General features: G+C 66.7%; 56 protein-coding genes (2 of these 56 cut by a window edge). 24 read left to right on the top strand and 32 right to left on the bottom strand.

The genetic code is table 11. From position 1 onward, the window contains the following. Positions 1-87, bottom strand: partial view of a helix-turn-helix domain-containing protein gene (locus SOM26_RS08300; RefSeq protein ID WP_320452236.1) — the 5' portion only. It extends 693 nt beyond the left edge of the window; the window shows 87 of its 780 coding nt (coding positions 1-87); it begins with the start codon at positions 85-87; the stop codon falls past the left edge of the window. Between the two features lie 205 nt (positions 88-292). Here SOM26_RS08300 and SOM26_RS08295 point away from each other — a divergent pair, with 205 nt between their 5' ends. Together SOM26_RS08295 and SOM26_RS08290 are read left to right on the top strand one after the other, a co-directional pair. Next, on the top strand, positions 293-826 hold the full coding sequence (locus SOM26_RS08295) for a hypothetical protein (protein WP_320452235.1): 534 nt from the start codon (positions 293-295) through the stop codon (positions 824-826). 106 nt (positions 827-932) lie between these two features. Further along, positions 933-1,577 carry a YitT family protein gene (locus SOM26_RS08290; RefSeq protein WP_320452234.1) on the top strand — a complete coding sequence of 215 codons (645 nt, stop codon included), beginning with the start codon at positions 933-935 and terminating at the stop codon, positions 1,575-1,577. A gap of 145 nt (positions 1,578-1,722) precedes the next feature. On the opposite strand, the gene SOM26_RS08285 is transcribed toward SOM26_RS08290, so the two are convergent. From SOM26_RS08285 to SOM26_RS08255, 7 genes are all read right to left on the bottom strand, one after another. Further along, positions 1,723-2,751: an aspartate-semialdehyde dehydrogenase gene (locus SOM26_RS08285; RefSeq protein WP_320452233.1), complete on the bottom strand. Its 1,029-nt coding sequence runs from the start codon at positions 2,749-2,751 to the stop codon at positions 1,723-1,725. A gap of 121 nt (positions 2,752-2,872) precedes the next feature. After that, positions 2,873-4,159 (bottom strand): diaminopimelate decarboxylase, encoded by a 1,287-nt coding sequence (gene lysA, locus SOM26_RS08280; protein ID WP_320452232.1) that lies wholly within the window; start codon positions 4,157-4,159, stop codon positions 2,873-2,875. After that, positions 4,156-4,404 carry a hypothetical protein gene (locus SOM26_RS08275; protein ID WP_320452231.1) on the bottom strand — a complete coding sequence of 83 codons (249 nt, stop codon included), beginning with the start codon at positions 4,402-4,404 and terminating at the stop codon, positions 4,156-4,158. The genes lysA and SOM26_RS08275 overlap by 4 nt, the downstream gene beginning before the upstream one ends. Continuing rightward, positions 4,401-4,838, bottom strand: a complete 438-nt coding sequence (locus SOM26_RS08270; protein ID WP_320452230.1) for an SAM-dependent methyltransferase — start codon at positions 4,836-4,838, stop codon at positions 4,401-4,403. The genes SOM26_RS08275 and SOM26_RS08270 overlap by 4 nt, the downstream gene beginning before the upstream one ends. Next, on the bottom strand, positions 4,835-5,098 hold the full coding sequence (locus SOM26_RS08265) for a hypothetical protein (protein ID WP_320452229.1): 264 nt from the start codon (positions 5,096-5,098) through the stop codon (positions 4,835-4,837). The genes SOM26_RS08270 and SOM26_RS08265 overlap by 4 nt, the downstream gene beginning before the upstream one ends. Before the next feature lie 172 nt (positions 5,099-5,270). Then, positions 5,271-5,987, bottom strand: coding sequence for an MgtC/SapB family protein (locus SOM26_RS08260; protein ID WP_320452228.1), 717 nt, complete (start codon positions 5,985-5,987; stop codon positions 5,271-5,273). Positions 5,988-6,135: 148 nt separating this feature from the next. Beyond that, positions 6,136-8,349, bottom strand: a complete 2,214-nt coding sequence (locus SOM26_RS08255; RefSeq protein ID WP_320452374.1) for a S9 family peptidase — start codon at positions 8,347-8,349, stop codon at positions 6,136-6,138. Positions 8,350-8,685: 336 nt separating this feature from the next. Between SOM26_RS08255 and SOM26_RS08250 the strand changes: the two genes are divergently transcribed. The 3 genes from SOM26_RS08250 to SOM26_RS08240 all read left to right on the top strand — a co-directional run bounded on the left by SOM26_RS08250 (position 8,686) and on the right by SOM26_RS08240 (position 10,302). Further along, entirely contained in the window at positions 8,686-9,336 is a 651-nt protein-coding gene (locus tag SOM26_RS08250; RefSeq protein WP_320452227.1) for a DUF6975 family protein, read from the top strand. 128 nt (positions 9,337-9,464) lie between these two features. Next, positions 9,465-10,001, top strand: a complete 537-nt coding sequence (locus SOM26_RS08245; protein WP_414712033.1) for a CHAP domain-containing protein — start codon at positions 9,465-9,467, stop codon at positions 9,999-10,001. A gap of 55 nt (positions 10,002-10,056) precedes the next feature. Further along, positions 10,057-10,302, top strand: a complete 246-nt coding sequence (locus tag SOM26_RS08240) for a hypothetical protein (protein WP_320452225.1) — start codon at positions 10,057-10,059, stop codon at positions 10,300-10,302. A 72-nt stretch (positions 10,303-10,374) separates the two neighbouring features. Here the strand turns inward: SOM26_RS08240 and SOM26_RS08235 are convergent, their stop codons facing one another. Further along, positions 10,375-11,469: an anhydro-N-acetylmuramic acid kinase gene (locus tag SOM26_RS08235; protein ID WP_320452224.1), complete on the bottom strand. Its 1,095-nt coding sequence runs from the start codon at positions 11,467-11,469 to the stop codon at positions 10,375-10,377. A 128-nt stretch (positions 11,470-11,597) separates the two neighbouring features. On the opposite strand from SOM26_RS08235, the gene rimO reads away from it, so the two are divergent. Then, positions 11,598-12,938: a 30S ribosomal protein S12 methylthiotransferase RimO gene (gene rimO, locus SOM26_RS08230; RefSeq protein ID WP_320452223.1), complete on the top strand. Its 1,341-nt coding sequence runs from the start codon at positions 11,598-11,600 to the stop codon at positions 12,936-12,938. On the opposite strand, the gene SOM26_RS08225 is transcribed toward rimO, so the two are convergent. After that, positions 12,922-13,311, bottom strand: coding sequence for an MAPEG family protein (locus SOM26_RS08225; protein ID WP_320452222.1), 390 nt, complete (start codon positions 13,309-13,311; stop codon positions 12,922-12,924). The two genes, rimO and SOM26_RS08225, sit on opposite strands and share 17 nt — an antisense overlap. 225 nt (positions 13,312-13,536) lie before the next feature. Between SOM26_RS08225 and SOM26_RS08220 the strand changes: the two genes are divergently transcribed. Continuing rightward, positions 13,537-14,937 carry a serine hydrolase domain-containing protein gene (locus SOM26_RS08220; RefSeq protein ID WP_320452221.1) on the top strand — a complete coding sequence of 467 codons (1,401 nt, stop codon included), beginning with the start codon at positions 13,537-13,539 and terminating at the stop codon, positions 14,935-14,937. Continuing rightward, positions 14,934-16,313, top strand: a complete 1,380-nt coding sequence (locus SOM26_RS08215) for a leucyl aminopeptidase family protein (protein ID WP_320452220.1) — start codon at positions 14,934-14,936, stop codon at positions 16,311-16,313. The genes SOM26_RS08220 and SOM26_RS08215 overlap by 4 nt, the downstream gene beginning before the upstream one ends. A 274-nt stretch (positions 16,314-16,587) precedes the next feature. Here SOM26_RS08215 and tpiA read toward each other — a convergent pair whose 3' ends face one another. Next, a complete protein-coding gene (gene tpiA / locus SOM26_RS08210; RefSeq protein ID WP_320452219.1) occupies positions 16,588-17,334 on the bottom strand; it encodes a triose-phosphate isomerase in 747 nt (248 codons plus the stop codon). Positions 17,335-17,469: 135 nt separating this feature from the next. Between tpiA and SOM26_RS08205 the strand changes: the two genes are divergently transcribed. The 4 genes from SOM26_RS08205 (at position 17,470) to SOM26_RS08190 (ending at position 22,345) form a co-directional block, all read left to right on the top strand. After that, the gene (locus SOM26_RS08205) at positions 17,470-19,416 is read left to right on the top strand and encodes a peptidylprolyl isomerase (RefSeq protein WP_320452218.1); all 1,947 of its coding nucleotides are present in this window, start codon (positions 17,470-17,472) and stop codon (positions 19,414-19,416) included. Then, positions 19,403-20,911, top strand: coding sequence for an anthranilate synthase component I (trpE, locus tag SOM26_RS08200; protein WP_320452217.1), 1,509 nt, complete (start codon positions 19,403-19,405; stop codon positions 20,909-20,911). The genes SOM26_RS08205 and trpE overlap by 14 nt, the downstream gene beginning before the upstream one ends. A 119-nt stretch (positions 20,912-21,030) precedes the next feature. After that, entirely contained in the window at positions 21,031-21,681 is a 651-nt protein-coding gene (locus SOM26_RS08195; protein WP_320452216.1) for a sigma-70 family RNA polymerase sigma factor, read from the top strand. Continuing rightward, positions 21,671-22,345 carry an anti-sigma factor gene (locus SOM26_RS08190; RefSeq protein WP_320452215.1) on the top strand — a complete coding sequence of 225 codons (675 nt, stop codon included), beginning with the start codon at positions 21,671-21,673 and terminating at the stop codon, positions 22,343-22,345. The genes SOM26_RS08195 and SOM26_RS08190 overlap by 11 nt, the downstream gene beginning before the upstream one ends. A gap of 225 nt (positions 22,346-22,570) precedes the next feature. Here SOM26_RS08190 and SOM26_RS08185 read toward each other — a convergent pair whose 3' ends face one another. Beyond that, positions 22,571-24,280, bottom strand: a complete 1,710-nt coding sequence (locus SOM26_RS08185; protein WP_320452373.1) for a methyl-accepting chemotaxis protein — start codon at positions 24,278-24,280, stop codon at positions 22,571-22,573. Positions 24,281-24,743: 463 nt separating this feature from the next. Beyond that, complete coding sequence (locus SOM26_RS08180; protein WP_320452214.1) at positions 24,744-25,982, bottom strand: DUF2254 domain-containing protein; 1,239 nt, start codon at positions 25,980-25,982, stop codon at positions 24,744-24,746. A gap of 80 nt (positions 25,983-26,062) precedes the next feature. Between SOM26_RS08180 and SOM26_RS08175 the strand changes: the two genes are divergently transcribed. Next, positions 26,063-26,311 (top strand): hypothetical protein, encoded by a 249-nt coding sequence (locus SOM26_RS08175; RefSeq protein WP_320452213.1) that lies wholly within the window; start codon positions 26,063-26,065, stop codon positions 26,309-26,311. Positions 26,312-26,438: 127 nt separating this feature from the next. Further along, on the top strand, positions 26,439-27,206 hold the full coding sequence (locus tag SOM26_RS08170; RefSeq protein WP_320452212.1) for a serine hydrolase: 768 nt from the start codon (positions 26,439-26,441) through the stop codon (positions 27,204-27,206). Between the two features lie 223 nt (positions 27,207-27,429). Here the strand turns inward: SOM26_RS08170 and SOM26_RS08165 are convergent, their stop codons facing one another. Further along, positions 27,430-27,867: a hypothetical protein gene (locus tag SOM26_RS08165; RefSeq protein ID WP_320452211.1), complete on the bottom strand. Its 438-nt coding sequence runs from the start codon at positions 27,865-27,867 to the stop codon at positions 27,430-27,432. A gap of 185 nt (positions 27,868-28,052) precedes the next feature. Between SOM26_RS08165 and SOM26_RS08160 the strand changes: the two genes are divergently transcribed. Genes SOM26_RS08160 through lexA form a run of 6 tightly spaced genes read left to right on the top strand, consistent with a single transcriptional unit; the run spans position 28,053 to position 32,872 of the window. Then, the gene (locus SOM26_RS08160; RefSeq protein ID WP_320452210.1) at positions 28,053-28,667 is read left to right on the top strand and encodes an anthranilate synthase component II; all 615 of its coding nucleotides are present in this window, start codon (positions 28,053-28,055) and stop codon (positions 28,665-28,667) included. After that, positions 28,664-29,659, top strand: coding sequence for an anthranilate phosphoribosyltransferase (gene trpD, locus SOM26_RS08155; protein ID WP_320452209.1), 996 nt, complete (start codon positions 28,664-28,666; stop codon positions 29,657-29,659). The genes SOM26_RS08160 and trpD overlap by 4 nt, the downstream gene beginning before the upstream one ends. Next, positions 29,656-30,432: an indole-3-glycerol phosphate synthase TrpC gene (gene trpC, locus SOM26_RS08150; protein ID WP_320452208.1), complete on the top strand. Its 777-nt coding sequence runs from the start codon at positions 29,656-29,658 to the stop codon at positions 30,430-30,432. Before trpD ends, trpC begins: the two co-directional genes overlap by 4 nt. Then, positions 30,429-30,896, top strand: coding sequence for a cyclic pyranopterin monophosphate synthase MoaC (gene moaC, locus SOM26_RS08145; RefSeq protein WP_320452207.1), 468 nt, complete (start codon positions 30,429-30,431; stop codon positions 30,894-30,896). Before trpC ends, moaC begins: the two co-directional genes overlap by 4 nt. Before the next feature lie 43 nt (positions 30,897-30,939). Next, a complete protein-coding gene (locus SOM26_RS08140; protein ID WP_320452206.1) occupies positions 30,940-32,139 on the top strand; it encodes a molybdopterin molybdotransferase MoeA in 1,200 nt (399 codons plus the stop codon). 55 nt (positions 32,140-32,194) lie between these two features. After that, complete coding sequence (gene lexA / locus SOM26_RS08135; RefSeq protein WP_320452205.1) at positions 32,195-32,872, top strand: transcriptional repressor LexA; 678 nt, start codon at positions 32,195-32,197, stop codon at positions 32,870-32,872. Positions 32,873-33,185: 313 nt separating this feature from the next. Here the strand turns inward: lexA and SOM26_RS08130 are convergent, their stop codons facing one another. Beyond that, a complete protein-coding gene (locus SOM26_RS08130; protein WP_320452204.1) occupies positions 33,186-35,273 on the bottom strand; it encodes a ComEC/Rec2 family competence protein in 2,088 nt (695 codons plus the stop codon). A 94-nt stretch (positions 35,274-35,367) separates the two neighbouring features. On the opposite strand from SOM26_RS08130, the gene gltX reads away from it, so the two are divergent. The 3 genes from gltX to SOM26_RS08115 are packed head-to-tail and all read left to right on the top strand — an operon-like array spanning position 35,368 to position 38,306. Then, positions 35,368-36,804 (top strand): glutamate--tRNA ligase, encoded by a 1,437-nt coding sequence (gene gltX / locus SOM26_RS08125; RefSeq protein WP_320452203.1) that lies wholly within the window; start codon positions 35,368-35,370, stop codon positions 36,802-36,804. A gap of 2 nt (positions 36,805-36,806) precedes the next feature. After that, entirely contained in the window at positions 36,807-38,090 is a 1,284-nt protein-coding gene (locus tag SOM26_RS08120; protein WP_320452202.1) for a citrate synthase, read from the top strand. A 3-nt stretch (positions 38,091-38,093) separates the two neighbouring features. Next, positions 38,094-38,306 carry a hypothetical protein gene (locus SOM26_RS08115; RefSeq protein WP_320452201.1) on the top strand — a complete coding sequence of 71 codons (213 nt, stop codon included), beginning with the start codon at positions 38,094-38,096 and terminating at the stop codon, positions 38,304-38,306. A gap of 46 nt (positions 38,307-38,352) precedes the next feature. On the opposite strand, the gene SOM26_RS08110 is transcribed toward SOM26_RS08115, so the two are convergent. The 4 genes from SOM26_RS08110 to SOM26_RS08095 form a co-directional block, all read right to left on the bottom strand. Then, the gene (locus SOM26_RS08110; protein WP_320452200.1) at positions 38,353-39,717 is read right to left on the bottom strand and encodes a sensor histidine kinase; all 1,365 of its coding nucleotides are present in this window, start codon (positions 39,715-39,717) and stop codon (positions 38,353-38,355) included. After that, complete coding sequence (locus SOM26_RS08105; RefSeq protein WP_320452199.1) at positions 39,714-40,784, bottom strand: hypothetical protein; 1,071 nt, start codon at positions 40,782-40,784, stop codon at positions 39,714-39,716. Before SOM26_RS08105 ends, SOM26_RS08110 begins: the two co-directional genes overlap by 4 nt. A 35-nt stretch (positions 40,785-40,819) precedes the next feature. Next, positions 40,820-42,004 (bottom strand): hypothetical protein, encoded by a 1,185-nt coding sequence (locus SOM26_RS08100; RefSeq protein WP_320452198.1) that lies wholly within the window; start codon positions 42,002-42,004, stop codon positions 40,820-40,822. A gap of 69 nt (positions 42,005-42,073) precedes the next feature. Further along, a complete protein-coding gene (locus SOM26_RS08095; protein ID WP_320452197.1) occupies positions 42,074-42,367 on the bottom strand; it encodes an Hpt domain-containing protein in 294 nt (97 codons plus the stop codon). A gap of 102 nt (positions 42,368-42,469) precedes the next feature. Here SOM26_RS08095 and SOM26_RS08090 point away from each other — a divergent pair, with 102 nt between their 5' ends. After that, positions 42,470-44,794, top strand: coding sequence for a hypothetical protein (locus SOM26_RS08090; RefSeq protein ID WP_320452196.1), 2,325 nt, complete (start codon positions 42,470-42,472; stop codon positions 44,792-44,794). A 130-nt stretch (positions 44,795-44,924) separates the two neighbouring features. On the opposite strand, the gene SOM26_RS08085 is transcribed toward SOM26_RS08090, so the two are convergent. The 13 genes from SOM26_RS08085 to nuoG all read right to left on the bottom strand — a co-directional run. Beyond that, positions 44,925-45,476 (bottom strand): helix-turn-helix transcriptional regulator, encoded by a 552-nt coding sequence (locus SOM26_RS08085; RefSeq protein ID WP_320452195.1) that lies wholly within the window; start codon positions 45,474-45,476, stop codon positions 44,925-44,927. Next, positions 45,476-45,751 (bottom strand): DUF1467 family protein, encoded by a 276-nt coding sequence (locus SOM26_RS08080; protein ID WP_320452194.1) that lies wholly within the window; start codon positions 45,749-45,751, stop codon positions 45,476-45,478. Before SOM26_RS08080 ends, SOM26_RS08085 begins: the two co-directional genes overlap by 1 nt. A gap of 4 nt (positions 45,752-45,755) precedes the next feature. Further along, positions 45,756-47,390, bottom strand: coding sequence for a ribonuclease J (locus SOM26_RS08075; protein ID WP_320452193.1), 1,635 nt, complete (start codon positions 47,388-47,390; stop codon positions 45,756-45,758). Positions 47,391-47,531: 141 nt separating this feature from the next. Then, positions 47,532-48,311 carry a type III pantothenate kinase gene (locus SOM26_RS08070; RefSeq protein WP_320452192.1) on the bottom strand — a complete coding sequence of 260 codons (780 nt, stop codon included), beginning with the start codon at positions 48,309-48,311 and terminating at the stop codon, positions 47,532-47,534. Positions 48,312-48,320: 9 nt separating this feature from the next. Continuing rightward, positions 48,321-49,064, bottom strand: a complete 744-nt coding sequence (locus tag SOM26_RS08065; protein WP_320452191.1) for a biotin--[acetyl-CoA-carboxylase] ligase — start codon at positions 49,062-49,064, stop codon at positions 48,321-48,323. Next, positions 49,031-50,494, bottom strand: coding sequence for an NADH-quinone oxidoreductase subunit NuoN (gene nuoN, locus SOM26_RS08060; RefSeq protein ID WP_320452190.1), 1,464 nt, complete (start codon positions 50,492-50,494; stop codon positions 49,031-49,033). Before nuoN ends, SOM26_RS08065 begins: the two co-directional genes overlap by 34 nt. Next, positions 50,494-52,044 carry an NADH-quinone oxidoreductase subunit M gene (locus tag SOM26_RS08055; protein ID WP_320452372.1) on the bottom strand — a complete coding sequence of 517 codons (1,551 nt, stop codon included), beginning with the start codon at positions 52,042-52,044 and terminating at the stop codon, positions 50,494-50,496. Before SOM26_RS08055 ends, nuoN begins: the two co-directional genes overlap by 1 nt. A 7-nt stretch (positions 52,045-52,051) precedes the next feature. Beyond that, a complete protein-coding gene (gene nuoL / locus SOM26_RS08050; protein WP_320452371.1) occupies positions 52,052-54,166 on the bottom strand; it encodes an NADH-quinone oxidoreductase subunit L in 2,115 nt (704 codons plus the stop codon). Continuing rightward, positions 54,166-54,474 carry an NADH-quinone oxidoreductase subunit NuoK gene (gene nuoK, locus SOM26_RS08045; protein WP_007404079.1) on the bottom strand — a complete coding sequence of 103 codons (309 nt, stop codon included), beginning with the start codon at positions 54,472-54,474 and terminating at the stop codon, positions 54,166-54,168. Before nuoK ends, nuoL begins: the two co-directional genes overlap by 1 nt. Beyond that, positions 54,471-55,082: an NADH-quinone oxidoreductase subunit J gene (locus SOM26_RS08040; RefSeq protein ID WP_007404217.1), complete on the bottom strand. Its 612-nt coding sequence runs from the start codon at positions 55,080-55,082 to the stop codon at positions 54,471-54,473. Before SOM26_RS08040 ends, nuoK begins: the two co-directional genes overlap by 4 nt. Positions 55,083-55,131: 49 nt before the next feature. Continuing rightward, positions 55,132-55,617: an NADH-quinone oxidoreductase subunit NuoI gene (gene nuoI / locus SOM26_RS08035; protein WP_042483186.1), complete on the bottom strand. Its 486-nt coding sequence runs from the start codon at positions 55,615-55,617 to the stop codon at positions 55,132-55,134. Next, positions 55,614-56,669, bottom strand: a complete 1,056-nt coding sequence (gene nuoH / locus SOM26_RS08030) for an NADH-quinone oxidoreductase subunit NuoH (protein WP_320452189.1) — start codon at positions 56,667-56,669, stop codon at positions 55,614-55,616. Before nuoH ends, nuoI begins: the two co-directional genes overlap by 4 nt. Then, positions 56,666-56,731 carry the 3' end of an NADH-quinone oxidoreductase subunit NuoG gene (gene nuoG, locus SOM26_RS08025; protein ID WP_320452188.1) on the bottom strand. It continues 1,953 nt past the right edge of the window, so the window shows 66 of its 2,019 coding nt (coding positions 1,954-2,019); its start codon lies beyond the right edge, outside the window; the stop codon is at positions 56,666-56,668. The genes nuoH and nuoG overlap by 4 nt, the downstream gene beginning before the upstream one ends.

Raw genomic sequence — 56,731 nt, 5'->3', positions numbered from 1 at the left:
CGACTTGGCGTCATGCCCCCGCACGATCAGGCGCAGCGTCTGTTTTTCGCGGTCGGTCAGCGCCGCGACACCGGCTTTGGCCTGCATGGTCATGCCCCCGACTATGCCGCAGCGACCGGCCACGACCACCCTCAAAAAATTGTACCCTTGACCTGTTCGGAAGAGCGACGAGCCCGTCATGACTCTGCTTCTGATCAAGCCGACGCAAAATGGCGGGAATCCGCAGTTTTTTTCTGGTTTCCCGCGAGTCGCGAACATGGACAAAAGGAGTACAAGCCGTTAGCCGCCGCCCATGGCAGCATCCTTGTTCCTTCTACTGGCGGTGATCCTGGCGTTCGCCGGTGGGGGTGGACCGTGGATGCTGATCGCCACGGTCGCGGCGGCGACGGCGGCGGGCACGCGGTTGCCCGATCTGGACACGCCGCTCCAGCTTCAGCATCGCAGCGCATTGGTCCACAGCGTCCTGCCCTTCTATATTGCGACGCTCGACCTGCGGACCTGGCCGGTCGCGGCCGGGCTAGGCTTCGGGGTGGGCTTCCATCTTGCCGCCGATCTGTTTCCCGGCACCATGCGGGGCTTCGCGACGATCAAGATCCCGCTCCTCGGATCGATCGGCGCCTTGCCCTCCTATCTGTGGATCGCGGTCAACGCGGCGGCGAACATGGTGGGGGCGTTCGTCATCCTGGAGTGGATCGCCGCCGACCGGGTCGCGGCCTGCGCACTGGCCGCGACCGGGGTGCTGGGGGCCAGCTATCTGCTGCGCACCAAGGGCGGGCTCTATGCGCTGGTGGTGCTGATGGGGCTGGGCTGGCTGATCCTGCGCTAGGCGAAGGAATTGGCCTTTTTGCATCGATTGCGATAAGGGTCCCGTCTCTGCCGCCAAGAAGCAGGCCAATCGGGAGTGGATGCCGGACCCTTGATCCGGACCCTCGATGACCGCAGCGACCGCTTCCCCTGCCGAAACCCTGCCGCCCAGCCCGATGGGCCGACCGCATAGCCTGCTGGAGGACGCCTATGCGATCTTCATCGGCGTGACGCTGCTGGTCGTCGGGCTGATCTTCCTGAAGGCGGCGGGACTGGTGACGGGCGGGATCGCGGGCGTCGCGCTGCTGCTGTCCTATCTGGTGCCGCTGCCTGCGGGCGTGCTGTTCACGCTGGTCAACATTCCCTTCTTCCTGTTCGCGCACAAGGTGATGGGCGCACGGTTCGCGGTGAAGACGGTGCTGGTCAATATCGGCATCGGCGTCGCCTCGGCGATCACGCGGGTGTCGGTGCATGTCGACGGCGTGCATCCGGCCTTCGCCGCGCTGGTCGGCGGCACGGTCATCGGCATGGGCATATTGTCGCTCGCCCGGCATCAGGCTGGGGTTGGCGGCACCGGGGTCATCACCATCTGGCTGTATCGCAAGCGCGGGTGGAACATGGGCATGACCCAGGTCGCACTGGACGTCTTCATCCTGGCCATGGCGATCCCGGTCGTCTCGGGCATGCAGATGATGTGGTCGGCGATCAGCGCGGCGGCGATCAGCCTGATCCTCTTCGCCTGGCACCGGCCGGGCCTGTATATGGGGCGGTGAACCAGTCCTCCCCGGTACGGAGAGGTGGCAGCGCGCCAGCGCTGACGGAGGGGGGCTTCCACATAGGACTTGCCCAGCGGAAAGCCCCCACCACCACCGCTTCGCGGCGGTCCCCCTCCCCGTTGCCGGGGAGGAATCGTAGGGCTCAGTCGCCCTTCTTCAGGTGACGGCGGCCGAGCAGTTCGGCGATCTGCACCGCGTTCAGCGCCGCGCCTTTGCGCAGATTGTCCGACACGCACCACAGCGACAGGCCGTTATCGACCGTCGAATCCTCGCGAACGCGGCTGACGAAGGTCGCGAAGTCGCCGACGCATTCGACCGGGGTCACGTATCCGCCGTCCTCGCGCTTGTCGACCAGCATGATGCCGGGGGCCTCGCGCAGGATGTCCTGCGCTTCCTGGGCCGAAATCTCGTTCTCGAACTCGATGTTCAGCGCCTCGGAATGGCCGACGAAGACGGGCACGCGCACGCACGTCGCCGTCACCTTGACCTTCGGGTCGAGGATCTTCTTGGTCTCGGCGACCATCTTCCACTCTTCCTTCGTCGAGCCGTCGTCCAGGAAGCTGTCGATGTGCGGGATCACGTTGAACGCGATCTGCTTGGTGAACTTCTTGGGCTCGGCCGGATCGCCGACGAAGATGTTGCGGCTCTGCTCGAACAGCTCGTCCATGCCCGCCTTGCCCGCGCCCGACACCGACTGATAGGTCGCGACCACGACGCGCTTGATCGTCGCCTTGTCGTGCAGGGGCTTGAGCGCCACGACCATCTGCGCGGTCGAGCAGTTGGGATTGGCGATGATGTTCTTGGCCTTGTAGCCGTCGATCGCATCGGGGTTCACCTCCGGCACGATCAGCGGCACGTCCGGGTCCATGCGGTAGAGCGACGAATTGTCGATCACCACGCAGCCGGCGGCGGCGAATTTGGGCGCATAGATCTTCGTCGCGTCGCTGCCGATCGCGAACAGCGCGATGTCCCAGCCGGTCGGATCGAAATGTTCGATATTCTTGATGGTCAGTTTCTTGCCGGTCTCACCGAACTCGACCTGATCGCCCTGGCTGCGCGACGACGCGACGACCGCGATCTCGTCGATCGGAAATTCCCGCTCCGCCAGAATGTTGAGCATTTCCCGGCCGACATTGCCCGAAGCCCCGGCGACCACAACGCGATAACCCATTCAACCCTCCACTCGGAAGCGTGAGCCGGTAGCGTCATTGCGCGGATACGTCCACCAACTTTGCGAAAAGTGCGCATTTGCGCTGGACAAGCGGGAGTTTGTCGGACCCCCGCCGCCCGGATCACGCCGCATGATCGAGCGCCGTGCCACTCAGCCAGTCCGGCACCATCTGCGGCCGGATCGCCGCCGCGTCGATGCGCGGCGCAATGACGGCATAGCGATCACCCTCGACCATCACCTCGGCCGCCAGCGCCCGGCTGTTGTAGCAGGATGCCATGGACGCGCCGTAAGCCCCGGCGTCGCGCAGGACGGCCAGATCGCCCTCCTTCACCCGGTCAACCAGCCTTGCCCTGGCGAAACGGTCGCTGCTTTCGCAGACGGGGCCCACGACATGCGCGCGCATCGTCGCGCCGTTCGGGGCGACCGCCGCGAAGTCGTGCCAGGCATCGTAGAGCGCAGGTCGCGCCAGATCGTTCATGCCCGCGTCGATCACGACGAACGGACATTCCGCGCCCGGCTTGACCCACAGGACTCGGGTCAGCAGCACCCCGGCATGGGCCGCGATGTAGCGCCCCGGCTCGAACATCAGCGTCACGTCCCAATCCTGGGTCACCCGCGCGACCATCGCGGCATAGGCGGCGACATCGCCGTCCGGCCCGCCGCGATAATCCACGCCCAGGCCGCCGCCCAGATCGACATGGGTGATGACATGCCCCCGCGCCCGCAGCGCCGCGACCAGCTCGCCGATCCGACGATAGGCGGCCTCCAGCGGCGCCAGGTCCATGATCTGGCTGCCGATATGCACCGCGACGCCGTGCAGCGTCAGGCCCGACCGACACGCCAGCCGATCATAGATGCCGATCGCATCGGCGATGGGGACGCCGAACTTGCTGTCGCTGGTGCCGGTCGTGATCTTGGCATGGGTGCCCGCATCGACATCGGGATTGACGCGCAGCATCGCGGTCGCCTCCAGGCCGAGCCGGACGGCGGTCGCCGCCAGTACCTCACCCTCGCGCTTGCCCTCCAGGTTGATATGGCCGACCCCGGCCCGCAGCGCCCGCGCCAGTTCCTCCGGGGTCTTGCCGACGCCCGAATAGACGATGTCACGCGCCATCATACCGGCCCCCAGTGCCGCGGTGAGTTCGCCGCCGGAGACGATATCGGCGCCGAAACGCTCGTCGCGCAGGATCGACAACACGGCCAGCGACGGGTTCGCCTTGACCGCGAAGGCCAGCGATTTGCGGGGGATCGGCGACAGCGCCTCGCGAAACCGCCGCGCCGCCGCGCGCAACGCGCCCGCCGAATAGACATAGGTCGGCGTGCCGACGTCTTGCGCGATCCGGCTCAGCGCGACGCCCTCGGCATGGAGCGCGTCGCCGCGCAGGGTAAAGCCCGTGTCCCGGCTCATGACCGCCGCCCCCGGCGCAGGCGCGCGGCATGAATGGCCTCGGCCGTGTAGGGATGCCCGCGCCGTTCGGCGCGCAGCGCCTGGATCAGGTGCTTGCCGTTCAGCATCAGCACGACACCGCCCAGCGCCACCAGAAACCAGAACAGCGCCAGCAACGATTCCGCCGGGCCGGTCAGCGTCGCCACCACCGCGCCCTGCGTCATCACCGCGCCCAGTGCCCGCCATGCCATGTCCCGCCCGCTCATGCCGCCATCTCCTGTTCGTATTCGTCGCATGGATCGCCAATCACACATGCCGCTGCGGCCCGAAGCGCGTCCTTCTGAGTGTCGCACCGATGACAGACCAGAATGTCGGCGGGAAAGTCGCGTTCCTCGGCCAGCGCCGCGATGGGATCGCCGCGTTCGAACACCAGGCCCATCGCGGCATGGCGGTGACGCCAGGCAGCAGCGCGGGCGCGTCCGATCAGCGCAGGCGAGCCACCGAGCCCCCGCCCCTCGATCGCGGTGAAGCCCATCGCGCGCGCCTGTTCGGCCACCGCGATCAGGAACCCGCCCGCGCCGCAATCGGTATCGACGATCCGCACCGCGCAGCGATGCCGCTCGCGTAGGGCGCCCAGCGCCGCCTCGACAGCGGGCCAGCGGGGGTCGTGGCGGTATCGCATGGCCTGCCGCTCACTCATGCCGCACGCGACAGCATGGGGGCGTCGGCCGCCACCGGGTCGAACGATACCAGCGGGGTCAGCGCCTTTTCGGCGACCGCGACGCTGGCATGATAGATTTCGGCTTCCTCGACCGCATAGCGCATCGCCGCGCCGCGCGAGATGAAACGGCCCTCCAACTGGCCCGCGCTATCCTGGACCAGCCAGTGACCCGCCCGGTCCTGGCCGACATAGATAAGCGGCGCGTGCGGGTCGGGTTCGATAGGGAAATCGGTACGCATGGACACTACAGACCTCTGCCGAACGGGCATTCATCGCCCGCCCGCATCAGCTACGCCTCGCCCCATAGGGTTTCGAGATCGATTTCCCGCTATCGCATAGCGGCGGCATAGTGGGGCGTAGGTGCGTGTTCCGCCATTCCTTCCCTGGCAGGAGAGGAATAGAAGTCCAGCCTCAGTCGTGCGTGCTGGCGGCCCAGGTCGCGTGGGCGATGCCGTGGACGGTCTGGAAATGATCGGTGATGCGGTCGAGTTCGCGCGCCTCGACGATGGTGCTGGTCAGGGTGGCGGCGACCGTGACCTGATCCTCGCCGAGTTCGACCGTTTCCAGCTCGGCGACCGGCAGCCCGGCGCGCTCCAGATGCTCGACCAGCATGTCGCCGACGGGCCCCGCCTGTGCGGCAGCGGTCGTCAGGCTGACCGAATAGGTCGCCTCGACATGCCGTCCCTCGACCGGGATACGGTTGATCGCATCGACCAGCGGGCGCAGCGCGGTGTTGGCGAGCAGGACCATGACGGTCAGCAGCACGGCTTCGGCGACCATGTCGCTGCCCGCGATCGCGCCGACCGCCGCCGAGCACCAGAGGGTCGCCGCGGTGTTCAGCCCGCGGACGTTCAACCCCTCCTTCATGATGACGCCCGCGCCCAGGAAACCGATGCCGGAGACCACATAGGCGATGATGCGGATCGACTCGACATCGCCGCCCAGCCGCTGGCCGAGATCGACGAACGCCGCCGCGCCGATCGCGACCAGCGCGTTGGTGCGAAGGCCCGCCGTACGCTGGCGATACTGGCGTTCGGCCCCGATCACGGTGCCCAGGATGAACGCGGTCAGATAGCTGACCATCGTGTCGAGGAACGGCCAGAGGTGGAAGGTCTTCAGGAATGCCATGTGCAGGCCCTTAAATCCTCCCCGTTACGGGGAGGTGGCAGCGCAACGCGCTGACGGAGGGGGGCCGCCACATAGGTCAACCCTTCCGGGACGCCCCCTCCACCATGGCTAGCGCCATGGTCCCCCTCCCCGTGCCGGGGAGGAATGATCATTTCGCCTTCTTGTTCTTCACCGTGCGATCCAGGAAGTTCAGGATCGTGTGCCACAGATGCTGCGACACGCCGGGCCCACCGACGCGGTGGGTCTGGCCGGGATAGAGCATCATCTCGAACGGGGTGTCCGTCTTCTGCATTTCGGCCGCGAACGCCGTCGCATTGTCGAGGAAGACGTTATCGTCCGCCATGCCGTGGATCAGCATCAACGGATCGCGGATCCTGGCCGCGTCGGTAATGGCTTGCGACGTCGCATAGCTTTGCGGATCGGTGCGCGGATCGCCCAGATAACGCTCGGTATAATGGGTGTCGTACAACTGCCAGTCGGTGACGGGCGCCCCCGAGACGGCGGCGGCATACACGCCCGGCGTCTTCTCCAGCATCTTGATCGACATATAGCCGCCGTACGACCAGCCATAGGTCGCGATGCGCGCAGGGTCGACGAAGGGCAGGCCCTTCAGATAATTCGCCCCCGCCAACTGGTCGGCGACCTCGACCGTCCCCATCGCATGATAGATGGCATCCTCGAACGCCTTGCCGCGATTATAGGAACCGCGATTGTCGATCTGGAAGAAGATCCAGCCCTGATCGACCAGATATTGCGGCAGCGCCCCCTGCCAGCCGCGCGTGACCTGCTGGCCGGTGCCGGGGCCGCCATAATGCTGGAAGAACACGGGGTAGCGCTTGCCCGGCTCCAGCTTGGGCGTGATCATCTCCCAATAGAGCGTCGTGCCGTCATCGGCCTTGATCGTGCCGAACTTCGTCTCGCGGTGGCTGGCGAGATAGGGGGCATAGGGGTGCCCCGCCCGAATCGCATTCTCGTTGATCCAGCTCAGCCGCTTGCCCGCCGTGTCGGCCAGATAGACCTGGGTCGGCTGGCTCGGGCTGGAGCGTGAGACGATGAAGCGGCTGGCCGACGAGTCCATCGTCGCGCTGTTGGTATAGCCGCGCTCGGTCAGGCGGGTAATGACGTTGGGCTGGGCGATGTCGACGGCATAGAGATGCTGCTCAAGCACGTCGTCCTTCAACCCGGTGAAGTACAGCCGCCCCTTCGCCTCGTCGACGCCGACCAGGTTGGTGACGACCCACGGCCCCTTGGTCAGCTGCGTCCACTGGCCGTTCGCGAAGTGATAGAGATGGCCATAGCCATCGCGCTCCGACCGCCAGATCAGGCTGCCGTCCTTGAGCGGGCGATAGGCGTCGGACAGGTTCAGCCAGCTGCGATCGCCCGACCGCTCGGTGAAGAGGATGGTCGACTTGCCGGTCTTCGGATCGACGCGGAGCATGTCGAGCGTCTTCTGGTCGCGGCTCTCGCGCTGGACCAGCATGGCCGAGCCGTCCGGCGTCCAGTCGACCCGCGCCAGATAGATGTCCGGGTTGGTGCCCAGATCGACCTTCACCCGACCCGAGCCGTCCGCCTTCATGACGTACAGGTCGACCAGCGCATTGGGCGTCCCCGCCGCCGGATAGCGCTGTTCATAGACCTTGGTGCCCGCTGCGCCGATGGCGGCACGGACCGCGACCTTGACCGGCGCGTCATCGAACCGCTCGACCGCGATGTAGCGCTCATCGGGGCTCCACCAGTAACCGGTGAAGCGGTGCATTTCCTCCTGCGCGACGAATTCCGCCTCGCCGAAATGGACGGTGCCGCCGCCCTCGTTGGTGAGCGCCCGTGCCTCACCCCCGCCCAGCGGCATGGCCCAAAGATTCTGGTCGCGCACGAAGCTGACATAACCGCCCTTGGGGCTGACGATCGGGTTCAACTCGCCGCCCGGCGTGTTGGTCAGGCGACGGACCTGCCCGTCCAGCCCGGCGAGGTAGAGATCGCCGTCCAGCGGCACCAGGATCGACTTGCCGTCGGGGGCCCAGTCATAGGCGACGATGCCCTTCGATCCGCTGATCCGCGCGCGCTCGCGCTGCATCTTCTCGGCCTCGGACAGTTCGGCGCCCGAGCCGACCTTCTTGGAGTCGACCAGCATCCGCTCCTCGCCGGTGCGGGTGTCGCGCGCCCAGAGGTCGAGCCGCTCGCGCTCGTCGGCACGCGGGCGCAGCGAGGTCAGCAGCGTGCCGTCGGGCGACAGGCGAAGGCCGCGCGGCTGGGATCCCGACAGGTCTGGGCTGCCGAAGACGCGGTCGAGAGTCAGTTCGCCCTGCTTCGCGCCCTGTGCGGACGGCGCATCAGCCGACATGGCCGACGCCCCCGAACCCATGGCGATCGACGCCCCCACCGACGCCAGCGCCAGACCCAGCACCAATTTGCGCATCCATACCACTCCAGATCCTGTCATGCCGGGTCCCTGCCCGGCCCAATGGCAGCGCGTTATCGCGACGCCGCCCCGATCCGGCAAGCATGATCAGCAACCGCCCGCGCAATCGGCTCGGTCCATCGTGGAAAACGCGGGATTTCAGCGTTAACCCTATCTGTTACGGGGGGCGTTTCATATTTCGTAAACCCGGCATTAACGAAAACTGTTTAGGCCGTCCTTTCGGGACCGGAGAAGGGATGACCATCCCAATGCCGGGATCGCCGCACAATCGGAACGGACATGGTGACCAACACGGCATTGGACATTCAGCATGATCGACGCGGGGACATCCGTGCGATCCTGGCGCGCCTGGGCAGCGCCGGGCATCCGCATGTCCAGGCGCTGCTGCTGCCCCATGTCCTGCTCCACGACCTGACCGATGCGATCCATGCGGTATGCGCGGTGCACGGCAACCACCCGTGCATGATCGATTATGCCATGGCGCGCGGGAGCGAGATCGACACGCTGCCCTGGCTGATCGGATCGTCCAACGCCTTTGCCCATGAACGCGCCTTCCTCGCCAACCTGACCGCCGCAGCCGGTCCGCTGCCCTCGACGCCGGGCCAGGCGCAGACCGATGCGGCGCTGACCCAGTTGCGCCAGACGCTGGAAATGCTGGCCAACTCGGATCGGCGCGGTTGCGCGACGGGCGCGGTGTCTGCCCTGATCCTCGACTGGCGTGCGATCCGGCAGGTCATGGCGCAGGCCGCGATGCGCTTCGGCGTGTCGGTGCCGCCCAGTACCCTGCCGGAGCCATTGCTCGACTTCAACGACGACGAATCGGCGATCGGCCTGCCCCGCGCCCGGGGTTTCGGGGCCAGCCAGTTGCTGGGGCAGCACAGGGGTCTGTGGGACCTGCTGGAGGCTCGAGCCAGCGCGCGGCGAGGTTGAGCCATGCTCCGCGCGACCCTTTTCGATCGGTCGCGCCAGCGGGGCGGTGCATCTCGTTACCGCACCGTTAACCAAGCCGGACAGGTTCCGTTTAAATACACCGGCTTACGGTCGTTGGCATGAAAGGCATGGTCTCCAAGGCAATCCTTCCGCTCTGCGCACTCGCGGCCGCCATCCCGGCACATGCGCGCTCGCTGCTCGATTATGTCGGGCAGTGCGTCCCCTTCGCGCGCGCGGCATCGGGCATATCCATCTATGGCGATGCCTGGACCTGGTGGTCGCAGGCGGAGGGCCGCTATCCGCGTGGCCATGCGCCGCGTGTCGGGGCTGTCGTCGTCTTCGAAAAGACCGGTCGCCTGCCGCTCGGCCATGTCGCGGTGGTCAGCCGCATCGTCGAGGACCGCGTGCTGATGCTGACCCACGCCAACTGGTCGATCCAGAATGGCGAGCGCGGCCATGCCGAACAGGACGTGACCTTGTTCGACGTCTCGCCCGGCAACGACTGGAGCACGGTCAAGGTCTGGTTCCGCGATTCCGACGGCCTGGGCAGCTCCACCTACCCCATTTACGGCTTCATCTATGGCAAGGGCCGCCCCGCGCCCGAGTTGACCAGCGAGAAACCCGATTATGTCGGCGCGCTGATCGACGCCTATGTCGCGCGCTGATTGATCGACTGCACTCTTTGATTTAGATTGCGACCACCCTCAGGGAGGACGCATCATGATGCTGCTCGTCACGCTTGCCTTGATCGCGGATGGCGCAACGCCGCGACAGACGATGCCGACCATCGGCCAGCCATTACAACAGTGCATCCGGACGGAACAGCGGGTCGCGCAGACCAAGCCCTCCGCCGGTCCCCGAAAGCTGAACGAACTGCCCGACGCGGAACCGCAATTCGCGGTCGTGCGGAACATCGACGGCTGCAACGTTCCGGCCAAGGTGAGCCGACAGACTATGCGACGGTGAAGGATCGACCCTAGAGGCGCTGCGCTTTCATTCCTCCCCTGCAAGGGGAGGAACAGTGTCGATGGATTTGGCTCAATTCATGCCCGGCCGATGGATCACCCCCCCGGTCATCGCATGCACGACGCCGGTCGTGCCGGGAAAGCTGATCGGCCGGTCGTTCAGCCGTCGCACCGCCATGTAGGCGAACCCCTGCGCCTCCATCGCGTCGCCATCCCAACCGAGCGTGTCGGTCGGCTCCGGCGTCAATCCCGTCGCGGCTGCGATCATCGCGAGCATCGTGGCGTTGTGCCGCCCGCCCCCGGCGACCAGCAGCCGCCTGGGCCGTCCCGGCAGATGGTCGAGCGCGCGGGCCACGGTCTGCGCGGTGAAGGCGGTCAGCGTCGCCGCCCCGTCCGCCGCCGACAATCCGCGCGCGGGCTGAATGGTGAAGTCGTTGCGGTCGAGCGACTTGGGCGGGGCCAGATCGAACCAGCCATTGTCCATCATCGTGTCGAGCACCGTCGGTTCGACCCGACCACTCGCCGCCAGTGCGCCGTCCGCATCGTAGCGCTGGCCGGTCTCCGCCTCCATCCAGCTGTCGACCAGTCCGTTGGCGGGCCCGGTGTCGAAGGCGACCAGCGCGCCGTCCTGCCCGATCCAGGTGATGTTGGCGACGCCTCCCAGGTTCAGGATCGCCACCGGCCTGGCCAGATCGGCGGCCAGCGCGGCATGATAGACCGGGATCAACGGCGCGCCCTGCCCGCCCGCGGCGACATCGGCGGAGCGGAAGTCGGACACGGTGACGATACCCGTCGCGTCGGCCAGCGACTGGCCATCGCCGATCTGCCAGGTCCAGCCGCGATCGGGGCGGTGCGCGACGGTCTGGCCGTGGAAACCGATGACGTCGACCGCCGCCGCATCGACCCCGGCATCGCGCAGCAGCTTCTGGACGACCATCGCATGGGTGCGCACGATCAGGTCGCTGGCCGCGACGATCGGCGGGCTGGCGCGCGGCCGGTCGAAGGTGAGCGCGAGTGCCGTCGCCTCCGCCAGTTCGGCACGGGCCCCGTCCGAATACCCCTCGGTCCGGAACGCGATCGGCCGGACATGCGCCTCGCCATCCGTTTCGATCAGTGCGGCGTCCACCCCGTCGAGCGAGGTCCCCGACATCAATCCGATCGCCAGCATCGCGCCCCAAATCCCGTGAAGTTCGCATCCTCCATGCCGGGATCGCACGCCCCTGTCGACCGTCAGAGGTTAAGGCATCGGTGCATCTGGAAAAGCGTGGCGATTTGGCCTATGTGCGCGCACGTCCCATGGCAACCAAACTCCCTACTCCGCCGCGCGTCGGCATGGTCTCGCTCGGCTGTCCCAAGAATCTGGTCGACAGCGAACGCATCCTGACGCAGCTCCGCGCCGATGGCTATCAGATGTCACCCGACTATGCCGGGGCCGATGTCGTGCTGGTCAACACCTGCGGCTTTCTCGACTCCGCCAAGGAGGAAAGCCTGGAGGCGATCGGCGAGGCGATCAAGGAAAATGGTCGTGTCATCGTCACGGGCTGCATGGGCAAGGAGGCGGAAGCCATCCGCACCCGCTTCCCCGACGTGCTCGCGATCACCGGCGCGCATGAATATGAGCACGTGGTGGAGGCGGTCCACGCCGCCGCGCCCGCCAATTTGTCGCCCTATATCGACCTGATCCCCGATGCGGGCCTGAAGCTGACCCCGCGCCATTACAGCTATCTGAAGATTTCGGAGGGCTGCAACCACCGGTGCAGCTTCTGCATCATCCCATCGCTTCGCGGCGATCTGGTCAGCCGCCGTCCCGACGCGATCCTGCGCGAGGCGGAGAAGCTGGTCGCGGCGGGCACGCGCGAACTGCTGGTGATCAGCCAGGACACGTCCGCCTACGGCATCGACATCCGCAAGGAGCCGCGGATGTGGAAGGGGCAGGAGGTCGTGCCGCACATGACCGATCTCGCCCGCGAACTGGGCAAGATCGCGCCCTGGGTGCGGCTGCACTATGTCTATCCCTATCCGCATGTGGATCAGGTGATCCCGCTGATGGCGGAAGGGCTGGTGCTGCCCTATCTGGACATCCCGTTCCAGCACGCCGCGCCGTCGGTGCTTCGCCGCATGAAGCGCCCCGGCAACGATGCCAAGGTGCTGCAACGCATCCATCAGTGGCGCGACATCTGCCCCGACATCGCCATCCGCTCGACCTTCGTCGTCGGCTTCCCCGGCGAGACCGAGGAGGACTTCGAGTATCTGCTCGACTGGCTGGACGAGGCCCAGCTCGACCGGGTAGGCGCCTTCCGCTTCGAGCCGGTCGAGGGTGCCGCCGCCAACGCGCTGCCCGATCACGTCCCCGAGGAGGTGAAGGAAGAGCGTTACGCGGGGATCATGGAAAAGACCGCCGCCATCTCCGCCGCCAAGCTCGCCGCCAAGGTGGGTCGCACGCTGCCCGTCATCATCGACGCGGTGGACGAGGAAGGCGGCGCGACCGGCCGCAGCCAGGCCGACGCGCCCGAGATCGACGGCGAGGTCTTCCTGCGCGATGCCGGGCATCTGAACGTCGGCGATATCGTGCCCGTCGCCATCGAGGATGCCGACGATCACGACCTGTACGGCGTTCCCGTCACAGGAAACGGATAAGCATCATCACCAGTCCGATCATCGAGACGATATAGGCCAGCGACCGCACGTAGCGGACACCGAAGATATAAAGCGGCACATAGGCGACCCGCGCGAGGAACCACACCCACGCGCCGGTCGCCGCGATGCCTCCGCTCTGTCCGGTGACGGCCAGGCCCAATGCGAGCGCGATGAAGATGGGCCATGTCTCGCGATAATTGGCCGAGGCCCGCTCGGCGCGACCGCCATAGCGGCCCAATGGCGCAGGCGTCCCGTCGCGCGGCCCCGCATTCCAGCCGATACCCCGGTCCAGCGTCGCGAGTTGCGATTGCAACGCGATATGGACGAAGAGCAGGATGATCGACCAGCCGAGGATGGTCAGTTCGGTGGTCATCTTTTCCGTGTCCCTTTTTTGCTCTCCACCCTGGCGAAGGCCGGGGTCCAGCTTGACCGCCAAAAGCGGCGCGCCTTGCGCTCTACAACGCGACACACGCCACCTGGACCCCGGCCTTCGCCGGGGCGGGAAGGAATGTTGCGTTGGACTTTGCTGGCGAGCGGCTAGCCCTGCCCAGAAAGCCCCCCGTTGCACCGTCCCCACAAACCTGCTTCCTTGCGCGCCATGAGATACCCCCATTTGCTGGCGGCGATCGCGTTCATCGCCCCCGCCCCGCTGCTCGCCCAGGCGCTGACCCCGGCGGAAACCCAGAAGATCGATGCCCTGGTGACCAAAACGCTGGCCGATACCGGCGTACCGTCCGCCTCGATCGCGGTCGTTCGCGGCGGTCGGATCGTCCTCGCCAAGGCGTATGGCAAGCAGTTCGAGGGGCAGACCGGGCCCGCCGATCCCAAACTCCCCTACCAGATCGCCTCGGTGTCCAAGCAGTTCACCGCCACCGCGATCCAGTTGCTCGCCGACGAGGGCAAGCTGTCGCTCGACGACACCGTCTCCAAATACGTCCCCGGCATCACCGGCGGCGACACGATCACCATCCGCCAGTTGCTCAGCCACACCTCTGGCCTGCGCGACTATTGGCCGCAGGATTACAGCTTCAAGGCGATGGCGACGCCGACCACGCCGCAAGGGATCGTCGACCGCTGGGCCAAGGCGCCGCTCGACTTCGCGCCCGGCACCCAGTGGCAATATTCCAACACCGGCTATGTCGTGGCGGGCATGATCGTCGAGAAGGTATCGGGCCAATCCTTGCTCGATTTCTTGCAAGCGCGCGTGTTCAAGCCGCTCGGCATCCGCGCGATCGACCAGGACAAGGCGGTCGGCCCCGGCTTTCCGCAAGGCTATCTGCGCCACGCGCTGGGCCCCGTCCGGGTCGAGACGCCGGCGGCCCCGGGCTGGCTCTACGCCGCGGGCGAACTGTCGATGTCTCCGCAAGATCTGGCAAAATGGGACGTCGCGCGCATGAACCGCACGCTCCTGCCGCCCAAGACCTGGGCCGAGCAGGAAAATCCGGTGAAGCTGACCGACGGCTCGAACACCAATTACGGCCTGGGCGTCAGCGTCGGGACCGCCGACGGCCGTCGCTTCGTCGAGCATAGCGGCGAGGCGGTCGGCTTCCTGACTGAAAATATCGTGTACCCCGACGACAAGGCCGCCGTGGTGGTCGCGGTCAATGCCTGGTTCGCCGATGCGCAGGGCCGCATCGCCAAGGGTATCGCCGACACGGTCCTGCCCGCGCCCCAGGCCAGTGCCGAGGACGCCGCCGCGCTGGCCCGCACCAAATCGGTCTATGCACAGTTGCAGGCAGGCCAGCTCGACAAGGCTCTGCTGACCGAGGACGCGGCCTATTACTTCACGCCCCCGACCATCGCCGATTACCGCACCAGCCTGTCCCCGCTGGGCGCGCAGGGCAAGATCGAGCAGACGGGCCGCACACGCCTTCGTGGCGGGTTCGTCAACCGGTCGTACCGCGTCACCTATCCGAACCGTACCCTGCGCATCAGCACCTATGCCGAGCCGGGGGCGAACGGCCGTATCGAACAATTTCTCGTGAGCCCCGCCGAATGACCGATTTTGCCTCCCTGCTTCAACCCGATCGCGGCCAGAGTGCGCGCACGATCACCCTGGTCGCGCCGGATACGTTCGACGCATGGCTGGGCCGCCAGTCGGTGGCGACCCGCGCGCTGGCGACGGCGCAGCGTTTCACGGGCAAGTCCGGCACGCATCTGTTGTTCCCGCAAGACGACGGGATCGCGGTCGTCGCGGGGGTCGGCGATGCCGCCTCGCCCTGGGCGCTGGCGAAACTGGCCGAAACCCTGCCCGAGGGCAGCTATCGGCTCGATGGGGCGGAAGTCGGTGCCAATGCGCTCGGCTGGTTGCTCGGCCAGTATCGCTTCACCTGCTATCGCAATGCCGAGGATCAGGGGCCCCGTATCCTGCTGACCCGCGATGTCGCCCACCGGGATGAGATGATCCGGCTGGCCGCCGCGACCGCGCAGGTGCGCGATCTGGTCAATACCGGCGCGGGCGACCTGGGCCCGGCCGAGCTGGAAGCCGAGGCCGAGGCGCTGGCCCGCACGCATCACGCGCAGGTCACCGTGACCAGCGGCGATGCGCTGGCCCGCGACTATCCGATGATCCATGCGGTCGGCCAGGCCGCAACGCGCGAGCGCGCGCCCCGCCTGATCGAGCTGCACTGGGGCGACCCCACCCATCCACGCATCGCGATCGTCGGCAAGGGCGTGTGCTTCGACACCGGCGGGCTGGACATCAAGCCCTCGTCCGGCATGCGATTGATGAAGAAGGACATGGGCGGCGCGGCCCATGCGCTGGCACTGGCCAGCCTGGTCATGGCGGCGCGACTGCCGGTGCGGCTCCACCTGCTGATCCCGGCGGTCGAGAATGCGGTATCGGCGGCATCCTTCCGCCCCGGCGACGTGCTGAAGACGCGCAAGGGCCTGACGGTCGAGAACACCAACACCGATGCCGAAGGCCGCCTGATCCTGGGCGACGCGCTGACCCGCGCGGGTGAGGAAAGCCCCGAGCTGATCCTCGACTTCGCCACGCTGACCGGCGCGGCGCGCGTTGCGCTGGGCCCCGACCTGCCGCCGCTGTTCACCGATGACGAGGCGCTGGCGACGGACCTGCTCGCGGCCGCGGCGGCGGAGGACGATCCCGTGTGGCGGATGCCGTTGTGGGACGGGTATGACGACATGCTCAAGTCCGACATTGCCGACATGGTCAATGCCCCGGACGGCGGCTTTGCAGGGGCGATCACCGCAGCGCTGTTCCTGCGGCGCTTCGTGCCCAAGGATACGGCCTGGGCGCATCTGGATGTGTTTGCTTGGCGGCCTTCGGGTAAGCCAGGGCGACCCAAGGGGGGTGACGCCTATGCCCTGCGCGCGGCGTATCGGATGTTGAAGGGGCGGTATTCCCGGGGGTGAGGCCAGCGGTCTAGAGTTTGTTCCATCCAATCCGAAGCGCCACCCCGGCGGAGGCCGGGGTCCAGTCGGGGGTGCTGTTGTGATGGTCCGGCTCGCTCCATCAATGAAGCCTTCGCAACTGGACCCCAGCCTGCGCCGGGGTGGTAACGCAACAGGTCTGGTCTGGTGGATCAAACTCTGGCGTGCGCTTCGACTTCGCTCAGCGTGAACGGCCGTTTGGTTTTAAACCTTACCTCCGTTCAGCCTGAGCGAAGTCGAAGGCTACGCCCCGCCGTTACAGCCCCGCCGCCGCCTCGATGATCGGCACGAACTTCGCCGCCGTCAGGCTCGCGCCGCCCACCAGCGCGCCGTCGACATTGTCCACCGCCAACAGTGTCGCGGCATTCTCGCCCGTCACCGAGCCACCATACAGGATCCGCACCCCGTCCGCCGCGTCGCCGATCAGCATGCGCAGCTTGGCGCGGGCGATGGCATGGATGCTGGCGACCTCGTCCACCGTCGGCGTGCGGCCCGTGCCGATCGCCCAGCGGGGTTCATAGGCCAGCGTGAACCAGCTGCCGTCCGCATTGTCGGGCACCGACTTCTCGATCTGCGCCTGGACCACGCGCTCGGCGCGGCCCGCATTGCGCTCCGCCTCGGTCTCGCCACAGCACAGGATGACGTTCAGTCCCTGGCGATGCGCCGCCGCCGCCTTGGCCCAGGCGTCCTGGCTGGTTTCGCCCTGGTCGGCGCGGCGCTCCGAATGGCCGACGATCGTGAAGCGGGCCCCCGCCTCCTGGACCATCGCGGCCGAGACGCAGCCGGTATGCGCGCCCGAATCGGCTTCGTGCACATCCTCGGCGCCGATGGCCAGTCCGGGCGCCCGCTCGGCGGCGGGGGCGATCAGCGTGAAGGGCACCGCCATCGCGACATCGACACCAGGAGCCGCGTCTGCGGCCTGCGCGATGCCGTCCAGTTCGGCCAGCGCGGCACGCGAGCCGTTCATCTTCCAGTTGCCCGCCACCAGTTTGCGCCGTGCCATATCAGGCTCCCAAATGAGTCGCATGTTATACGTGTTCAACACCGATAGCGATTTGCGCCTCCTGCACAAGCTTGATGCGAAGCCGCCTCCCCCCTAAAGCACATCCCGATTTTCTTTCTTGCCGATCGGTCGTCCATGCTCAGCTTCTTCCGCCGGATCATCAATTCCAAGGCCGGCGTCGTCGTCACCTTCATCGTGCTGGGCGTGATCGCGATCGCGTTCGCCGCGGGCGACGTGACGAACATCTCCAGCATGGCTGGTGGCATCACCGGCTCCGAAGTCGCCAAGGTCGGCAGTGCGAAGATCACCGCCAACGACCTGCGCACCGCCGCGCAGAACGAGGTCGCGGCCTATCGCCAGGAACAGCCCACGCTCGACATGGCCCAGTTCATCGCGGCGGGCGGCTTCGAGGGCACGCTCCAGCGCGAGATCACCGGCCTGTCGCTGGAACAGTTCGGCAAGGACCAGGGCATGGTCGTCTCGCGTCGTCTGATCGACGGGCAGATCGCCTCGATCCCGGCCTTTCGCGGGCCCAACGGCCAGTTCGATCCGGCGCTGTACCAGCAGTTGCTGGCGCAGCGGAAGATGACCGACCTGCAGGTCCGCACCGACCTGGAGCGTACGACCTTTGCCCAGCAGCTGACCGTGCCGACGATCGGCGCGACCCAGTTCGCGACGCAGATGGCGCTGCCCTATGCCTCGCTGCTGCTCGAAAAGCGTCAGGGCGAGGTCGGCTACATCCCGACCCGCCTGGTGCCCGCAGGCGCAGCGCCCAGCGATGCCGACATCCAGACCTTCTACACCCGCAATGCGCGCCGCTACACGCTGCCCGAGCGTCGCACCGTCCGCTATGCGCTGGTCAACACCGCCGCCGTCGCCACCCAGTCGAGCCCAAGCGACGCCGAGATCGCGCGCTACTATCAGACCAATGCCGCGAAATATGCCGCCGCGCAGAAGCGTGACGTGACCCAGGTCGTCGTCCTGGACCAGGCGGGTGCGAACGCGCTGGCCGCCAAGGCGAAGGCAGGCACCTCGCTTGCCGACGCCGCACGCGCCGCCGGGCTGGAGGCGTCGGTCCAGAAGGGCGTCGTCAAGGCCGCCTATGCCGCGCAGAGCTCGGCCGCCGTCGCCGATGCCGTCTTCGGCGCGGGCCAGGGTGCCATCGTCGGTCCGGTTCGCGGCACGCTGGGCTTCGTGGTGGCCAAGGTCGACGCGATCACCCAGGTTCCCGGCAAGACGCTGGCGCAGGCGCGGCCCGAGATCGTGACCGAGCTGACCAAGCAGAAGCAGGCCGCCGCGCTGGGCGAATTGCGCAACACGATCGAGGATGCGCTGTCCGGCAACGCGACCTTCGACGAGGTGGTCGCCGACCGCAAGCTGCAGGCGCAGACGACCCCGGCGGTGACCGCACAAGGCGCAGCCCCCGACGCCCCCACTTTCCAGGCGACGCCGGAACAGCGCGCGATGATCACCGCCGCCTTCACCGCCGAGGACGGCGACGCGCCGCAGATCGTGCCGATCGGCCAGGATGGCAGCTTCGCCGTCGTCGGCGTCGGCCAGATCCAGCGTTCCGCCCCGCGCCCGCTGGCGCAGGTCCGTAACCAGGTCGTCGCCGACCTGACCGCCGACCGCGCCCGTGCCGCCGCCCGCAAGCTGGCGAACGCCGTACTGGCCAAGGTCAACAAGGGCATGTCGATGGCGCAGGCGCTGAAGGAAACCGGCTTGGCCGTGCCGCCCGCCCGCCCGATCGCCGCGGCGCGCCGCGACCTGGCCGCCGCGCAGAACACCCCCGCCGCCGCCCCGCTCGCCCTGCTGTTCTCGATGCCGCAGAACAAGGCGCGGACGCTGGAGGCCCCGCAGAACGAAGGCTGGTACGTCATTCGCGTGACCAAGATCGAACCGGGCAACGCGACCGGCAACGACGCCGCGATCCGCGCTGCCCGCGCCGATCTGGGCCGTCTGATCGGCCGCGAATATGTGTCGCAGTTCGCGCGTGCGGTGCGTGACGCGGTAGTCGTGAAGACCGATCCCAAGGCGATCGCCAAGGTCCGCTCGGAGCTGCTGTCCAATGGCGGCAACTAAGGGCGACGGCGGCGTTGCGCGGTTGGCCGATGGCCAGCCGCAGCTGATCTGGCGGCGGCAGATCGCCGATACCGAGACGCCGGTCGCCGCCGCGCTGAAGCTGATCGAGCCGGGTCGCGGCGATTTCCTGCTCGAATCGGTCGAGGGCGGCGCGACGCGTGGACGCTACAGCCTGATCGGTCTCGCGCCCGACTTGGTCTTTCGTGCCGAGGGGCACGATGCCGCGATCAACCGGCACTGGGCCAGCGATCGCGACGCGTTCGTGCCGTGTACCGCACCGACGCTGGAGGCACTGCGCCAGCTGGTGGCGGAATGCCGTGCCGAGGTGCCCGAGGGACTGCCGTCGGCGCTCGCGTGTCTGGTCGGCTATTTCGGCTATGAGACGGTGGGACTGGTCGAAACGCTGCCCCAGCCCGAGGCCGATCCGCTCGGCCTGCCCGACATGATCTTCGTCCGGCCGACCGTCATCCTGGTCTTCGACCGGCTGGCCGATGCGCTGTACCTCGTCGCGCCGGTCTGGCCCGATGCCGCCCGCGATCCCGCCCGGATGATCGCCGAGGCGGAGGAGCGGCTGGACGCCACCGCGGCCCGGCTGGCGACCGCGACGGTCCCCGCCCCGGTTCGCGCCGAACTGCCCGAACCATCCTATCGACCCGCCCTGCCCCCCGGCCGCTATGACGAGATGGTGGCGCGCGCGAAGGACTATATCGTCGCCGGCGATATCTTTCAGGTGGTGCTGGCGCAGCGTTTCTCCGCGCCCTTCACGCTGCCGCCGTTCGAGCTGTATCGCAGCCTGCGGCGGATCAACCCGTCGCCCTTCCTCTATCACCTCGACCTGCCCGGCTTTTCGCTGATCGGATCGAGCCCGGAGATTCTGGTCCGCGTCCGCAACGACGAGGTGACGATCCGCCCGATCGCGGGCACGCGCCCGCGCGGCAAGACGCGTGCGGAGGATGCCGCCAATCGCGACAGCCTTCTCGCCGATCCCAAGGAACGCGCCGAGCATCTGATGCTGCTCGACCTGGGTCGCAACGACGTTGGTCGTGCATCGTCGTCGGGCAGCGTGCGGGTCACCGACAGCTACATGGTCGAATTCTACAGCCATGTGATGCACATCGTATCGAACGTCGTCGGTCACCTTGCAGAAGACAAGGACGCCCTCGACGCGCTGTTTGCGGGTTTCCCGGCAGGCACGGTCAGCGGCGCGCCCAAGGTTCGCGCGTGTCAGATCATCGCCGAACTCGAGCCGGAGCGGCGGGGTGCCTATGCGGGCGGTGTCGGCTATTTCTCGCCCGACGGCTCGATGGATTCGTGCATCGTGCTCCGGACCGCGGTGGTCAAGGACGGCACGATCCACGTCCAGGCGGGCGCGGGCATCGTCGCCGACAGCGACCCCGCCTATGAGCAGCGCGAATGCGAGGCCAAGGCCGGTGCGATGCTCGCCGCCGCCCGCGACGCGGTCGCCCGTGCGGGTGAGGGTCGGTTCGGGCAGTAGGTCTTGCCAACCGTGATTTGAATGGACGGGAGGCCGGTGCCGACCAGGGCGGAAGTGCTGTCAGACGCCGCGTGGCAGGCGGCGCGTCACGGCCTGCGGCTCAAAGCAGCGCCGGAACCATGTCGACTATCGCCGCCGCCCCGAAGCATCCGGGCGCGATCATTGGGTTGCCTGCCGACCGGCACGTCGATATCCCGTCTGCAGTGACGATAAACCAACCTGACAGTCGGCAGGAGCTTGCAAAAGCCCTGATCGCGACCGGTATCGAGGATCGCGCCGCTTTTCGCCAACTCTATGCGCTGACGTCGGCAAGGCTCTTCGGTGTCTGCCTGCGCATCTGTGGCGAGCGACAGGCGGCGGAGGATGTGCTGCAAGAGGTCTACGCCATCATCTGGCGGCGGGCCGGTGCCTATCAACCGGGGGAGGCCAGTCCGTTTGCCTGGTTGGCCACCATCGCCCGCAATCGCGCGATCGATTATCGTCGGGCCATGGGCCGTCGGCCCGCCACGTCGTTGGACGAGGTGGCGGAACCTGCCGCATCGGGCCGTCTCGCCCTCGAGGGTCTTTTGCTGGACGAGGAGGAGCGCAAGCTGCACGGGTGCCTGGACCGCCTGAGCGATACGCAGCGCGACGCGATCCGAACGGCCTTCTTCGAAGGGATCACATATGCCGGGCTAGCCGATCTGCGCGAGGTGCCGACGAGCACCATCAAGAGCCGGATCAGGCGTGGCCTCGAACGCCTCAAGGAGTGTCTCGACAATGACGCCTGACGAGGCCGATCTGTCCGCGGCAGAGCTGGCACTGGGTGTGCTGGAGGGTGACGAATATCGCGCGGCATCACGCCGGATGCTGGCGGATCCAACCTTCGCGCGCGATGTCGCATGGTGGCGACGGCATCTGGCCGCCTTCTATCTCGAGGTCGAACCCGTCGAGCCGAGCGTCCAGTTGGAGCGCAAGATTCTGGCGGTGGGCGACAATGACAATCGCCCGGCGGGACCGTGGCGCGCGATCGCGGGTGTCGCCGGCATCGCGGCCGCCGTCCTGCTGACGGTCGTCGTCACCCGTCCCGACACGCCAGCCCCTGTCGCATCGCGTGTCAGCCAGCCCGCCCCCTTGCTCTTTGCGGTGCTCACGCCCGAAAAGGCCGCGCCGATCGCCGCATTCTTCGATCCCAATACCCGCATATTGAAGCTGCGCGACGTACCGTCCGTGAGCCGTGGCCAGGATGCGCAGCTATGGGCGATCGGAAATGACGGGGTTCCCCATGCGGCGGGCCTCTTGAGCCGTGGGCGCGGTATTCCCCTGAAAATCTCTCCGCAGATTGCCATGGCGGCGGGCACCACCCTTGCCATCTCGGTGGAGCCGATGGGCGGCTCGCCCAAGCCGACACCGACAGGACCGGTCATTGCCACGGGACAGCTGACAAGAATCTGAGGGCCGATCCGCGCCGCTGCGCCCGAAGACGGGTCGTGAGGTCAGTCAGGAGCGGCACACCATGCGGCGGGAGGGATCGTAATGACCCCGGACGATCCGTGGCGCGATGACGGCGGCCGCGCTGCCCCGGGCACCGCCGCATTGGTACGATGATGATGCCAAGAAGGAACGGGGAGGCGTGGCGACGCCTCCCCGTTCCCCTATCGAGCCGCGCCGTACGCTCCGTTATCCGGCCGCCGCACGCCGATATCGGTGATCGTCGAGGCGAGAGACATTACTGGCGTCCTGCCCGCCATGATGGGCGATCGAGAAGCGTGACATTTGCCGGGAAAGTTCGTCGGCCTCCCCTGCCAGGCTGCGGGCGGCGGCGGTCGCCTCCTCGACCATCGCGGCGTTTTGCTGCGTGACCATATCCATCTGGCTGACGGCGATATTCACCTGCTGAAGCCCGCTGCTCTGGTTTTCGGCCGAGACGGCGATGTCGTTGACGAGTTGGTTGATCTCGGTGATGCGCGACACGATGCGCCCCAGCGCCTTGCCGGTCTCGTTGACCAGGCCGACGCCCGCATCGACTTGTTCGACGGACACCGAGATGCGCTCCTTGACGTCCTTGGCCGCGTCGGCGGACCTTTGGGCCAGGGCACGAACCTCGGAGGCGACGACCGCAAAGCCCTTGCCGGCATCGCCCGCACGGGCAGCCTCGACCCCGGCGTTCAGGGCCAGCAGATTGGTCTGGAACGCGATGCCGTCGATGACCGATATGATGTCGGAAATTTCGGTGGAGGCCCGCTCGATCCCGTTCATCGCGGCCACGGCATCTTCCATGATCCGACCCGAATGCTGGACCTCATCCTTGGCGTGACCGACCATCTCGCGCACCAGCCCGGCCTGCTCGGCCGTCTTGCGCACGGTGGTCGTGATCTCGTCCATCGCGGCAGCCGTTTCCTCCAGGCTGGCCGCCTGTTGCTCGGTCCGCTGCGACAGGTCATCGGATGCCTGCCGGATGTCCAAGGCGCTGTTGATGATCTCGCCGGACGACACCGATACCTGGGACATGGCGCCCTGAAGCGCGTCCGCCGCGCGATTGAAGTCGTTCTTGATCGCGGCGAAGGGACCATCGAGTTCATTGTCCAGACGGGACAGCAGGTCGCCCTCCGCCAGCTTGGACAGCGCGGCCCCCACGCTGTTGACGATCAGGGTCGCCTGCGCCTTCTTGGCCTGATCCGCCGCCAGCAGCTGCCCGCGCAGATTGTTGAGTGCGGCGGCCAGTTGCCCGACCTCGTCACGGCGATCGGCATCGATCGACGCGACGGCCATGTTCCCGCTGGCCAGTTCGGTCAGCCCCTGGGTGACCGCATTCACCGGCCGGGCGATCTGCCGCACCAGCAGGACGAGGATGGCGATGGCCAGCAGCAGGCTGACCAGCATTCCGCCGACGATGGCGCGGGAGATCATGGCGAAGGCCGCCTCCTGCGACGCCTGTCGCTCGGCCAGCAGCAGGTTTTCCGTGGCGATCACCGCCCCCGCCTGCGCGCGAAGCCGATCCATCAGCGCCTTGCCGAGGCCCTTCCCTGCACTGGCGCGCGCCTCCGCCTGCGTCGCCTGCGCCGCCATCAATGCGATATTCGGTAGTGCGATTTCATCACGCCAGCGTCGGGCCAACGCACCGACATCGGTCAGGCGGACCTGCTGCTCCGGATTGTCGCTGGTCAGTCGACGGGCTTCTTTCATCACGCGATCGAAGTCCGACATACCCTGGTCATAGGGCGCCAGGAAATCTCGGTTGGCCGTCAGCAAATAGCCGCGAAGCCCCGTTTCCTGATTGATCATCGCTTCGACGAGCTTGTTCGAGGCCATGATGACCTTGTACGTGTGCTCGTTGATGTTCGTTGTCTCGCGAACCTGGTTCTTTTTGGTGTATATGACGAAGTTCATCGTCAACGTCAGCGCCAGAATAACCCCCAAACACAGGGCAAGCTTTCTCACCATTGTCAGGTTATCAAAAAAGCGCATAGGATCATATCCCGATGATATCCGCCATCTGCCATACACGGGCAATCTGGCGGCAAACTGATAACAGATCATGCCCCCCGTATTTTCGATACTGATGACAGCTGCGCGATCATACACAGCATCAATCCGAACATGACGCGCAGCCGGATATGACCCACTCCGTTAAAAAGCGGTATACGGCCTGCACATGCGCCGTGATCTCATACATGTAATTTCTGCCGTTCTAGCGATTTTTCACGGAACCTATGAGTTTTTCACGCATTTAAGCGTGTTTTCTTTTCTCGCAGACCTTATGAGAAGAACGCAACGCCCGACATCTTCTCCGCTACTGCACTGTCTGCAATAACTATTTCCAAGCACCGCGTGCAAATGAGGGTTGCTGCTCTCACATCTGATCTCGATACACCGCCAGCGTTCTTGCCAGCGCGGCCTGGTCGAGCATCACGCGCTCGACATTCTGCTTGAGCTCCACCCCCAGCGCCTGGGTTGTCGGACGGGCATGAGGCAGGGCTTCACCCAGGGCATGAAGAACCTTGAAGGCGCGAATGGCCACCTCTTCCTCGCCAGCCCCCTCGCGCACGATCGGCGCGAAACCGGCGCGCACCAACTCGTCCACGGACGGACGCGGCACATGGACCGGCGGCAATTCATCGCCATGCGAAGGCGTCTGCGCCGGCAGTTCGCTCAGGGTCCGCAGCAGCGCGCTCAGCACCTCTATGGCCGTACCGGGATCGTTGGTGGCGGGGGCAAGCGCCCGCCCGGCAATCTCGCCAAGTGCGATCTGCCCCAGCCGGGGATCATGATCGAAATCACGATGCCGCTCGATCACGAACGCGTCCGACAGTTCGTCATCCCGTACCGCGCTACCGCCGACCACGCGGAGCAGCGGACGCCCCTTATGTACCAGGGTGCCGGGGATCGCCTCCACATGCACGATGATGCCGTGGCTTCGCGCCACGCTCGCGAGGCGCCCGATATCGACATGGGTGACATAGCCGATGGCCTGCGACAGCACCGACCGCGCATTGGCCGGAACCGGGATAGCCGGTCGTCCGCCCTGATAGGGATCCTTCGCGAACGCCACGATGGCGGATCGCGCCGCATCCTCGACCCGGTCGATCACATCCGACATCCGCCCGAATGCGGCAAGATGGGCGATCCAACGCAAGAGGGTGACGACCACCAGCGCCACGAGCAGGACCGTGGCGATCAACAGCAGCACCCGCCCCTGCCCACCGTAAAGGCGGGTTTGCAGGCCGATGATGCCCACCACGGCAAAGATGAACGCCCCGAGGAATGTCGAAAGCGCATTTTGCGACATGCGATCCGAGATCAGCAGCTGTGTCGCCCGCGGCGTCGCCAACTGGGTTGCCGACGAGTAGGCGCTGACCATGGCCGTCAAGGAGAAGGTCGTCACCGCCAGCATCGAGGAGGCGATGATCTCCAATACCGTGCCGACGGCATTCTGACCGATATCGCCGGTAAAATGATAGGGGACGGCTCGTGCGACGATCCCCGCAAAAGCGGCGACCACCACGCTGCCCGCGCTGATGAGCGCGGCGCGGAACCAGATCTTCCGAGCGATACGATGGAGGAGCCATCCGATACGAGCCTTTGAAAGCATTTGGCGCCTCTATACTTTGTCGCGGCTTACGCCACCTTGGCCGAAGATGGTCGTCGTCACCCGTGCTCGGCGCGTCGGGCATGATCGAACAACCACTGCAGGGCATCGAATGCCCGGTGGGTTATACGCGGGCCCGTGATGATCGGTTCACGATTCCCCTGAGCACGCCCGTTTCCCCTACCATGCCGCTCACCGCGACACGCCGTCCGGACGATCCGGAACCGGTCATCCGTGATTGGCGCTTCGTCGCCCGATATCGGCTGGTCGCGCAGCCAGGTGAACTGGGCGCGGGCTTCGCCTCGGTATGGCGCAAAATGCGATTTTCATGATAGCGACGCGCGCAGGAACAAGCCACAAGAACGCCCTATGCGCCGACCATTCCTCGCCTGCACCCTTCTCTGCTGTATCGTCGGGGGCACGCTTCTCCCCGCCCCGGCGTCAGCGAGTTCGCCGGAGTTGACGGGCCTGGAGCGGACGCTCAACGCCCTGGTTGCCAGCCGCTCGAGTGATTATGGCATCGCCGTGCTCGACCTGCGCAACGGTTCGGCGGCGTCCGTCAAGGGTGACATAGCGTACCCCATGGCCAGCACGGTGAAGCTTGCGATTGCCGGTGCCTATCTTACTGATGTCGACCATGGCCGACGTAGCCTGAGCGACATGATTGCGGGTCGGTCCGCCGCCACCCTGATGGAACTCATGATCGTGCGCAGCGACAATCACGCGGCCGATCTACTCCTTGCAAGGGTCGGCGGCCCGGCGGCGGTCCAGCAATGGCTGTCGTCGAACGGCATTTCCGGCATTCGGATAGACCGGAACATCGCACAATTGCTTCGCGAGCGTGGGCACCTCTTCGACAGCAAGGACGTCGCTACACCCAATGCCATGGTGTCTCTGTTGTACAAGCTGAATAGCGGCACGCTCCTGACTGTCGAGAGCCGCAGCCTGTTGTTCAACCTGATGAGCCGGTGCGTGACGGGTACGCGCCGCATCCGCGCCCTTCTGCCCGCAGGCACCCGCGTGGAGGACAAGACTGGAACGCTCGATGGCGTGACGAACGATGTCGGCTTTATCAACATGCCTGACGGTCGTCGGCTGGCCGTCGCCGTCTTCGCCAAAGGCGGTCGTGATCGCCAGGTCGGCATCGCTCAGGTCGCACGCGTCATCTACGACCATTTCGCAGACCTCGGACGCAACGCGCTCACCTATTTCATGGAGCTGAAATAGGTCGGTTGGACTACGGCTGATCCGAAAGGCCTTGCTGCGCGAATGAGCGCGTCACCTGTCTGAGGCAGGTAGCGAACACGCAAACCAGATTGCTGCCTGTGGCGATATTCGTTGCCGCCAAGTCTTAACGGCGGCGAGTGCCACGACACCATTGAAAGAAATGGTAAGGCCGCGGTCGTCAGGTCGCGCAGCACCCAATCGCCCTGGACCGGCGGCCGGGCCCTTACTCTCCGTCAGCCGTGGTAGGCGGCGTTGCCTCGGCACGGCGGGCGCGGCGCTCGGCCTGGTATTGCTGGTTCCACATCATGCTGCACCCGCTCTGGCCGCCCGTCCCGACCGGCGAGCAGGTGTCGGGGATACCGCCCGCCACGCGACCGACCTGATCCATGGTCGCGGCGCGGTTGACCCAGCTCTGGTTCTGCGCCGGGATAGGGTTGTCGTTCCGCAGCGCCTTGGGGATGCGGTAGGGCTCGTCATCGCGACCACACACGACCACCTCTTCGGCCGTGCTTGCGGGGCATTTCTGATCACCGGTCAGCGTCACCTGGCGCACGCGCTTGGGCGGCTGTCCGGTCGAGGCCTGCTGATCCTGCGACGCCTGCTGGGCAAGCGCCGCCCCCGGGGTGAGCAACAAAGCGGCGATCAGGGCGACACGAACCATGGCGTTGAAACTCCTTCAATCCCTACAACGTCGAAGGCCGCGCATGGCTCCACGCTGAACGGCCGCCACACCAGAACCGGAATCGGGCGAATTTAGGGCCGTGGTGCGCCGGGAAGCGTGATTTTGTCGTGCCGGGCGGCGGCGTCGGGCGTTGCACGCGGCGTACGATCGGCTATGGCAAGGCCATGATCCTGGTCGTCGACAATTACGACAGCTTCACCTGGAACCTCGTCCATTATCTTCAGGAATTGGGCAGTGAGGTGGAGGTGGTCCGCAATGACGCGATCTCGGCGGGCCAAGCGCTCTCGTCGGGAGCGCAAGCCTTTCTCATCTCTCCCGGCCCGTGCACGCCGACCGAGGCGGGCGTCAGCCTGGACCTGGTCGCCGCCGCCGCCGAGGCGGGTCGCCCGCTGCTGGGCGTATGCCTGGGCCATCAGGCGATCGGCCAGCATTTCGGCGGCCTCGTCCAGCGTGGCGGGCTGATGCATGGCAAGACCTCGCCCGTCCATCACGACGGCACCGGGCTTTTCCGCGGCCTGCCCTCCCCCTTCACCGCGACCCGTTATCACTCGCTGATCGTCAACGACGTGCCCGACAGCCTGGTCGTCAATGCACGTGCCGAGGATGGCACGGTGATGGGCTTCCGCCACGCCACGCTGCCGATCCACGGCGTCCAGTTCCATCCCGAAAGCATCGCCACCGAATATGGCCATGCGATGCTCGCCAATTTCCTGCGCGAGGCGGGCGTGGCGCATGAATTGCCCGAGCGGCTTCGCCCACCGGTCGGACACGCCGCGTGACCACCCTCACCCTGCTGCCCGATCCCGTCAGTCCGCTGTCGCGCGAAAGCGCCTATGCCGCGTTCGCCGACATTCTCGACGGCCGTGCCGGTGAAGAGGCGATCGCGACCTTCCTGATCGCCTTGTCCGAGCGCGGTGAAACCTCGATCGAGATTGCCGAGGCGGCCCGCGCCATGCGCGAACGGTTGATCCCGATCGAAGCGCCCCAGGGCACGATCGACGTCTGCGGCACCGGCGGCGACGGGCACCATACGCTGAACGTGTCGACCGCGGTATCGCTGGTCGTGGCGGCGCTGGGCGTGCCGGTCGCCAAGCATGGCAACCGCGCGGCGTCGTCCAAGGCGGGGGCCGCCGATACGCTGGAGGTGCTCGGCCTCGACATGGAGCGTGCGGGGCTGGTCGCGCAGGCCAGCTTGGCCGATATCGGCATCGCCTTCCTGTTCGCCGCCAACCACCATCCCGCGATGGCGCGGATCACGCCGATCCGACGGCGGATCGGTCGGCGGACGATCTTCAACCTGATGGGGCCGCTCGCCAATCCCGCGCATGTCGGCCGCCAGTTGATCGGCATCGCGCGTCCCGATTACGCCAGCGTCTATGCCGAGGCGCTGGACCAGCTGGGTGCCGAGGCGGCGCTGGTCGTGTCGGGCGAGGAAGGGCTGGACGAGCTGTCGGGCGCAGGCCCCAGCATCGCGGTGTCCGTCGGCGACATCACCGCGCCCGCGACGATCTCGCCCGAGGATGCGGGGCTCCCTCGCCACCCCATCACCGCCATTCGCGGCGGCGACGCCCGGCACAATGCCGAGGCGCTTCGTCGCCTTCTCGCCGGAGAGACGGGCGCGTATCGCGACGCCGTCCTCCTCAACGCCGCCGCCGCGCTGCTGGTCGCCGGGCACAGCCGCGACCTGCATACTGGCGCGGTCGCCGCTGCCCGCGCGATCGACACGGGCGAGGCCGCGGCGCTCCTCGATCGATGGATTGCCTACCGATGACGATGCTCGACCGCATCCTGGAAACCAAGCGTGCCGATGTCGCGGCGCGCAAGGCGACGATGTCGCACGCCGATCTGGACGCCAAGATCGCGACCGTCTCCGCGCCGCGTGGCTTTCGTGCCGCGCTCGACGCCAAGACCGGCCATGCGCTGATCGCCGAGGTCAAGAAGGCCAGCCCGTCCAAGGGGCTGATCCGCGAGGATTTCGATCCCCCCGCCCATGCCCGCGCCTATGAGGCCGGGGGTGCGGCCTGCCTGTCGGTGCTGACCGACGAGCGCTGGTTCCAGGGGGCGGACGTGTTCCTGGAACAGGCACGGGCGGCGGTGTCGATCCCGGTCCTGCGCAAGGACTTCATGGTCGACCCTTGGCAGGTCCACGAATCGCGTGCCCTGGGCGCCGACGCGATCCTGATCATCGTCGCCGCGCTGGACGACACGCAGATGCAGGAGATCGAGGCCGCCGCGATCGAATGCGGCATGGACGCCCTGGTCGAGGTGCACGACGCCGCCGAGATGGAGCGCGCCGCTCGGCTCAAGTCGCGCCTGATCGGGGTGAACAACCGCGACCTTCGCGACTTCTCGGTCGACTTCCAGCGGACCTACGAACTGGTCGGCCATGCCCCCGCCGGATCGACCTTCGTGGCCGAGAGCGGCCTGACGACGCGTGCCGACCTGGATGCGATGGCCGCACATGGCATTCGTTGCTTCCTGGTCGGCGAGGCGCTGATGCGTCAGCATGATGTCGAGGCGGCAACCCGCGCGCTGATCGGATGAGCGGCCTCACCCATCTGGACGACGAAGGCTCGGCCCGCATGGTCGATGTCGGGGCCAAGGCGGTGACGGCGCGGCAGGCGATCGCTCAAGGGCGTGTCACCATGGCCCGCGACGCCGCCGCCGCGATCCGAGCAGGCAGCGTCCAGAAGGGCGACGTGCTGGCGGTCGCGCGCGTGGCCGGCATCATGGCCGCCAAGCGGACCAGCGACCTGATCCCGCTCTGCCACCCGCTGCCGCTCAGCAAGGTCGAGATCGACCTGATGCTGGACGAAACCGGCGTGACCGCGACCGCGACGGCCGCGACGGCGGGCCAGACGGGCGTCGAGATGGAGGCGCTGACCGCCGTATCGGTGACGCTGCTGACCATCTACGACATGGCCAAGGCACTCGATAAGCGCATGACGATCGGCGACATTCGTCTGATCGCCAAGACCGGCGGCAAGTCGGGCGACTGGCACGCCTGACGCCGCCCCCCCCTTCCGGGAACGCGCCGCCGTCCCACGCGTCATGGGTGCAACAGGAGCGACCGTCATTCTCTTACCCGTCCCCGAAGCCCAGAAGCGCCTGCTGGCGCTGACCACCGAACGTCCGATCGTGGACGTGCCATTGCGTGAAGCGGCTGGGCGCTGGGCCGCGCGGGACATTGCGGCCCGGCGTACCCAGCCGTCCAGCGACCTGTCGGCGATGGACGGCTATGCGATCCGCTTCGCCGACATGCCGGGGCCCTGGACGGTGATCGGCGAGAGCGCGGCGGGACGGCCCTTCGCCGGGACCATCGCGGTGGGAGAGGCCACCCGGATATTCACCGGTGCGGCGCTGCCGCCGGGTGCCGATACGGTCCTGATCCAGGAAGAGGCCGGACGGGATGGCGATACCCTGCTGCTGACCGGCGAAGGGCCCGGCCATCTGGGCCGCAACGTGCGGCGGCGCGGACTGGACTTCGACGAGGGCGCGACGCTGATCACGGCGGGTCAGCGGCTGACTCCGGCCCGGATCGCGGTGGCTGCGACCGGCGGGCATGGCACCCTGCCCGTCCGCCAGCATGTCCGCGTCGCGATCGCCGCCACCGGTGACGAACTGGTGCCGCCCGGCTCGGGCGATCCCGCCACCTTGCCCGAATCGAACGGCGTCATGCTCGCCGCGCTGCTCGCCGACCTGCCGGTCGAGATCATCGACCTGGGCATCCTGCCCGACGACCTCAATGCCTTGCGCGATGCCTTTGCCGGGGTCGGGGCCGATCTGCTGGTGACGACCGGCGGTGCCTCGGTCGGCGACCATGATTTGGTCCAGCCCGCGCTGAAGGCGGCGGGCGGCCAGGTCGATTTCTGGCGGATCGCGCTTCGCCCCGGCAAACCGATGATGGCCGGACGCCTGGGCGGCACGGTCGTACTCAGCCTGCCGGGCAATCCCGTATCCGCCTTCGTGACCGCGACGCTGTTCGTTCGGCCGCTGATCGCACATATGGCGGGGGCGGCCGATCCGTTTCCCGCCCCGATCCCGACGATCCTGGGGGAAGACCTGCCCGCCAACGGCCCACGGATCGATTACCTGCGTGCCGCGATGATCGACGGCCGGGTCCATGCCGCCGCCATTCAGGACAGCTCGATGCTGCTTACCCTGGCGCGTTCGACCTGCCTGATCATCCGCCCGCCGCATGTCCCCGCCGCCCAAGCCGGCGACTCGGCGGAAATCCTGATGCTCGCTTGACGCAAGCCAAAACGTTCCATATAAGTTCCACGTCTGTTCTGGACGGAGGATCGCGATGCTCACCGCAAAGCAGCATGAGCTTGTCTGCTTCATCAACGACCGTTTGAAGGAAACCGGCGTGTCGCCGTCCTTCGAGGAGATGAAGGAGGCGCTGGACCTCAAGTCCAAGTCCGGTGTCCATCGCCTGATCTCCGCGCTGGAGGAACGCCACTTCATCCGTCGCCTGCCCAACCGCGCCCGCGCGCTGGAAGTGCTGCGGATGCCCGATCGTCCCGAAAAGCCCGTGGCTGCGCCGACCGAGGCCAATGTACGGCCCCCGGCGCCCAAGCCGATCGCCGAACCCGCCAATGACGTGGTCGAGATTCCGCTGCATGGCCGCATCGCCGCCGGTCTGCCGATCGAGGCGTTCGAGGGCAGCTCGACGCTGGCAGTGCCTGCTGCCCTGCTGGGTGCAGGCGAGCATTATGCGTTGGAAGTGTCGGGCGATTCGATGGTCGAGGCGGGTATCCTGGACGGCGATTATGCGCTGATCCGCCGCACCAACGTGGCCCGCGACGGCCAGATCGTCGTGGCGCTGATCGACGATGCGGAGGCGACGCTCAAATATTTCCGGCGTGAAGGCTCGATGGTCCGCCTGGACCCCGCCAACCGTGCCTATGACCCGCAGCGTTATGCCCCTGCCCAGGTGCGCGTGCAGGGCAAGCTGTCGGGCATCCTCCGCCGCTACGACTGAGCTTGGGTTGGTCCGTTGCCCTGCCCTTTAACGGGGCAGACGGCGAAGACCACGGAAAGCGAGAAGGGGCTGCTGGCTATCGGCCCTTCCCTCGCCTTTCCCCAAAGGAGAGGCTTACGCAGACCCGGGCATTACATGGCAAAGGCTTGGAGGCTGATCCAGTCTAGCCGAAACACCACCCCGGCGGAGGCCGGGGTCCAGTTGGGGGTGCGGTGGTGGTCGACCGACGCGTTCCATCAATGAAACCTTCGCAACTGGACCCCGGCCTCCGCCGGGGTGGTAAGACCATAGTTCAGGTCAGGCGGATCAAACTCTAGCGCCCCTGCCCCATGGCCGTGGGGATCCACGGATGCCCGTCCCCCGGCTGGCGCACCATCCGAACCGACGGCGGATCGAGCCGGATCGAAACCCCACCGGTGTGTCGCAAGGCTCCGCTATCCAGTTTCAACCACCGCGGCCGACACGCCGCGGGCAGACGCCGGTCGGCAACGACGATATCAACTTTACTGCACAGTTCGATCAACCGCGCCCATGGCACCGGATAGCCGCTGCGCGTCGCCGCGATCCGCCAGGTCCGATCGCCTCTCACCAGCCCTGTCACGCACATATCGGGCCCGCACCGCGCATTGACCTGATCGGCCAGCGCCAGCGGCTCGCCACCCGCCCCGCTCAGTTCGGTCAGGGTGGTGCGCATATAATCCCCTGCCCGGTCGCGCAGCAGCGCCACGCGATCCCCCGCCATGACCGCGACATGCCGCCCGTCGCCGGTCACGATCAGGTCCGGCGTCGGCGCGGCCAGCATGATGCCGATCGCCAGCATCAAGGGCGGCAGGCCCAGCCACCGCCACCGCGTCCGCCACAACGCGATCCAAAGTCCCCCGGCCACCGCCACCGCAAATGCCCAGGGCGGGGCCACCGGCAATGCGACGACCGACCCCGGCATGGCCGACACCCAGCGCGCCAGGGCCAGCAGCAATCCCAAGGCCTTGCCCAGCAGCCACCAGAAGGGGCCGCCCCAGCCCAGCGGCTCCAGCAGCAGCGCAATCATCTCCAGCGGCATCGCCACGAACGTCGTCCAGGGGATGGCGACGATGTTGGCCAGCGCGCCGTAAAGCCCCGCCTTGTGGAAGTGAAAGACGGCGATCGGCATCAGCGCGGCTTCGACGACGATCCCGGTCGCGAGCAACGCGCCCAACTGGCGTAGCGCCGACCAGCGCCAGTCGGGATGCGGCCCCAGCCACCGTCGGACCGTCGGATGCTCGTGCAGCGCGACGATCGCGGTGATCGCGGCGAAGGATAGCTGGAAGCTCGCGCCGACCAGCGCCTCGGGTCGGAACAGCAGGACGATCAGCGCCCCCGCCGCCACCAGCCGCAGGGTCATCGCCTCGCGTCCCAGCGCCAGGGCGGTCAGGACCAGGATCGCGGCGACGCAGGAACGGATGGTCGGCACCTCCGCGCCCGTCAGCCAGGTATAGCCGATCGCCGCCACCGCCCCGGCCGCCGCCCCCACCAGCGGCAGCCGCACGCGCAGCGCCAGCCATGGCCACAGCGCGAGCAGCCGGATGGTCAGCACCATGACGATCCCGACGACCGCGGTGATATGGAGCCCGCTGACCGATAGCAGATGGGCGAGACCGGCACGCCGCATCGCCTCGGCATCCGCCTCGCCAATCGCCCCGACATCGCCGGTCGCCAGCGCCGCCGCGATCCCGCCCTCGCTTCCCGCCAGTCGGCTGGTGATACGGTGCGACAGGCGCTGGCGCAGCCCCTCGCCCCGATCGGCCGGGCTGAGCAGCGTCACCGGGGCGAAAGCGCGTCCCGTCGCGCCGATGCCCTGGAACCAGGCGGCACGTGCGAAGTCGTACCCACCGGGGGCAATCGCCGGCGCTGGCGGCATCAGGCGGGCACGCAACCGGACCAGCGCGCCGGGACCCAGCCCGGCGGGCGCATCCTCCTCGTCCAGCGATACCCGGATTCGGGGTGGCAGGACGACACCGCGCGCCCGCCCGTCGGCGACTCCCATCGGTCTGAGCATCAGTCGGACGATCCGCCGGGCCGCCAGCCGATCGCTCGCCTCCACCACGGCGGTCAGGTCGACCGTCATCGGCCGTGCAAGCACCGGGGCGCGAACCGACTCGGCACGCCCCCAGACGATCGCCAACCCCGCCAGCACCAGGAACGCCGCGATCCCCACCGATCGCGCCACCCGGCCAGCACCCATCCCGGTCACCGCCGCCAGCCCGATCCCGGCGACCAGCAGCGCGACGGCGCACCACGCGCGGGGATCGGGCAGGACGAACCAGGCCGCGATCCCGATGCCGAACATCACCGGCACCCACAGCGCCAGCTGATCGCGTTCGGCCTGCGCCCATGTCTCGATCATCGCCCCGATCTTCGTCAACAGAAGGCGCGGCATTTGGCGGCGCGGTCGCTTGATGCTAGGGGCTGCGGCGGCTGAATGGGCCATCGAAATTCATGATTGGGAGTATGCGCGGTTGAGCGCAACTAATGATATCGCCACCGGGTCGAATGCCACGCCAGTGGTAACCCGTTTCGCGCCCTCGCCGACCGGCTTCCTCCATATCGGCGGCGCGCGGACCGCGCTGTTCAACTGGTTGTTCGCGCGGGCGAACGGCGGCAAGTTCCTGCTGCGCATCGAGGACACGGACCGCGCCCGCTCGACCCAGCCCGCGATCGACGCGATCCTGGACGGCATGCGCTGGCTGGGCCTGGACTGGGACGGCGATGCCGTGTTCCAGTTCGCCCGTGCCGACCGCCATGCCGAGGTCGCGCGTGAGATGATGGCGCAGGGCAACGCCTATCGCTGCTACATGACGCAGGACGAGATCGCCGCGCAGCGCGAAGCGGCGCAGGCCGCCAAGCAGCCGCTGCGCATCCGCTCGCCCTGGCGCGACGCCGATCCCGCCACCGCGCCCGAGGGCCAGCCCTTCGTCGTCCGCCTGCGCGCGCCGCGCGAGGGGTCGGTGACGATCGAGGACCGGGTGCAGGGCAGCGTCACCGTGCAGAATGCCGAGCTGGACGATCTGGTCCTGCTCCGTTCGGACGGCACGCCGACCTATATGCTGGCGGTGGTGGTCGACGACCATGACATGGGCGTGACCCATGTCATTCGCGGCGACGATCACCTGAACAACGCCTTCCGGCAGTTGCCAATCTATAAGGCGATGGGCTGGGTCGAGCCGATCTATGCGCATATCCCGCTGATCCACGGATCGGACGGGGCCAAGCTGTCCAAGCGCCACGGCGCGGTCGGGATCGAGGCGTATCGCGACGAGATGGGCATCCTTCCCGAAGCGCTCGACAATTATCTGCTCCGCCTGGGCTGGGGTCACGGCGATGCCGAGATCATTTCGCGCGACGAAGCGGTGAAGTGGTTCGACCTCGCCGCCGTGGGCAAGGCGCCGTCGCGCTTCGACATTAAGAAGCTGGAAAACCTGAACGGCCATTATATCCGCGAGTCCGACGATGCGCGGCTTGCCGAACTGGTCGCCAAGCGGATGGGTGAAACCGACACCGCGCTGCTGACCGCCGCCATGCCCTCGCTGAAGCCGCGCGCGGCCAATTTGAACGAATTGGCCGAGGGCGCACGCTTCCTTTTCGCGCGTCGACCGTTGAGCCTCGACGAGGCTGCCACCGGCCTGCTCGATGAAAAGGCACGGGGCATTCTCGTTTCTGTTCACGCCGCGCTTGACGCGGTGCACAACTGGGATACGGAGCTTTTGGAAGACGCGGTACGCAAGGTGGCCGAAACCGAGGGCGTAAAACTCGGACAGGTCGCCCAGCCGCTCCGCGCTGCCTTGACCGGACGCAAGACGTCCCCGGGGATCTTCGACGTGCTCGCATTGCTGGGCCGTGAGGAAAGCCTGGGGCGGATCGCGGACCAGATGACCGCAGATAGGAAGGATCACTGAGTATGAGCGACACCGCGAAGTTCAATGTCGGCGGCAAAGAGTTCGACTATCCGGTCATGTCGGGCACGATCGGCCCGGACGTGGTCGACATCCGCAAGCTATATGCCCAGACGGGCGCCTTCACCTATGATCCCGGCTTTACCTCGACCGCGTCGTGCCAGTCGGAACTGACCTATATCGACGGCGACGAGGGCGTGCTGCTCCACCGCGGCTATGCGATCGGCGAGCTGGCCGAGCAGTCGAGCTTCATGGAGGTCGCCTATCTCCTGCTGAACGGCGAACTGCCGAGCAAGGACGAGCTGTCGGGCTTCACCACCACCATCACGCGCCACACCATGGTGCATGAGCAGCTGGCGGCGTTCTTCCGTGGCTTCCGCCGCGACGCGCACCCGATGGCGATCATGTGCGGTGTCGTCGGCGCGCTGTCGGCCTTCTATCACGACTCGACCGACATCCATGACCCGGTACAGCGCACGATCGCGTCGCACCGCCTGATCGCCAAGATTCCGACGATCGCGGCGATGGCGTACAAGTACAGCGTGGGCCAGCCCTTCCTGTACCCGGACAACTCGCTGTCCTACACCGGCAACTTCCTGCGCATGACCTTCGGCGTTCCGGCCGAGCCGTATGAGGTGAACCCGGCCGTCGAAAAGGCGATGGACCGCATCTTCATCCTGCACGCCGATCACGAGCAGAACGCCTCGACCTCGACCGTCCGCCTGGCCGGTTCGTCGGGCGCCAATCCGTTCGCGTGCATCGCGGCGGGCATCGCCTGCCTCTGGGGTCCGGCGCATGGCGGCGCGAACGAAGCCGCGCTCAACATGCTGCGCGAGATCGGCACGCCCGACCGCATTCCCGAGTTCATCGCGCGCGCCAAGGACAAGAACGATCCGTTCCGCCTGATGGGCTTCGGTCACCGCGTCTACAAGAACTATGACCCGCGCGCGACCGTGATGCAGAAGACCGTGCGCGAAGTGTTCGACGCGCTGAAGGTCAACGATCCGCTGTTCGAGACGGCGCTGCGCCTCGAAGAGATCGCGCTGAACGATCCGTATTTCGTCGAAAAGAAGCTGTTCCCGAACGTCGACTTCTATTCGGGCGTGATCCTGTCGGCAATCGGCTTCCCGACCGAGATGTTCACCGTGCTGTTCGCGCTCGCCCGCACCGTCGGCTGGGTCGCGCAGTGGAACGAGATGATCACCGATCCCGACCAGAAGATCGGTCGCCCGCGCCAGCTGTACACCGGCCCGACGCAGCGTTCGTACGTTCCGGTCGAGCAGCGCTAAGCCATGAACCGGGCCCGGCCGATCCTGATCGCCATCGGCGTCCTTCTGGCGCTGACCGGTGGCTTATGGATCGGCCAGGGCCTTGGCTATATCCACTGGCCGGACGAAAGCTTCATGCTGGGTCGTGGCGAGTGGGCCGATCGGGGCGCGTTCGTCGCGATCGGCGGGCTGGCGCTGATCCTGGTCGCACGGCGGCTGCCCAGACGGCGACGCTGAACGACCGGATCACGGATCGGAAAAGGGCTCCTTCGGGAGCCCTTTTTTATTGCGCGCGCAGGCGGAAGGTAAAGGTCGCGCCTTCGCCGGGCACGCTGTCGACGCTCAGTTCGCCGCCCATCGCCCGCGCCAGACGGCGGGCGATATACAGGCCCAGGCCGTTGCCACCGGCCTCGCTGGGATCGACCCGTTCGAACTTTTCGAAGATGCGGGCCTGATCCTCATCGGCAATGCCCTTGCCCCGATCGGCGACGCTGACGAGCGCCCAGGGCCCATCGCGCTCGACCGCCACCACCACCTCGCTCCCACGCGGGGAGTAGCGAACCGCATTGCCGATCAGGTTTATCAGGATTTGGAGCGAACGGCCGAAATCCCCGATGGCGGGCAGGCCTTCGTCGGCGGCCGGGCGGCGGATCGTGACACCCGCCGTATCCGCGCGAACGCCGAGCAGCCCGGCGGCGCGGCGGGCGACGTCAGCGAGATCGATCGGTGTCGCGGCCAGGCGAAAATCGGGTTTTTCGATCGCCTGCAACTCGACCAGATTGTCGACCAGGCCGATCAGATGGCGTCCGGCATGGGCGATATCCTGCGCATAGCCGGCATAATCGGCGGCGATCGGCCCATCGGCGCGCGCGGCGATGCTGTCGGCATTGGCGACGATCCGCGCCAGCGGCGTGCGCAGCGCCTTGTCGAGCCCGGCGGTAAACGCCTCGGTCAGCGGCGGACCACCGGGTGCGAGGAGAAATTCGTCATCCGCCTCGCCCGGCTCGTCGATCAGGAAGGTCGCTCCGAACAACCCGGCAATGCCGCCCATCCCGTCATGCCGGATCGCGGCCGACAGGCGAACCGGCACATCGGTCGGGCACAACCGGGCCGCCCGCCCGTCGAGCGTCGCGGTATCCGCCAGCAGGCGGCCGGCGCGGCCCGTGGGCGTTTCGAAGGCGAACAGGGCGTTGAGCGGACGACCGAGCATCGCCTCTGCATCGAAGCCGTGCCGCTGTCCGGCACCGGGGGACAGGAAGGTCAGGCGCAGCGCGGCATCGGTTTCCCAGCGAAAGTCCGCGCCCGCCGCGGCATGGTCGGCGGGTGTCGCCATGGGCCTCCATGCGGCACGGTCGCGCCAGCCGCTCACGCTCAGGCGGATCTGGCCGGTTTCGGGCCGCGCCTGGACCCACAGGTCGAGATCGCCTTCCTCATCGGCGACCACGACCTTGCGCGACACCATAATGCCCAGCCGCCGGGCCAGGCGGGCGATACGCGCGATCGGCGCCACCGCCAGGCGGTCGGTCGCCCCGCCACCGGCGCGCATGTGCAGGAGTTCGATCGGAGGATCCGCCGACAGGATATGATCGCCCGCATCCAATATCGCGCGTGCGACCATCGATTCGCCGGGGCTGTCGATCGATGTCATCGACGCTCAGGACCTTCCAGACGCTCCATGGCCACGCGGAAGGTTCGCGGCAATCGCAGGACGGCGGTCGCGTGCCGCGCCTCTTCGGCCGAGATGGCCATGATCCCGTCGAGCGCGTCGGCGAACCCCTCCACATCGCGGCGGCCATCGGCCTCGCACAGCGACAGGCCGATCCGCGCGATCGTCGCCCGGTCCAGGTCGAGCGCGCGCAGCACCAGCCACAGGCGATCACCCTCGGGCTCCAGCACGATTTCACGCACCAGATCCACGTCGATACCGGTCGCATGGACAAGCAGCGCGATAAAAAGACCCGGCTGGCGATCAAGCAGGCTTTCGACCAGCAGCTCCGGCAGCTCGCTGGCTCGCGCATCGATCGCGGCGGCCAGCTTCAGCGCGGCGGCCAGCGGGCGTTCGCTCGCATCCTGCGCCGCCAGGACGCGATCGACGGCCTGGGCCAGCGCCTTGTCGAGCGGCGCGTCATCCTGCCGGCGAAGTGCCGCGGCGATGATCCACACCAGCCGCTGCTGCAATTCGGCGGGGAGCGCGACCGCCTCGCCCTGCTGGCCCGCAATCCGGCCCTGCCCCTCGGCAATCAGCGCAGCCCGCGCCGCCGCCGCGACGATCCGGTCGGGGGCTTCGGTCAACCGGACGAGCAGGCTGGGCGCGTCGCCTGCGACGCTTTCGACCGGCAACGCCTCTGCCAGCAAGGTCTGGCGTGCCTGCGCCACCAGTTCGTCGATCAGATCGGGATCGGTCAGGCATCCGGCCTGTCGCAACCGCTCGACCACCCGATCGTGCGGCAGCAGCGCGGCGGCGATCTCGCCATCATCGGCCAGGCGTTCGACCTGGCGCGACAGGTCACGCGCGATCGTCTCGACCAGCAGGCGCAGGTGCGCCGTCACCTCGAACCGGATACGCTCGGTCAGCCGGATGTCGTCATCGAGCCGCAGGTCCGCCACCGCCCCCGACCGCCGCGCGGCGGCACGCGCACGCGCCGACGCCATACGCGTCGACAATGCCGCGCCCTGCCACTGGGGAGGCTCAAATGGGTCCGGTTCGACCGCCATGCCTCACCGCTAACCCCAATGGTGTTAAAGCGACACTAAACTTGCGCCCGCAATGTCTCGATTGCGGACGCCAAGGTTACGATTGCATAGATGCTCGCCAACGCCAGTCCCCACAGCCCCGCACCCAAGAGAGCCAATGGCAGGATGACCAGCAGATAGGCGGGCGGGCTCGCCCACCAGCGGCGGCGAAAGCGATAAAGCCCGGCCCGTTCGGCCAGGATACCGAGAATGATCAGCATCAGCGCCAGGATCGGGGCGACTTCCTCCGCCAGGGCATGATAATAATGCCAGCCCAACGCGGCGATGGCGAGCGCGGCCAGCCCGGCGATCGCGGCGGAATGGCCACGCGCCGCGCCCTGCTCGTCCCGCAAGCCCGCCAGTGTTTCGCCGAGCCCCAAGCCCAACGTACCCAAGACGGCGACGATCAAGCCCATGGCGGGAAAGCCGAACACGATCAACGCCAGCCCCAACAGCCCCAGCCCGGCACCCGCACCCCCCGCGACATGCGCAGGCACCGCGCGTTCGACCAGACGCGGCAAGGCCAGTCGCGCGACGGGGGCCAGGATATAGCGGTCGAACCAGCTTCGCCGCCCCGATACCAGCCGTGCGACCACCGCGCGGCCGCGTGCGTCCAGTGCCTCCGCCCGGTGAACGATACCGTGCCCGGCCTTTTCGGCATCGGCGGGCAACAGGATGTGCGTCGCCCGCGCCTGCGCCGCCATCCGCAACAGGGTGGATTGCAGATCGTAGTCGCGCGGAAGGGCCGCAACCTCGGCGACGCGGCGGGGATCGAGCCGGGCGACACCCGACCAGGCCATCTGCCCGCCGACCCGCTCCAGCCCCGGTTCGGCCCCTGCCTCGGGCACCACCACCAACGCGTCCTGCCCACCGTCGCGCAGGACCAGCGCGATCATGTCCTCGGTCGTGATCAACCCGTCCGCCAGTACGACCAGCCGCGACAAGGGATGCAGCTTTTCGGCGGCCTCGACCGCGCTGCGCACCGTGTCGACCACGGCACCGCGCTGGGCGATGCGGGCAATCGCGCCGAGCAATTCGGGGGTCAGCCGGGCGACGACGATGATGATCTGCGCCGCACCCGCCGCCACCAGCAGCCGGGCTTGATATTCGATCAGGGTCACCCCGGCGAACGGCAAGGTGGCCGTCAACCGCCCGGGGCGGTCGTCGGCGTCGTCAATCGCGAAGAGAAGACCTGACAGCATCGCGTGCTGTTAAGCCCTCCCGCTCCGCCATGCCAGCCCCCGAACGCGGCAAGCATCGGCGGGACCATGTCAAAGACGGGCGACGACCTCGGCAATGCGATCCAGCAGGTCGCCGTCGCGCGTATCGCGCTCCGCAGCCTGCCCGGCCAGGGTCATCAGCGGCAGCGCGTTGACGCTGGCGGCAAGGCCCTTGAGCCGCAGCGCGGCCTCGCGCCACTCCTGCCCGTCGCGCGCCGCCTTCATCGTCTCCAGAGCACGTGTCACGCCTTCGAGGAAAGCGCAGCGCAGATCCTGAATGACGGCCGGCTCATCCCCGGCAACGGCCGCCAGGGCGGAGTCGATCGTTCCGTGCTCATAAGTCATCCCAAGCCTCTAAACCGGGATGGCCGTCGAACGGAATAGCGCAATTCGCTTTCTGCGACGAGCAAACGTGATAAACCGGCCCATTGTGACACGGGGGCCTAGATGATCGTGGATTTGCGCGCGGAGCGTCAGGACAGGTCGGACATGCCGGGGGCCGAGGCGCTGTCGGGCGATCACGCCGCGCCCTATGCCAGCGATGCGGGGGGCTCCGCGCTCCCCCTGCCCCCAAGCCCCTGGCTGGACGAAGGCACCGATGTCATGGCGCACGAACCCGAACCGACCTCGCCCATTCCCCTGATCGTGGCGGGCGTCGCGGCGATCGGCTGGTTCGGGGGGGCGCTGGCCTGGGGGCTGAGCGGGACGGCCACGATCGCCCCCGTCACACTGGCGCCGATCGTCACGCTGGCGCTGGCGGGGCCGCTGCTGATCGCGGTGTTGTGGCTGGTGACCCAGCGTAACAGCCAGGCGGAACAGCGGCGCTTCGCCATGACCGCGCACGACATGCGCCGCGAGGCCATGGCGCTGCAGCAGGCGGTCACCGCGATCGGTAACGCGCTGGCCGCCAACCGATCGGAATTGTCGGCCCAGGCCATCGCCCTGTCCGAAATGGCGCAGGCGGCGGAGACGCGCTTCAACACGATCGCCCGCGATCTGGCCGACGATATCCAGATGGTCGAGTTGCATGGCCGGACACTGGCCGAGGTCGCGGGCACCAGCCAGGCCAGCCTGAACCAGTTGCTCGACGCCTTGCCCCAGGCGACCGACGCGGTCGGCGAGGCGGGCGACCGGATGGCGGAGGCCGCTCGGTCGGCCCAGACGCATGCCGCCGCGCTGGATGCGCAATTCGTGGCGCTGGGCCGCCGTGGGCAGGATGCGGACACCATCGCCAGCGGCGCCGCGCTTCGCCTGGCCCAGCATATCGAACAGATGGAGGCGACCAGCCGGACCGCCAGCGAGCATCTGGAAAACGTCACCGCCAATGTCGCGGTGACGATCGACGAACTGCTCGACCGGACGGCCGAGGCGATCGACCAGTCGCGCAAGGGCATCGCCGCCCAGGGCGACGCGATGCTCGCCATGGTCTCGGCCAACCAGGCGGCGCTCGACAGCGCGGCGCGGGACAGCGCCGATGCGCTGGCTGAGCGGATCACGACCGTCGACGGCGCCGTCGCGCGACTGAGCGGCGAACTGGATGCGCAGCGGATCGCGGGCGAGGCGATGATCGATGCGCTCGACACCGCGCTGGACCGCGTGGAAACCCGGATCACGGTGCTGCATGCGCAGGGCACCGAAAAGTCGCAGATGCTGGCGGCCTCGATCAGTGCACTGGGCGGTTCGGCCGATGCGATGACCGGCGCGCTGGAAGCGGGCGAGACCATGGCCAACCGCGTCATCGGCACGACCGAGACATTGCTGATCGCGCTCGACGCGGCCGCGCGCGAGATCGACGAGACGCTGCCCGAAGCGCTGGGTCGCCTGGACGAGCGGATGCACGCCAGCCATGAAATCGTCGTCCAGACCAAGCCCGAACTGCTGGCGCTGGTCGCGGCGGCGGAAAGCACGCATGAGGCGATTGAGGCGATTGCCGACGTGATCGCCGAACAGCGCCAGACGCTGGAGACTCTGTCGGGCTCGCTGATCGAGACGCTGTCGAGCGGTCGGGCCAAGGCCGATGCGCTGGGCATGATGGTCGACGAGACGATCGAGCGCACGCACCGCTTCGCTGACGAGGCAGCCCCGAAGCTGGTCGATGCGCTGCTGCGTGTTCGTGAAACCGCGGCGACCGCGGCCGAGAAGGCACGCGAGACGCTGGCGGAGGTCATTCCACAGGCGGCCAGCGCGCTGGAACAGGCCAGCGCCGACGCGATGCGCCGCGCCACCGGCGATACGGTCGAACGACAAATCCATGCCATCGTCGATGCCACCCAGGGCGCGGTCGAGGCCGCCACCCGCGCGACCGAGCGGCTGGCACGGCAGGCCGATCTGATCGTCGAGAAGACCGGGATCGTCGAGGCGCGTATCGAGGAAGCGCGCACCGAACGCGAGGAAGCCGATCGCGACAATTTCGCCCGCCGCGCCTCGCTGCTGATCGAGTCGCTTAACTCGGCGTCTATCGACATCGCCAAGATCTATGCGCCCGAGGTCACCGACAGCGCCTGGGCCGCCTATCTGAAGGGCGATCGCGGCGTCTTCACCCGCCGCGCGGTGCGTATCCTGGACTCGCACCAGGCCCGCGAGATCGCCGACCTGTATGACGACGACCCCAAGTTCCGCGATCACGTGAACCGCTATATCCACGATTTCGAGGCGATGCTGCGCGGCGTGCTGGCTCAGCGCGACGGATCGCCGCTGGGCGTGACGTTGCTGTCGTCGGACATGGGCAAGCTCTATGTCGCGCTGGCACAGGCGATCGAGCGGTTGCGGTAAGGGGATTCCCCTACGCTCCGACTTTGCTCAGCGCGAACGGTCGCGTCGGCAACCGGCGACGGTCAAGGCGAATAGGCTCACGCCACACCCGCCGTTCAGCCTGAGCGAGGTCGAAGGCCATGCCCCGATCTCACCTCTCACCCACGCCGCGTTCGACAAGCCGGAACCGTTCATGCGGCACCCCATCCGCCTGACGCCATTCGCCCAGCAGCACCGCGCGCGGGCGGGGATAGCGGTCGAGTAACACCCGTGCCGCGACGATCCGGTCGATGCGAAAGGTCCGGTAATCACGTCGCAATTCGCACCAGCCAAGCAGCACCTCAGCCCGGTCGAACAACGCCATCGCGAATGGCCAGATGACCCTGTCGGTCACCTCCCCCGCCCCATCCTCATAACAGAGGGCCAGCCGCCGTTCGCTCTGGATAGAAGCGTGCAGAGGCGCAGGGTCGAAGTCGAGTTCGTCGAATGCGTCATCGGCATGCGGACCGACGAACAGCGCAATGCCCCGGATCGCCTCGGCCTGCTCCGGCGTCAGCGCGTCCATGATACGCGCAACCGCCTGTCGCGCCGCTCCCGCCGCCTCCGGGGCCGCATGTTCGGCGACCCAGCGCGCGCCCAGCACCAGCGCCTCGACCTCCTCAAGCGGAAAGGATATCGGCGGCAACGAGCGCGAGCCGGCCATTAGATACCCCGGCTGACCCCGGTCCAATCGAGCATGTCGGCCGTGATCCAGCCATTCACGTAATTCAGGTAAAAGGCCGCGAACATCACCGTCGCGACGATCGTGGTCCGCACGAAGAAGCGCCCGATCAGGAACACATGCGGCGCGCTTTCGGCGGTGCCGCGGATATGCTGCTCCCCCAGCTCGTGCGTGGTCCTGACCCCGAAGGGCAGGACCAGGAACACGGCGAGGAACCAGAACAGGACGTAGATCGCAAGCGCCGACGTCCAGTGCATGGCATCAGCCCTCGATCAGCAGGACGTCGACGATCGGCTTCTTGCCGGTCCAGCGCGTCGCGACCTTGCGCACCGACAGGCGGATATCCTCTCGCAGCTTGTCGGTGCCGCGACGTCCGCCATCGACGGCCTTGGCCGCGGCGGCGACCGCCTCGGCGATGAAGGCATCGCGCTCGTCCTCGACGGGCACGCCTTGCACACGAATCTGCGGGCTGCCGACCAGCCGCCCCTTGGCGACCGCAACACCCACCGAGATTTGCCCGTTGATCGCCAGCTTGCGCCGCTCGTTCATCGTCGAGCCGTCCGACGGCAGGATGACGTCGCCGTCCAGCACCAGCCGCCCGACCGGCACATTGCCGATCTTGGTGGCGTTGCCGGGCAACAGGCGGACCATGTCGCCGTCCGACTGGACAAGCGTCTGCGGCACACCCTGCGTCGTTGCGAAGCGTGCATGTTCCATCATGTGGCGCATCTCGCCATGCACCGGCATCAGTGTGCGGGGGCGCAGCCACTTGTACATCTGCGCCAGTTCGGGCTGGCCCGGATGGCCCGACACATGGACATGCGCCTGACGCTCGGTGACCATGCGGACGCCCTTGCCCGCCAGGATGTTCTGGATACGGCCAACCGCCGTCTCGTTGCCCGGAATCTGGCGCGCCGAGAAGATCACCGTGTCACCGGTGTCAAGCCGGATCGTATGGCTGCCCTCGGCGATGCGCGATAGCGCCGCGCGCGGCTCGCCCTGGCCGCCAGTCGCGACGATCAGTACGCGGTCCTTGGGCAGGCGCATCGCGGTTTCCGGGTCCACCGTTTCGGGGAAACCCTTGAAGTAGCCGCAGGCCTTGCCGACCTTCAGGATCCGGTCGAGCGAGCGGCCGGTGACGCACAGCTTGCGTCCCGTCTCCTTGGCCACTTCGCCCAGCGTCACCAGACGCGCGGCATTGGAGGCGAAGGTCGTGACGACGACGCGTCCCTTGGCCTTGGCGACCGTCTCCGTGATGCCCGGACGCACGCTGGCTTCCGAACCCGAAGCTTCGGTGTTGAAGGCATTGGTCGAATCGCACACCAGCACGTCGACGCCCATGTCGCCGATCGACGCCAGTTGCGCGGGGCTGGCGGGCTTGCCGATGACCGGGGTCTGGTCGAGCTTCCAGTCGCCGGTGTGGAATACGCGGCCGACCGCCGTCTCGATCAGCAGGGCGTTCGCCTCGGGGATCGAGTGCGACAACGGCACGAAGGTGAAGTCGAACGGGCCGACCTCGAACGTCTTGGCCGTCTCCATCACGCGGATCTTGACGCGGTTGGCGCTTCCCTCTTCCTCCAGCTTGCCACGGACCAGGCCTGCGGTAAAGGCGGTGGCATAGATCGGCACGCCCAGATCTTCGGCCAGATAGGGCAACGCCCCGATATGGTCTTCGTGACCATGGGTCAGCACGATGCCGACCAGATCGTCCAGCCGGTCCTCGATAAAGCTCAGATCGGGCAGGATCACGTCGATGCCGGGATAGGCCGGGTCGGCAAAGGTGATGCCGCAATCGACCATCACCCACTTACCTTCGGTGCCGTACAGGTTCACGTTCATGCCGATTTCGCCCGACCCACCGAGCGCGCAGAACAGCAATTCTTTCTTCGGAGTCATTCATTTCCTGACAGTAGGACCCCCGCCCCGCTGCAAGCGGGGTCAAGGGGCATAGGGATTGCGCCGGTCAGGGCGCGGTCATCTCTCTTGCGGTTTCGAACGCCCGGCGGATCTTCGCGGGCTGTCCGAACCGAAACTCGTTCAACCGATATGGGCCCGTTCCCACAGGATCGCCAGCCCCTGAATGGTCAGGTCGGGTTCGATATGATCGAAAACATCCGTGTGCGGGCTCAGAAGCGCAGCCAGACCGCCGGTTGCGAGCACCTTGACCGGGCGTCCCACCTGCGCCTTCAGCCGCGCAACCAGTCCCTCGATCATCGCGACATAGCCCCAGAAGATGCCGATATGCATCTGGTCCACCGTGTTCCGGCCGATGACGCTGCGGCTCTCGGGCGCCTCGATCGCGATACGCGGCAGCTTGGCCGCGGCGGTGACCAGCGCGTCGAGCGACAGGTTGATGCCCGGCGCGATGATGCCGCCCTTATACGCGCCTTGATAGTCGCTGATGTCGAACGTCGTCGCGGTGCCGAAGTCGATGGTGATCAGGTCGCCGGGATGGAGCTCGTGCGCCGCGATCGTGTTCACCGCGCGGTCGGCACCCAGCGATGCGGGCTCGTCCACGTCGATCGCGATCCCCCACTCCACCGGCGCACGTCCTGCGATCAGGGGATCGACCTTGAAATATTTCTGCGCCAGCACCTGAAGGTTGTGGAGGGCGCGCGGCACGACCGTGGCGATGATCACGCCGGTCACATCCTCTCGCGCATACCCCTCCAGCGCCAGTAACTGGCTGAGCCAGACCGCATATTCGTCGCCCGTCCGGCGCGGATCAGTCGCGATGCGCCAGCGGCCCTTGATCGTGCGCCCTTCGAGCAGAGCGAAGACCACGTTCGTGTTCCCGGCATCGATCGCAAGCAGCATGATTGTCCCTCAGACCAGGAAGATGTCGCCGGCATGGATGACATGGGCCGTGCCGTCCGCCAAGCCGAGCCGTAGCGCGCCGTCGCTCGCCAGCCCGTCGAACAGACCGGTCAGCACCTGTCCGTCGGGCAGGCGTGCCGTCAGCGGGGTACCGCGCGGATGCGCCCGCGCCTCCCAGCGTTCGATGATGCCGGCCAGCCCCTCCACTCGCCAGACCGCCAGCCAGCGCGTCATGGCGTCGGCAAGCAGCGCCTGCATCGTCGCGGGCGCGACATCGACGCCATGATCGACCAGCGCGGTCGTGGCGCGGTCGGGTATGTGCGGGGCCGACGCCAGATTGATCCCCATGCCGATGATGACCGCATCGCCGGTCCGCTCCAACAAGATACCCGACAGCTTGGCACCGTCGATCATCAGATCGTTCGGCCATTTCAGCGCAAGCCGCGCACCGATTTTCGGAAGACAGGTCCGAACCGCGTCCTCGATTGCGATCGCCGCGACCAGCGCCAGCGTTGCCGCCATCGGATCGCCCGTGCGAAGCCGGACGAGCGTCGAACCATAATAATTACCATAGGGCGACGACCAGTCCCGCCCCTGGCGTCCGCGCCCCGCCGTCTGGCGGTCGGCGCGGAGCCAAAGACCGTCTTCGCCGCCTGCCTCGGCAAGCTGGCGAAGATCGGCATTGGTCGATCCCGTTTCCGGGACGTGCAGCAATCGGCTCAGAACAGCGCCCGTGCCGCCGCCAGCGACCATGCGCCGAGCAGCGGGATCGCCAGGTAACCGAAGGGCGAGACGAACAGCGCCGACAGGGCGATCAGGCCGTTCTCGACCGGCTGGGCATCGCTGTTATCCCAGGCCCCTGCGGGCTCATCGAAGAACATCGTCTTGATGATACGCAGGTAATAATAGGCACCGATCACCGAGGCGACGACACCGATCACCGCCAGCGGGAACAGCCCCGCCGCGACCGCCGCATTGAACACCGCGAACTTGGCATAGAAGCCGAGCAGCGGCGGAATGCCCGCGACCGAGAACATGAAGAACGCCATTGCCCAGGCGAGTGCCGGGCGCGTGCGCGACAAGCCCGACAGGCTGGAGATCGACTCGAGCGGATTGCCATTCTCGTCACGCATACGAATGACGATCAGGAATGCACCCAGCGTCATGATGACGTAGATGGTGAGGTAGGTCAGCACCGCCGCGACGCCCTGCGCCGTGCCCGCCGCCAGACCGATCAGCGCAAAGCCGACATTGTTGATCGACGAATAGGCGAGCAGCCGCTTGATGTTCGTCTGTCCGATCGCCGCGACCGCGCCCAGGATGATCGACGCGAGTGCCGCGAAGGTCACGATCTGCTGCCACTGCTGCGCGGCCGAGCCCATCGCCTCGACGGCGACACGCACTGCCAGCGCCATCGCCGCGACCTTAGGGGCGGAGGCGAAGAAGGCCGTTACCGGGGTCGGCGCGCCCTCATAGACGTCCGGGGTCCACATGTGGAACGGCACCGCCGACATCTTGAATGCCAGGCCGGCGAAGACGAAGACCAAGCCGAACATCATACCCAGCGAACGCGTGCCGGTGGCGGCGTCGCGACCATAGGCACCGGCGATCTGGGCAAAGTCGGTCGAGCCCGAGAAGCCGTATACCAGCGAGATGCCATAGAGCAGGATGCCCGAGGCCAATGCGCCCAGGACGAAATATTTCAGGCCCGCTTCGGCCGAACGCCCGTCGCGACGCATGAAGCTGGCCAGCACATAGGCCGACAGGCTCTGCAGTTCGAGACCGACATAGAGGGTCAGGAGATCGCCCGCCGACACCATCATGCCCATGCCGACCGAAGAGAGCAGCATGAGGATGGGATATTCGGGCCGCAAATCCTCACCCGGCGAACGGGCGAAGAAACGCGGTGCCATGATGATCGCCACGGCGGTCGCCAGATAGATCAAGACCTTGGCGAAACCCGCAAAGGCATCCGCCCGGTACAGGCCGCCAAAGGCAAGCCCGCCCGTGGTGGCCGGACCAGCCAGAGCGACCATCGCCCCCGCCAGCACGAACACCGCGGCAATGGAGATGCCACGCGTCGCGGCATTCCCACCCCAGGCGGCGACCAGCATCAGCGCGATCGCGCCGACGGTCAGCACCAGTTCGGGCAGGACCATCAAAAGGTTCAACGAATAGCTCATCAGTGCGCCTCCCCGTGCGCAGCTTGGTGCTCAGGGGCATGGGTGACAGCCAGCGCGGGGTTGCCAGCGGTCGGACGGCTGTCCGAACCGGGGTTCGCCCGGTCGATCCGCTGAAGCAGGATCTTCACGTCGTTCCGCATCGGCGCCAGGAAGCTCTCCGGATAGACACCCATCCACAGCGTGACCGCCGCGATCGGTGCGAGAAGCCAAAGCTCGCGCGCCGACATGTCGGACATCGCCGCGACCTCGTCCGACTTGATCTCGCCATAAGCGACCCGCCGGTAAAGGTAGAGCATATACGCCGCACCCAGGATGATGCCGGTGGTGCACAACAGCGCCGTCCAGGTCGACACCTGATAAGTGCCCATCAGCGACAGGAACTCGGCGACGAAGCCGCTGGTGCCCGGCAGACCGATCGACGCCATGGTGAAGAAGAGGAAGAACACGGCATAGCGCGGCATGTTGATCGACAGCCCGCCATAGCGCGCGATCTCACGGGTGTGCAGCCGGTCGTAGATGACACCGACGCACAGGAAGAGCGCGCCCGACACCAGACCGTGGCTGAGCATCATGATCATCGCGCCTTCGATGCCCTGCTGGTTGAAGGCAAACAGGCCGATGGTCACGATCGCCATGTGCGCGACCGACGAATAGGCGATCAGCTTCTTCATGTCGGACTGTACCAGCGCGACCAGCGAAGCATAGATCACGGCCACCGCCGACAGCGCGAAGATCAGCCAGGTCAGCTGTCCGCTCGCTTCCGGGAACATCGGCAGCAGGAAGCGCAGGAAGCCATAGCCGCCCAGCTTCAGCAGCACGCCCGCCAGGATGACCGAACCCGCCGTCGGCGCCTGCACGTGCGCGTCGGGAAGCCAGGTGTGGACCGGCCACATCGGCATCTTGACCGCGAACGAGGCGAAGAAGGCGATCCACAACCAGGTCTGAACCGAAGCCGGGAAGTCATAGGCCAGCAGCGCCGGGATCGAGGTCGTGCCCGCCGTGCGCGCCATATAGAGCATCGCGACGAACATCAGCAGCGAGCCAAGCAGCGTGTACAGGAAGAACTTGTACGACGCGTAGATGCGGTTCGCCCCACCCCAGATGCCGATGATCAGGTACATCGGGATCAGGCCAGCTTCGAAGAAGACGTAGAAGAGGAACAGGTCCTGCGCCGCGAAGGTGCCGATCATCAGCACTTCGGTGAACAGGAACAGGCCCATATATTCGGGCACGCGCTTGTCGATCGCGCGCCAGCTGGCCCCGATGCAGATCGGCATCAGGAAGACGCTGAGCATGATCAGCAGCAGCGCGAAGCCGTCGATGCCCAGCGACCAGCCGAACGGGCCGAAGATGCCCGGGGCATGTTCGACGAACTGCCACTGGGCGCCGCCCACGTCGAACTGCGTCCAGAGCACGATGCCCAGCACGAAGTCGACCAGCGTGGCGGCCAGCGCCAGCAGGCGCGCGCCTTGCGCGTTGAGGAAGAGGCAGGCGATCGCGGCAACAGCCGGGACCGCCAGCATGACGGAGAGGATCGGGAAGCCCTGCATCACGCGATCAACCCAAAATGGCCCAGGTGACGGCGGCGGTCAGGCCGATCAACATGACGAAGGCATAGCTGTAAAGGTATCCCGTCTGGAAGCGCGCCGCACCCTTGCTGCCCTGCTGGACAAGCCAGGCGACACCATTGGGGCCGAAGCGGTCGATCGTCTTCTCGTCGCCACGGTGCCAAAGCAACCGGCCGATCGCGAAGGCGGGGCGCACGAAGAGGAAATGGTAGATCTCGTCGAAATACCATTTGTTGAGGAGGAAGCGGTACAGGATGCGGAACTGGTCCGCGAACTTGGCCGGGAACTCCGGTGCACGGATATAGGTCAGATACGCGGTCAGCAGACCGAGCAGCATCACCACCGTCGCCGACAGCTTCACCCACACCGGCACGCCGTGCATCGAATGCATCAGATGCTCGTTGAAGGCGACCGCGCCCTTCCAATAGGTTTCGCCCGACTCCGGCTCGATGAACCAGCCGTGGAAGACGAAGCCCGCCGCGATCGCACCGATCGACAGGACGATCAGCGGGATCAGCATGACCAGCGGGCTCTCATGCGGATGATAGCCGCCGGTACCTTCCGGCATGTCGGCATGACCCGCAGCGTGCGTATCCGGCTCGTGACCGGCATCCTCCGAATGCGCATCGTTGTGATGCGCATCATGGGCGTGGCCGTGCGCATGATCGTCATGGCCGTGTCCATGCGCGTCATGGATCGCATGCTGGATATGCTCCGACCCGGTCCAGCGCGGCTTGCCCCAGAAGGTCAGGAACATCAGGCGCCAGGAGTAGAAGCTGGTCAGCAGCGCGGCGATCACGCCCGCCCAGAAGGCAAAGCCCGAACCACCCGCATAGGCCACTTCGATGATCGCGTCCTTCGAATGGAAACCCGCGAAACCGAATGCCATCGGATTGCCGAACAGAGCCGGGATACCGACGCCGGTGATGGCCAGCGTGCCCATCATCATCGCCCAGAAAGTAACCGGGATGTGACGACGCAGACCGCCATAATAGCGCATGTCCTGCTCGTGATGCATCGCATGGATCACCGAGCCCGCACCCAGGAACAGCAGCGCCTTGAAGAAGGCGTGCGTGAACAGGTGGAACATCGCCGCGCCATAGGCGCCGACACCGGCGGCGAAGAACATGTAGCCGAGCTGCGAACAGGTCGAATAGGCGATGACGCGCTTGATGTCGGTCTGCACCGTGCCGACGGTGGCGGCAAAGAAGCAGGTCATGGCACCGATAACGGTGATGACGCCCAAAGCGGTCGGCGAGGTTTCGAACATCGGCGACAGGCGGCACACCATGAACACGCCCGCGGTCACCATGGTCGCCGCGTGGATCAGCGCCGACACCGGGGTCGGGCCTTCCATCGCGTCCGGCAGCCAGGTGTGGAGACCGAGCTGCGCCGACTTGCCCATCGCGCCGACGAACAGCAGCAGGCAGAGCACCGTCATCGTGTCGAACCGATAGCCCAGGAAGCCGATGGTCGATCCGGCCATGCCCGGCGCGGCGGCCAGGATCGCGGGGATCGAGACGGTCCCGAACACCAGGAAGGTGCCGAAGATGCCGAGCATGAAGCCGAGATCGCCGACGCGGTTGACGACGAACGCCTTGATCGCGGCCGCATTGGCCGATGGCTTGCGGAACCAGAAGCCGATCAGCAGGTAGGACGCAAGACCCACGCCTTCCCAACCGAAGAACATCTGGACCAGATTGTCCGCCGTCACGAGCATCAGCATCGCGAAGGTGAAGAGGCAGAGATAGGCGAAGAAGCGCGGCTGATCCGGCTCTTCGCTCATATAGCCCCAGCTATAGAGGTGGACGAGCGCCGAGACGCTGGTGATGACCACCAGCATGATCGCGGTCAGCGAGTCGACGCGCAGCGCCCAGTCGACCGACATGGTGCCGCTGGTGATCCAGTGGAGCACCGGCGTCACGGTCGCGACATTGTGGCCCGACAGATAGCCGATGAAGATCGGCCATGAGAGGGCACAGGAAATGAACAGCGCGCCGGTCGTGACGACCTTGGCGGGCACGTTCCCGATGGCCTTGTTGCCGAACCCCGCAATGGCGGCGGCCAGCAACGGCAGGAAGACGATAGCGAGGATCAACCCGATTACCCCTTCATCCGGTTGACGTCGTCGACCGCGATGGTGCCGCGGCCACGGAAATAGATGACCAGGATCGCCAGACCGATCGCCGATTCACCGGCGGCCACGGTCAGCACGAACATGGCGAAGACCTGCCCCACCAGATCCTGAAGCGCGGCCGAAAAGGCGACGAGGTTCAGGTTCACGGCGAGCAGGATGAGTTCGATCGCCATGAGGATGACGATCAGGTTCTTCCGGTTGAGGAAGATACCCAGCACCCCCATGGTGAACAGGATCGCCGCGACGACCAGATAATGGACGAGACCGATCGTCACAGTTCCACCCCCTGCCCGATGGGCTGATTGATATTGCGGATCGCCTCATGCGGCTGACGCGCATTCTGCTTGGCGATGTTCTGCGGACGGACGCCGCCACGCTTGCGATGCGTGAGCACGATCGCGCCGATCATCGCGACGAGCAGGACCAGGCCTGCCCCCTCGAAGATGAAAAGGTAGCGCGTGTACAGCAGGTTGCCGATCGCCTGGATGTTGGACACCTCCGGTGCGATCGGCGCGGCACGGGCCGCCAACTGCACGCCGCCGACGCTCCACGCCTGGAACGCGATGATGACCTCGGCCAGCAGCGCGACCGCGAGCGCAAGGCCCAGCGGCAGATAGCGCGCAAAGCCCGCCCGCATCGCCGCGACCTCGATATCGAGCATCATGACGACGAAGAGGAACAGCACCGCGACCGCGCCCACATACACGATGACCAGCAGCATCGCGATGAACTCGGCCCCGCACAGCACCATGAGGCCCGCGGCGTTGAAGAACGCCAGGATCAGCCACATGACCGAGTGCACCGGATTCCGCGACGCGATCGTGAGCCCTGCGGACACGATCACCACGGTCGCGAAAATATAGAAGGCGATAGCCTGTATCACTGCCTGTCAGGCCCCTTTTCTGTCCGCCCCGAACCGTTGGTCGCGGGCTTTAACGGTACGGCGCATCGGCGGCAAGGTTCGCCGCGATCGCGCTTTCCCAGCGGTCACCGTTATCGAGCAACTTCGACTTGTCGTAGATCAGCTCTTCGCGGGTCTCGGTCGAAAATTCGAAGTTCGGACCCTCGACGATCGCATCGACCGGGCACGCCTCCTGGCACAGCCCGCAATAGATGCACTTGGTCATGTCGATGTCGTACCGCGTCGTGCGGCGGCTGCCATCGTCGCGGGGTTCCGCCTCGATCGTGATCGCCTGGGCGGGGCAAATCGCCTCGCACAGCTTGCACGCGATGCACCGCTCCTCGCCATTGGGGTAGCGACGCAGCGCGTGCTCACCCCGGAAGCGCGGGCTGATCGGGTTCTTCTCGAACGGATAGTTGATCGTCGCCTTCGGCTTGAAGAAGTAGCGAAGGGTCAGCGCGTGCCCCTTCACGAACTCCCACAGCGTAAAAGCCTTGACGTACTGAGCGACGCTCATGCCGGAACTCCCACGCGCGCGAACATCAGCACGCCAGACACCAAGAATACCCAGAACAGCGACACCGGCAGGAATACCTTCCAGCCCAGCCGCATCAGCTGGTCGTACCGATAGCGCGGCACGGTCGCCTTCACCCAGGAAAAGACGAAGAAGAAGAAGCACATCTTCAGCAACAGCCAGACGATACCCGGCACGACATAGAGCGGCGCCCAGTTCACCGGCGGCAGATAGCCGCCCCAGAACAGGATCGCGTTCAGCGCGCACATCAGGATGACGTTGGCATATTCACCCAGCCAGAACAGCGCGAACGACATCGAGCTGTATTCGGTCTGGTAACCCGCGACGAGCTCCGACTCCGCTTCGGTCAGATCGAACGGTGCACGCTGCGTCTCGGCCAGCGCCGAGATGAAGAACATGATCGCCATCGGGAAGAGCAGCGGGTTCAGGAAGAAGCCGTTGACGCCCGTGTTCAGCACACTCTTCTGCGCCTCGACAATCGCCGTCAGGTTGAAACTGCCCGACCACATCACGACCGAAATCAGGATGAAGCCGATCGCGACTTCATAGGACACCATCTGCGCGGCCGCACGGAGCGCCGAGTAGAACGGATATTTCGAGTTCGACGCCCAGCCCGACAGGATTACGCCGTACACGCCCAAGGACGAGGCGGCGAGAACATAGAGCAGGCCGACATTGATGTTGGCGACGACGACACCCGGCTGGAACGGCACCACCGCCCAAACGATCAGCGCGACCGTGAAGGTGATGATAGGCGCCAGCAGGAACAGCCCACGATTGGCAGCCGAGGGAACGATGGTTTCCTGAAGGAAGACCTTCAGACCGTCGGCGAACGACTGGAGCAGACCAAAAGGACCGACCACGTTCGGCCCCCGGCGCAGCGCCATCGCCGCCCAGATCTTGCGGTCGACATAGATGACCATCGCAACGGCCAGCATCAGCGGCAGCGCGATCGCCAGGATCCCGACGAGCGTCGCGATCCCCCAGGCCCAGCCATAAGGAAGGCCGAGCGTCGTGTTGAAAAACGCGGTCACTCCGCTGCCTCCGCATAGCTCTCACCATGGACCAGTTCGACCGAGCAGCGCTGCATCGTCGG

Origin of the sequence: Sphingomonas sp. CFBP8993, assembly GCF_034044895.1 — a bacterium.
Lineage (GTDB): Bacteria > Pseudomonadota > Alphaproteobacteria > Sphingomonadales > Sphingomonadaceae > Sphingomonas.
Note: the sequence above shows the minus strand (reverse complement) of the source record. Positions and strands in the feature narration are given on the sequence as shown.

Coding starts and splice junctions, on each gene's coding strand:
- SOM26_RS08295 (WP_320452235.1), top strand. CDS start 293: ATGGCAGCATCCTTGTTCCTTCTACTGGCGGTGATCCTGGCGTTCGCC.
- SOM26_RS08290 (WP_320452234.1), top strand. CDS start 933: ATGACCGCAGCGACCGCTTCCCCTGCCGAAACCCTGCCGCCCAGCCCG.
- SOM26_RS08285 (WP_320452233.1), bottom strand. CDS start 2,751: ATGGGTTATCGCGTTGTGGTCGCCGGGGCTTCGGGCAATGTCGGCCGG.
- lysA (WP_320452232.1), bottom strand. CDS start 4,159: ATGAGCCGGGACACGGGCTTTACCCTGCGCGGCGACGCGCTCCATGCC.
- SOM26_RS08275 (WP_320452231.1), bottom strand. CDS start 4,404: ATGAGCGGGCGGGACATGGCATGGCGGGCACTGGGCGCGGTGATGACG.
- SOM26_RS08270 (WP_320452230.1), bottom strand. CDS start 4,838: ATGAGTGAGCGGCAGGCCATGCGATACCGCCACGACCCCCGCTGGCCC.
- SOM26_RS08265 (WP_320452229.1), bottom strand. CDS start 5,098: ATGCGTACCGATTTCCCTATCGAACCCGACCCGCACGCGCCGCTTATC.
- SOM26_RS08260 (WP_320452228.1), bottom strand. CDS start 5,987: ATGGCATTCCTGAAGACCTTCCACCTCTGGCCGTTCCTCGACACGATG.
- SOM26_RS08255 (WP_320452374.1), bottom strand. CDS start 8,349: ATGGGTTCGGGGGCGTCGGCCATGTCGGCTGATGCGCCGTCCGCACAG.
- SOM26_RS08250 (WP_320452227.1), top strand. CDS start 8,686: ATGGTGACCAACACGGCATTGGACATTCAGCATGATCGACGCGGGGAC.
- SOM26_RS08245 (WP_414712033.1), top strand. CDS start 9,465: ATGGTCTCCAAGGCAATCCTTCCGCTCTGCGCACTCGCGGCCGCCATC.
- SOM26_RS08240 (WP_320452225.1), top strand. CDS start 10,057: ATGATGCTGCTCGTCACGCTTGCCTTGATCGCGGATGGCGCAACGCCG.
- SOM26_RS08235 (WP_320452224.1), bottom strand. CDS start 11,469: ATGCTGGCGATCGGATTGATGTCGGGGACCTCGCTCGACGGGGTGGAC.
- rimO (WP_320452223.1), top strand. CDS start 11,598: ATGGCAACCAAACTCCCTACTCCGCCGCGCGTCGGCATGGTCTCGCTC.
- SOM26_RS08225 (WP_320452222.1), bottom strand. CDS start 13,311: ATGACCACCGAACTGACCATCCTCGGCTGGTCGATCATCCTGCTCTTC.
- SOM26_RS08220 (WP_320452221.1), top strand. CDS start 13,537: ATGAGATACCCCCATTTGCTGGCGGCGATCGCGTTCATCGCCCCCGCC.
- SOM26_RS08215 (WP_320452220.1), top strand. CDS start 14,934: ATGACCGATTTTGCCTCCCTGCTTCAACCCGATCGCGGCCAGAGTGCG.
- tpiA (WP_320452219.1), bottom strand. CDS start 17,334: ATGGCACGGCGCAAACTGGTGGCGGGCAACTGGAAGATGAACGGCTCG.
- SOM26_RS08205 (WP_320452218.1), top strand. CDS start 17,470: ATGCTCAGCTTCTTCCGCCGGATCATCAATTCCAAGGCCGGCGTCGTC.
- trpE (WP_320452217.1), top strand. CDS start 19,403: ATGGCGGCAACTAAGGGCGACGGCGGCGTTGCGCGGTTGGCCGATGGC.
- SOM26_RS08195 (WP_320452216.1), top strand. CDS start 21,031: ATGTCGACTATCGCCGCCGCCCCGAAGCATCCGGGCGCGATCATTGGG.
- SOM26_RS08190 (WP_320452215.1), top strand. CDS start 21,671: ATGACGCCTGACGAGGCCGATCTGTCCGCGGCAGAGCTGGCACTGGGT.
- SOM26_RS08185 (WP_320452373.1), bottom strand. CDS start 24,280: ATGAACTTCGTCATATACACCAAAAAGAACCAGGTTCGCGAGACAACG.
- SOM26_RS08180 (WP_320452214.1), bottom strand. CDS start 25,982: ATGCTTTCAAAGGCTCGTATCGGATGGCTCCTCCATCGTATCGCTCGG.
- SOM26_RS08175 (WP_320452213.1), top strand. CDS start 26,063: ATGATCGAACAACCACTGCAGGGCATCGAATGCCCGGTGGGTTATACG.
- SOM26_RS08165 (WP_320452211.1), bottom strand. CDS start 27,867: ATGGTTCGTGTCGCCCTGATCGCCGCTTTGTTGCTCACCCCGGGGGCG.
- SOM26_RS08160 (WP_320452210.1), top strand. CDS start 28,053: ATGATCCTGGTCGTCGACAATTACGACAGCTTCACCTGGAACCTCGTC.
- trpC (WP_320452208.1), top strand. CDS start 29,656: ATGACGATGCTCGACCGCATCCTGGAAACCAAGCGTGCCGATGTCGCG.
- moaC (WP_320452207.1), top strand. CDS start 30,429: ATGAGCGGCCTCACCCATCTGGACGACGAAGGCTCGGCCCGCATGGTC.
- SOM26_RS08140 (WP_320452206.1), top strand. CDS start 30,940: ATGGGTGCAACAGGAGCGACCGTCATTCTCTTACCCGTCCCCGAAGCC.
- lexA (WP_320452205.1), top strand. CDS start 32,195: ATGCTCACCGCAAAGCAGCATGAGCTTGTCTGCTTCATCAACGACCGT.
- SOM26_RS08120 (WP_320452202.1), top strand. CDS start 36,807: ATGAGCGACACCGCGAAGTTCAATGTCGGCGGCAAAGAGTTCGACTAT.
- SOM26_RS08115 (WP_320452201.1), top strand. CDS start 38,094: ATGAACCGGGCCCGGCCGATCCTGATCGCCATCGGCGTCCTTCTGGCG.
- SOM26_RS08110 (WP_320452200.1), bottom strand. CDS start 39,717: ATGACATCGATCGACAGCCCCGGCGAATCGATGGTCGCACGCGCGATA.
- SOM26_RS08105 (WP_320452199.1), bottom strand. CDS start 40,784: ATGGCGGTCGAACCGGACCCATTTGAGCCTCCCCAGTGGCAGGGCGCG.
- SOM26_RS08100 (WP_320452198.1), bottom strand. CDS start 42,004: ATGCTGTCAGGTCTTCTCTTCGCGATTGACGACGCCGACGACCGCCCC.
- SOM26_RS08095 (WP_320452197.1), bottom strand. CDS start 42,367: ATGACTTATGAGCACGGAACGATCGACTCCGCCCTGGCGGCCGTTGCC.
- SOM26_RS08090 (WP_320452196.1), top strand. CDS start 42,470: ATGATCGTGGATTTGCGCGCGGAGCGTCAGGACAGGTCGGACATGCCG.
- SOM26_RS08085 (WP_320452195.1), bottom strand. CDS start 45,476: ATGGCCGGCTCGCGCTCGTTGCCGCCGATATCCTTTCCGCTTGAGGAG.
- SOM26_RS08080 (WP_320452194.1), bottom strand. CDS start 45,751: ATGCACTGGACGTCGGCGCTTGCGATCTACGTCCTGTTCTGGTTCCTC.
- SOM26_RS08075 (WP_320452193.1), bottom strand. CDS start 47,390: ATGACTCCGAAGAAAGAATTGCTGTTCTGCGCGCTCGGTGGGTCGGGC.
- SOM26_RS08070 (WP_320452192.1), bottom strand. CDS start 48,311: ATGCTGCTTGCGATCGATGCCGGGAACACGAACGTGGTCTTCGCTCTG.
- SOM26_RS08065 (WP_320452191.1), bottom strand. CDS start 49,064: ATGGTCGCTGGCGGCGGCACGGGCGCTGTTCTGAGCCGATTGCTGCAC.
- nuoN (WP_320452190.1), bottom strand. CDS start 50,494: ATGAGCTATTCGTTGAACCTTTTGATGGTCCTGCCCGAACTGGTGCTG.
- SOM26_RS08055 (WP_320452372.1), bottom strand. CDS start 52,044: ATGCAGGGCTTCCCGATCCTCTCCGTCATGCTGGCGGTCCCGGCTGTT.
- nuoI (WP_042483186.1), bottom strand. CDS start 55,617: ATGAGCGTCGCTCAGTACGTCAAGGCTTTTACGCTGTGGGAGTTCGTG.